This is a genomic window from Pseudomonas juntendi (assembly GCF_009932375.1).
GTDB classification, from domain to species: Bacteria; Pseudomonadota; Gammaproteobacteria; order Pseudomonadales; family Pseudomonadaceae; genus Aquipseudomonas; species Aquipseudomonas juntendi.
In genome coordinates this window covers 1-44,686 of record NZ_BLJG01000028.1, presented here as the reverse complement: position 1 = coordinate 44,686, position 44,686 = coordinate 1, and the positions used below count along the sequence as shown (strand labels likewise).

Here is a 44,686-nt window from a genome sequence, read left to right as displayed (position 1 = left end):
GCGCGATTCACCTGTGGGAACGGTGAATGACCAGGTTTAATCCCCTCTCAAGACACAATGCCGCTCCTACAACGACAAAGCGGCGGCTTGGCATACCCCTGAAGGGGTGGGGTGCCAAGTCGCCGCTTTGCGTTCTGCTTTCGCAGAAAAGGCCAGGCAGGCCGGGTATTCATTCACGCAAGTGGCAGTGTAGCCATACCCGCTCGGCGCGCAAGCGAAAATGTGCAGCGCCTGTGCAATCGCGGGGCTCGATCGCTGGCATGAATGACCGGTGATCACTGTCATCATGGTTTGCTGCGCGCACGGTACAAAATGACCGGAAAGTCGCGTTTTCTTCGTGCTCGTGAGCATTTGACAACGCAGATCTTTTCGGAGAATGTGTGCACACCCAAATCAAACGGGCGTATGAATTGAGCGTTTGTATGTCACCACGCCAAGCCATACTTCCGACTAGCGCGCTGACGGGTGTGCCTGGGCGGGGCAGCTAGGCCTGCTTCCGCTGCAGCGATCGGCGTGTACAGTTCAGCTTCCATATCGTGGAGATCAGTTGATGATTTACGAAGGTATAGCCATCACGGTTAAGGCTCTTGAAAGTGGCATCGTCGAGCTCAAGTTCGACCTCAAGGGTGAGTCCGTCAACAAGTTCAACCGCCTGACCCTGAACGAGCTGCGCGAGGCCGTAGGCGCCATCCAGGCCGACGCCTCGGTCAAGGGCGTCATCGTCAGCAGTGGCAAGGACGTGTTCATCGTCGGCGCCGACATCACCGAGTTCGTCGATAACTTCAAGCTGCCCGAGGCCGAACTGGTCGCCGGCAACCTGGAAGCCAACCGCATCTTCAACGCCTTCGAAGACCTCGAAGTGCCGACCGTCGCGGCCATCAATGGCATCGCCCTGGGTGGCGGCCTGGAAATGTGCCTTGCCGCCGATTACCGTGTCATGTCCAGCAGCGCCAAGATCGGCCTGCCGGAAGTCAAGCTGGGCATCTACCCGGGCTTTGGCGGCACCGTGCGCCTGCCGCGCCTGATCGGTTCGGACAACGCCATCGAGTGGATCGCTGCCGGCAAGGAAAACCGCGCCGAAGACGCCCTCAAAGTCGGCGCCGTCGATGCCGTGGTTGCGCCCGAGCTGCTGCAGGCTGGCGCCATCGACCTGATCAAGCGCGCCATCAGCGGCGAGCTCGACTACAAGGCCAAACGCCAACCCAAGCTGGAAAAACTCAAGCTCAACGCCATCGAACAGATGATGGCGTTCGAAACTGCCAAGGGCTTCGTTGCCGGGCAGGCCGGGCCGAACTACCCGGCCCCGGTCGAAGCCATCAAGAGCATCCAGAAGGCCGCCAACTTCGGCCGCGACAAGGCGCTGGAAGTCGAAGCGGCCGGGTTTGCCAAACTGGCCAAGACCTCGGTTGCCGAGAGCCTGATCGGCCTGTTCCTGAACGACCAGGAGCTCAAGCGCAAGGCCAAGGCGCACGACGAAATCGCCCACGACGTGAAGCAGGCTGCCGTGCTTGGCGCCGGTATCATGGGGGGCGGCATCGCCTACCAGTCCGCGGTCAAGGGCACCCCGATCCTGATGAAGGACATCCGCGAGGAAGCCATCCAGCTGGGCTTGAACGAGGCCTCCAAGCTGCTTGGCAACCGCGTCGAAAAGGGCCGCCTGACCCCGGCCAAGATGGCCGAGGCGCTCAATGCCATTCGCCCGACCCTGTCCTATGGCGACTTTGCCAATGTCGACATCGTGGTCGAGGCCGTGGTCGAGAACCCGAAAGTCAAGCAGGCGGTGCTGGCGGAAGTGGAAGGGCAGGTCAAGGACGATGCGATCCTGGCCTCCAACACTTCGACCATCTCCATCAACCTGCTGGCCAAGGCGCTCAAGCGCCCGGAAAACTTCGTCGGCATGCACTTCTTCAACCCGGTGCACATGATGCCGCTGGTGGAAGTGATCCGTGGCGAGAAGTCCAGTGAAGTGGCTGTGGCCACCACCGTGGCCTATGCCAAGAAAATGGGCAAGAACCCGATCGTGGTCAATGACTGCCCGGGCTTCCTGGTCAACCGCGTGCTGTTCCCGTACTTCGGCGGCTTTGCCAAGCTGGTCAGCGCCGGTGTCGACTTCGTGCGCATCGACAAGGTCATGGAAAAGTTCGGCTGGCCAATGGGTCCGGCCTACCTGATGGACGTGGTAGGCATCGACACCGGCCACCACGGCCGTGACGTGATGGCCGAAGGTTTCCCTGACCGCATGAAGGACGAGCGCCGCTCGGCGGTGGATGCCCTGTACGAGGCCAACCGCCTGGGGCAGAAGAATGGCAAGGGTTTCTACGCCTACGAAACCGACAAGCGTGGCAAGCCGAAGAAAGTGTTCGACGCTACCGTGCTCGACGTGCTCAAGCCGATCGTGTTCGAGCAGCGTGAAGTCACCGATGAAGACATCGTCAACTGGATGATGGTGCCGCTGTGCCTGGAGACCGTGCGCTGCCTGGAAGACGGCATCGTCGAGACCGCTGCCGAAGCTGACATGGGGCTGGTCTATGGCATTGGTTTCCCTCCCTTCCGCGGTGGTGCGCTGCGCTACATCGACTCGATCGGTGTCGCCGAATTCGTTGCCCTGGCCGATCGCTATGCCGACCTGGGGCCGCTGTACCACCCGACCGCCAAGCTGCGCGAAATGGCCAAGAATGGCCAGCGCTTCTTCAACTGAGCGGTCAACGAGCTAGAGCGAGAGATTTGATATGAGCCTGAATCCAAGAGACGTGGTGATTGTCGACTTCGGTCGCACGCCGATGGGCCGCTCCAAGGGTGGCATGCACCGCAATACCCGCGCCGAAGACATGTCGGCGCACCTGATCAGCAAGCTGCTGGAGCGCAACGGCAAGGTCGACCCCAAAGAGGTCGAGGACGTGATCTGGGGCTGCGTCAACCAGACCCTGGAGCAGGGCTGGAACATCGCCCGCATGGCTTCGCTGATGACGCAGATCCCGCACACCTCCGCTGCGCAAACCGTCAGCCGCCTGTGCGGCTCGTCGATGAGCGCGCTGCACACCGCCGCCCAGGCCATCATGACCGGCAACGGCGATGTGTTCGTGATCGGCGGCGTGGAGCACATGGGCCATGTCAGCATGATGCACGGCGTGGACCCTAACCCGCACCTGTCCTTGCATGCCGCCAAGGCTTCCGGGATGATGGGCCTCACTGCAGAAATGCTCGGCAAGATGCATGGCATCACCCGTGAGCAGCAGGACCTGTTTGGCTTGCGTTCGCACCAGTTGGCCCACAAGGCGACGGTCGAAGGCAAGTTCAAGGATGAAATCATCCCGATGCAGGGCTACGACGAGAACGGCTTCCTGAAGGTGTTCGATTACGACGAAACCATTCGCCCGGAAACCACCCTCGAAGGCCTGGCGTCGCTCAAGCCGGCATTCAACCCCAAAGGGGGCACGGTCACGGCCGGTACTTCGTCGCAGATCACCGACGGCGCGTCGTGCATGATCGTCATGTCTGGCCAGCGCGCCATGGACCTGGGTATCCAGCCGTTGGCGGTAATCCGCTCGATGGCGGTGGCAGGTGTAGACCCGGCGATCATGGGCTACGGCCCGGTGCCATCGACCCAGAAAGCCCTCAAGCGTGCCGGGCTGACCATGGCGGACATCGACTTCATCGAGCTCAACGAAGCCTTCGCTGCACAGGCCTTGCCAGTGCTGAAAGATTTGAAAGTGCTCGACAAGATGGATGAGAAGGTTAACCTGCACGGCGGCGCCATCGCTTTGGGCCACCCGTTCGGTTGCTCTGGGGCACGTATTTCCGGCACCCTGCTCAATGTCATGAAGCAAAATGGCGGTACCCTCGGGGTGGCGACCATGTGCGTCGGCCTCGGCCAAGGTATCACCACTGTCTTCGAACGCGTCTGATCGCGCCGCTGGACAGCAACCGGGGCCTTGTGCCCCGGTTTTGTTTTTTCAGGTTTTATTCAGGAGGGTGTGCAACATGCAGATACAGCCAGGCGTCTACCGGCATTACAAAGGGCCTGAGTACCGTGTCTTCAGCGTTGCGCGGCACTCCGAGAGCGAAGAGTGGATGGTTTTCTACCAGTGCCTGTATGGTGACTACAGCTTCTGGGTAAGGCCACTTTCGATGTTCCAGGAGTCCGTCGAGGTTGACGGCGAGCAGGTGCCACGCTTTGCTTTGGTCAAGGCCGAAGAGGGGCTGCCCGGGTTGCTGGGCAAGTCGCACGCATGATCGTTCGAACTTGACCTCACACTTTTGCCACTATATATAGCGGTGCCGCGTGTCGGCACCTGACGCGTTTTTCATCTTCAGATTCAGGAATACTCCGATCCATGGGCAAATCGCTGGTCATTGTGGAATCCCCGGCCAAGGCCAAGACCATCAACAAGTACCTGGGCAACCAGTACGTGGTGAAGTCGAGTATCGGCCATATCCGAGACCTCCCCACCAGCGGTTCGGCCAGCGCAAGCAAAGAGCCGGCCGCCAAGCGTGGTAAGGCTGCGGGTGAGGCCCCGGCGCTTTCACCCAAGGAAAAGGCCCGTCGCCAGTTGGTGTCGCGCATGGGTGTCGACCCCGACCACGGCTGGAAAGCCAAGTACGAGATCCTGCCTGGCAAGGAAAAGGTGATCGAAGAGCTGCGCCGCCTGGCCAAGGATGCCGACACCATCTATCTCGCAACCGACTTGGACCGCGAAGGGGAAGCCATTGCCTGGCACCTGCGCGAGGCCATCGGTGGTGACGACGCCCGCTACAAGCGCGTGGTGTTCAACGAAATTACCAAGAAGGCGATTCAGGAAGCCTTCTCGCAACCGGGCGAGCTGGACATCGACCGGGTCAACGCCCAGCAGGCTCGGCGTTTCCTTGACCGTGTGGTGGGCTACATGGTGTCGCCGCTGTTGTGGGCCAAGATTGCCCGTGGCCTGTCCGCCGGTCGCGTGCAGTCGGTAGCGGTCAAGCTGGTGGTAGAGCGCGAGCGTGAAATTCGCGCGTTCATCCCCGAAGAATACTGGGAAATCCACGCCGACCTCGGCACCGCGAAAAACGCCAAGGTGCGTTTCGAAGTGGCGCGCGAAAATGGCGAGGCGTTCAAGCCGCTGAACGAAGCCCAGGCCATGGCCGCGCTGGAGAAGCTCAAGGCTTCCAGCTACAGCGTGGTCAAGCGCGAAGACCGCCCGACCAGCAGCAAGCCGTCGGCGCCGTTCATTACCTCCACCCTGCAGCAGGCCGCCAGCAACCGCCTGGGCTTCGGTGTGAAGAAGACCATGATGATGGCCCAGCGCTTGTACGAAGCTGGCTACATCACGTACATGCGTACCGACTCGACCAACCTGTCGGCCGATGCCCTGGACATGGCCCGCAGCTACATCGAGCGTGAGTTCGGCAAGCAGTACCTGCCGGATGCACCGCTGGTCTACGGCAGCAAAGAAGGCGCCCAGGAAGCGCACGAAGCGATTCGCCCGTCGGACGTGAATACACACCCGACCAAGCTCAGTGGCATGGAGCGCGACGCCGAGCGCCTGTACGAGCTGATCTGGCGCCAGTTCCTGGCTTGCCAGATGCCGCCGGCGCAGTACCTGTCTACCAGTGTCACCGTGGCTGCCGGCGATTTCGAGCTGCGCGCCAAGGGCCGTATCCTGAAGTTCGACGGTTATACCCGTGTGCTGCCACAGCAGAGCAAACCGGGTGAAGACGACGTACTGCCGGAAATGGTCCAGGGCGAAGCGCTGAAGTTGCTGCAGATCGACCCGAGCCAGCACTTCACCAAGCCGCCGGCACGCTTCACCGAAGCCAGCCTGGTAAAGGAAATGGAAAAGCGTGGCATCGGTCGCCCGTCGACTTACGCGGCGATCATTTCCACCATCCAGGACCGTGGTTATGTGACCCTGCACAACCGCCGCTTCTACTCCGAGAAAATGGGCGACATCGTCACCGAGCGCCTGTCGGAAAGCTTCTCCAACCTGATGGACTACGGCTTTACCGCCGACATGGAAGAGAACCTCGACGACGTGGCCCAGGGCGAGCGTGACTGGAAGAACGTGCTCGACGAGTTCTATTGCGACTTCAGCAAGAAGCTGCAGACGGCCGAGTCGAGCGAAGACGGCATGCGCGCCAACCAGCCGACCATGACCAACATTCCGTGCAAGGAATGTGGCCGGCCAATGATGATTCGTACTGCTTCCACTGGGGTATTCCTTGGCTGCTCTGGCTACAGCCTGCCGCCGAAAGAACGCTGCAAGGCGACCGTCAACCTGGTGCCCGGCGATGAGATCGCTGCGGACGACGAGGGCGAGTCCGAGTCGCGGGTGCTGTTGGGCAAGCACCGTTGCCCGATCTGCGCCACGGCGATGGATGCCTACTTGCTGGATGAGAAGCACAAGCTGCACATCTGCGGTAACAACCCGGACTGCCCTGGCTACGAAATCGAAGAAGGCAACTACCGCATCAAGGGTTACGAAGGGCCAAGCCTGGAATGCGACAAGTGCGGTAGCGAGATGCAACTGAAGACCGGCCGGTTCGGCAAGTTCTTCGGCTGCACCAACCCGGCTTGCAAGAACACCCGCAAACTGCTGAAAAGCGGTGAGGCAGCGCCACCGAAGATGGACAAGGTGGACATGCCTGAGCTCAAGTGCGAGAAGGTGGACGACACCTACGTGCTGCGCGATGGCGCCTCGGGGTTGTTCCTGGCGGCCAGCCAGTTCCCCAAGAACCGCGAAACCCGGGCACCACTGGTCATGGAAATCGTGCCGCACAAGCACGAGATCGACCCGAAGTACCACTTCCTGTGCGATGCGCCGCAGAAGGACCCGGACGGCCGCCCTGCAGTGATCCGCTACAGCCGCAAGACCAAGGAGCAGTACGTGCAGTCCGAGGTCGATGGCAAGCCTACCGGCTGGAAGGCGTTCTACGACGGTGGCGCGTGGAAGGTAGAAGACAAGCGCTGAGCCTTCAGTGCTGTAATTGGGGCCGCTTAGCGGCCCCAATCATTTATGATGCAGAAACTTGCCTTGCAGCCTGAAGGGAGGGCACAGAAATGGCCCAGGAAACCTACACCCGCACCAACCAGAAACTGTTCTTTGCCGGCCTCGCCCTCGAGGCCATGGCCAAGGCCGAGCAAAGCCAGGCCATGAATGCCCAGGGCCTGGTACAGGCCGAGCGCGAGTCGGCGCTGTTTCACCTGTACGGCGCGCTACTGGGCATGTGCCATGAAATTGGTGCTTTCTACCGCCTGCCGGTGGTGGCAACTGTGGAGCAGGCGCTGGCCGACGACAGCCTGAACGGTATTGCCATCCCCGAGGTGGCCGAGCTGCTGGAGCTGGCGCGCCAGCGTGAAACCTGGCTGGCGCAAATGCTCAGTGCTTATGCCGATTTGTTCCGACCACCTGTCGCCAGGAAAGCGCCAAAAACCGATGTTACTCAGCCGCTGATCCAAGCCGTGAACCTTGACGAGCCCGAGCAGCCAGCGTTGTCCCGCGCCGAGCTGGAAAGCTGGCGCAATAACCTCAAAGGCCTGGTCAGGCGTTTTCGCGACGCGTTGAGTGAGTGCTGATCGCGGCAACGGCTGATACAATACTGGCCTTTCGCGGAGAACTGCCATTTATGTCTACGTCTTTTCTGGAAATTGTCGAGTTGCCTGATGGCCGCATCGAACTGCGTCGCGCCGAGGATGAAGGCTCACTGGTAACCTTGGATTTCTCGGAAGACGCCAAGGTATTCCTGCAGGGTCAGCATGTTGAAGTGGCCAAGGCCATGCTCAGCGTGGGTGTGCAGATGGCCGGTCGCCTGATGGAAGGTGAGGCTGAGCGTGATGAAGGGCCGCGGGTGCTGCACTGAACCCTGAGGGTGCAGCAGGTGCCTGGCATTTTGAAGTAACAGGCAAAGCCTGAACATCAGCCGAGGCGGATGTTCAGGCTTTGTGCATTTCCGGTAGTGGCTGCCCGTAGCAGTTGCTGGCGGGCAGTGGCATTCACGCTACCCAGCCAGCTGACCACCGTGTGGCTAAGGCCCAGGCGCAGGGCTTCGCAGGCCAGCTGCAATGGGCTCTGATTGCTACGGGGTTGCAGCAGCAGGATCCGTTCACGGTTGAGGCCTGCGTCGCGCAGCCAGGCCTGGGTCAGGCTCGACGGCGGCGCGATCAGGGTCAGCCAGCGGGTTTCGTCTTCTTCGCTCAGCTCACGCAGTACGGGTGCCAGCAGGTTTTGGCAGTGCCCTTGGGCGCCACGCAGCGACAGTTCGCTGAAAAGCTCGGGGTCGCTGTGCTTGCGTGCCAGTTCGCTGGCCTTTAAGCCAGGAAGTACGGGTTGGGCAAGGAATGCTTCGAACAACGGCAACTGGGCTTGCTCGGGTACGTGAATGAACTGCTGCATGACGCCTCCTGGATCAGCGGCGAATGACGCCGACGCTCAAGCCCTCGATCACCAGTTCCTGTTCTTTCAGGTCGACTTCGATAGGGGCGAATTCGGGGTTTTCGGCCAGCAGCCAGACTTTGCTGCCTTCGCGCTTGAAGCGCTTGACGGTCACTTCGTCGCCGATGCGGGCCACCACGATCTGGCCGTTGCGTGCTTCACGGCAGGTGTGTACTGCCAGCAGGTCGCCGTCCAGAATACCGACGTCCTTCATGCTCATGCCGTGCACGCGCAGTAAATAGTCGGCCTGGGGGTGGAAGAACGCGGGGTTGATGTTGCACGATTGCTCGATGTGCTGCTCGGCAAGGATCGGTGCACCGGCAGCCACACGGCCGATGATGGGCAGGCCGCTTTCTTCGGCCTTGGCTTCAAAGCCCGGGATGCGGATGCCGCGGGATGCACCTGGGGTCATTTCGATGGCACCCTTGCGGGCGAGGGCCTTGAGGTGTTCTTCGGCAGCGTTGGGCGATTTGAAGCCCAGTTCCTGAGCGATCTCGGCACGTGTGGGCGGGAAACCGTTGTCTTCCAGGCAACGCTTGATGAACGCGAGAATTTCGGCTTGGCGTGGCGTCAGTTTCAGCATGTTGGGCGCTCTGGCTTTTTGTACAGTGACTGGGATTATATACAGTACTGGATAAGCTTCAAGCCACACGTTGCAAGAAAAGTCGAACGCCCCCTCCCGGAGGCACGACGCGCGCTGTTTTCCAACGGCGACCGCCCGGTCACCGAGCCTTGACAGATGCAGGGCTGAAACGTATGTTTCAAACAACTGTTTGTCTGGCGGAGTAGTCGGAGTAGTCATGGCCCAATCGGAAACCGTTGAACGCATTCTCGATGCTGCCGAGCAACTGTTCGCGGAAAGGGGGTTCGCTGAAACCTCGCTGCGGCTGATTACCAGCAAGGCCGGGGTCAACCTGGCGGCGGTCAACTATCACTTCGGTTCCAAGAAAGCGCTTATCCAGGCTGTGTTCTCGCGCTTCCTGGGCCCGTTCTGCGCCAGCCTCGAGCGTGAACTGGAACGCCGCCAGGCCAAGCCCGAGCACAAGCCAAGCCTGGAAGAGCTGCTGGAAATGCTGGTGGAGCAGGCATTGGCCGTGCAGCCGCGCAGCAACAACGACCTGTCGATCTTCATGCGGCTGCTGGGCCTTGCCTTCAGCCAGAGCCAAGGGCACTTGCGGCGCTACCTGGAAGACATGTACGGCAAGGTGTTCCGCCGCTACATGCTGTTGGTCAACGAGGCGGCTCCCCGTATTCCGCCGCTGGAGCTGTTCTGGCGCGTGCACTTCATGCTGGGGGCGGCCGCGTTCAGCATGTCCGGCATCAAGGCCCTGCGGGCCATCGCCGAAACCGACTTCGGTATCAATACGTCCATCGAACAGGTCATGCGCCTGATGGTGCCGTTCCTGGCGGCCGGCATGCGGGCGGACAGTGGCGTCACCGACCCGGCCATGGCCACTGCACAACTGCGGCCACGCACCAAGAGCAGCGCCGCCACGGCCAAGGCCTGAAGGCTGGGCGCGGCGGGGCGCTTGGGCTAAGCTAGCGCCGCTTCTGTTCAGTCTTCAATTAAGGAATACCCATGACCGTCAGTCTGCAAGGCTCCCTGATGGTGGACATCGCCGGTAAATGGCTGACCGCCGAAGACCGTCACCTGCTGCGCCAGCCTGAAGTGGCCGGCCTGATCATCTTCGCCCGCAATATCGACAGCCCGCGCCAGGTGCGTGAGCTATGCGCATCCATCCGCGCCATACGCCCCGATCTGATTCTGGCGGTGGACCAGGAGGGCGGCCGTGTGCAGCGCCTGCGCCAGGGCTTTGTGCGCCTGCCCGCCATGCGCGCGCTGGCCGACAACGACAACGCTGAATACCTGGCCGAGCAGTGTGGCTGGCTGATGGCGACCGAAGTGCTGGCAGTGGGCCTGGACCTGAGCTTCGCTCCGGTGCTTGACCTTGATCACCAGCGCAGTGCCGTGGTGGGCAGCCGCGCCTTCGAGGGCGACCCGCTGCGTGCGACACAGTTGGCCGGGGCGTTCATCCGCGGCATGAATGCCGCCGGCATGGCGGCCTGCGGCAAGCACTTCCCGGGGCATGGCTGGGCCGAGGCCGATTCGCACGTGGCCATTCCCACCGATGAGCGCAGCCTTGCGCAACTGCGCCAGGCCGACCTTGTACCGTTCAGCCGCCTGAGCGGGCAATTGGCGGCGGTGATGCCGGCGCATGTCATCTACCCGCAGGTGGACAACCAGCCGGCCGGCTTCTCGCGCCGCTGGCTGCAGGACATTCTGCGTGGCGAGCTGGGCTTTGACGGGGTGATCTTCAGTGATGACCTGTCGATGGCCGGTGCCCATGTGGTGGGCGATGCGGCCAGCCGTATCGAGGCGGCATTGTCTGCCGGCTGCGACATGGGCCTGGTTTGCAATGACCGCGCGGCGGCAGAGCTGGCACTGAGCGCAGCGCAGCGCATGCAGGTCAGGCCCTCGCCGCGTATCGCCCGGATGCGCGGGCAGGGCTTTGCACGTACCGACTATCGCCAGCAGCCACGCTGGCTGGCGGCGTTGGGCGCGTTGAAAGAGGCGCAGCTGGTCGACTGACCTGTCGCCGCTGTAGCGGGTTTCTGGTTGCCAGTGAGATCGCCGCCGGCGCGGCGCTCGGCCTCACTGCCAGCCAACCCTCACGGCCGACCCGAGGGCATCAGCGCCCACGCTTGCCCGGCAACGGTGCAAACAGGGCATCGATCTCTTCATCCCCCAGCCGCCACTGCCCAGCCTGGCCGCCATCGAGCAGGCTCGCCGCCAGCGCGGCCTTCTCCTGCTGCAGTGCCTGTATTTTCTCTTCCACCGTGCCGCGGGTAATCAGCTTGAACACGAACACCGGTTTGTCCTGGCCTATACGGTAGGCGCGGTCGGTGGCCTGGTTTTCGCTGGCCGGGTTCCACCAGGGGTCGAAGTGGATCACCGTGTCTGCCGCCGTCAGGTTCAGGCCCACGCCGCCGGCCTTCAGGCTGATCAGGAACACCTCGCTGTCACCCTGCTGGAACTGCTGCACCGGCGTACGCCGGTCGCGGGTATCGCCGGTGAGCAGGCTGTAGCGGATCTGGCGCTTTTGCAGTTCCTGCTCGATCAGTGCAAGCATCGACGTGAACTGCGAAAACAGCAGTACCCGGCGGCCTTCGCTGAGCAGCTCATCGAGCATTTGCAGCAGTGCCCCCAGCTTGCCCTTGTCGGCCTGGTTACCCTTGCTCTCCACGCCTTTTACCAGGCGCAGGTCGCAGCACACCTGGCGCAGCTTGAGCAGCGCGTCGAGGATCACGATCTGGCTGCGCGCGGCACCGTTGCGGGCAATTTCATCGCGGACTTTCTTGTCCATGGCCACGCGTACCGCTTCGTAGGTGTCGCGCTGGGCGTCGCTGAGCTCGACCCAGTGCACCATCTCGGTTTTGGCCGGCAGCTCGGTGGCCACCTGCTCCTTGGTGCGGCGCAACAGGAAGGGCCGGACGCGGTTGGCCAGGTGGGCCATGCGCTCGCTGTCACCGTGGCGCTCGATCGGCGTGCGGTAGTCCTGGTTGAAGCGCTTCAGTTCACCCAGCCAGCCGGGCATCAGGAAATGGAAGATCGACCACAGTTCGCCCAGGTTGTTTTCCATCGGCGTGCCGGTCAGGCACAGACGCTGGGTGGCCTGCAGTTCGCAGGCGGCCAGGGCCGCCTTGCTGGTACTGCTTTTGATGTTCTGTGCCTCGTCCAGCACCAGCACGTGCCACGCGTGCGCGCGCAGGTGCTGCAGGTCGCGCGGCAGCAGCGCATAGGTGGTGAGGACCAGGTCGTAGTCGCCCAGCTTGGCAAAATGCTTGCTGCGCCCTGGCCCGTGCAGGGGCAGTACACGCAGGTCGGGGGCGAAGCGTGCGGCTTCGTCCAGCCAGTTGGGGATCAGGCTGGTCGGCATCACGACCAGGGCTGGGCTGACGAGGCGCCCGCTTTCCTTTTCCAGCAGCAGGTGAGCCAAGGCCTGCAGGGTCTTGCCCAAGCCCATGTCGTCGCCCAGAATGCCGCCGGTACCCATTTCGCGCAGGGCCTGCAGCCAGTTCAGGCCTTGCTGCTGGTAGGCGCGCAAGCTGGCCCGCAGCGCGACTGGCGGTGCGACCTGCAGGTCACGCGCGTCACGCAGGCGGCGCCCCAGGTCGCGCACATGCTCGCCACCTTCCCAATGCAGCGGCATGCCTTCGATCTGGTTCAGGCGCGCGGCGTCGGCGCGGTCCAGGCGCAGGGCCGGGCCTACGCTGCCTTCGTGCAGGTACAGCTCGCCCAGGGTGCCCATCACCGCCTTGATACGGCCATAGGGCAGGGCGACGCGCAGGGCCGGGGCATCCAGGCGGCCGCGGTTCAGGTCAATCAGCAGGTGCTCGTCGTCACTGCGCCGGGCCAGTTCGCTGGGGCGTAACAGCTCTGGGCTGCTGCGCAGCAATTGCAGCACGATCGGCAACAGGCTGTGGCGCTGGCCATCGACCACGATGCCCAGTTCCAGGTCGAACCATTCATGGCCCGGCGCTTCGTCGATGGTCGCGTACCAGTCTTCCACCTCTTGCAGGTCGAAGGCGAAATCGCGGTGGGTATCGATGGCCCAGCCGGCTTCGCGCAGGCGTGGCAGGCCTTCGCGGGCAAAGTGCAGCCAGGCTTCGTCGTCGGGCAGTTGATACATTTCCCCGGCACTGTCGGGCAATGCCTTGCTCTGCCGGGTTGCAGGCCTGAAGCCGAAGTCCCGCAGCACCTTGCGCAGGGCTTGTTCAGCCTGGGGCTGGCGGCGGATGCGCTGGCTGGTGTTGCCTGCAAGGCGGGTCAGCGGCTTGTCGTCGCTACCGCTGGCTTGCAGGCCGTCATAGTCGAATGCCAATGCGGCGCGATGTTGCATCTGCCGTTGCATGCGCCCGGTTTTCGGCATGTAGGCGGTGTACTCGAGGCTGCCGAGGGCCAGCAGGGCCTGTGGCTGGATGTCCTCGATCACTTGCTCTCGCACGGGGGCTGGGGTCGGCACCTTGTGGCTCAGGGCATTGAGCTTGTGGCTCAGGGGGACGACCAGGTGTTCCGGCACATCGGGGGCGATGGTCAGTTGCACGGCCACATGCGGGTCAAGGGTGTGTTCGACCTTGCCCACCTCTTGCGCCTGCACATCGAAGTAGTACAGCGGCAGCAGCGGGATGACGCAGCGCAGCGGTTCCTCACCGCTGTACCACAGCCCGCGGTAGTTGCCATTGCCCTGGCGTACCCAGCGGAACTCGGCTGGGCGCGTCGGGCCTTCGTGCAGCAGGGGCATGTTGACGTCGAACAGCATGCGCCCGGTTTCCAGTGCGCGCTGGAACAGTTCGCCGCCTTCCTGGCCTTTGAGTTGGTAGCCGCGATCCTGGCCGGCCCCCTGGTTCAATGCCGCAAGCAGGCGCAGGATACGCGTGTCCTGGTCGGTGACGAAGCGCGGCGGCTCGTAGAGAAAATCGTAAAGCGACTGCACCCGGCTGAAGCGGATGCCGTCCTCGCTGCGTGTGCCTTTGCGCACCAGCAGCGAACAGCCGGCAGCATCGGTCAGTTGCAGCTGGTAGCAGACCATGCGCCCGCGTTTGTCATCGGCTGCGCCGGTCTGGGCCGGCGGCTGCTCCAGGCCACTGAGCCAGTGCTGCAGTTCGGCCGACAGCATACCCGGTGGGCTTTGCACAGGCTCGGTGCTGATGTCGGGGCCGCTGAGGGTGAACAGTACCGCAGCGCAATGCTTGCAGTTTTGGCGTACCGGGCAGTCGCACTCACCCTCGACGTGGCAGCGGCCGCCCGCAATGTGCAGTTCGATGGTTTGCTGGTAGACATTGTCGCCGCTGCCTTCGCACCGGGCGGTGATGGTCTGGCGATAGATAGCGTCCAGTTCTACCCGGCCTTCATCGGCATAGCGTTCTGCGCGCTGCAGGGTGGCCTTGCTGAACGACTGGGTCCAGTTCGGGTATTGATTCACCAACTCGACGGCATCTGGCTTCATGCGCTTACTGCTCCATGATCTCCGGGTCCATGGCCGGCATTTTCGGCGTGCCCGGTGGCGTGATCTTCAGCAGCACCGCCAGGTGCCCACCGTCGAGGAAGGTCAGCTGCCCACCTTTGACGTTACTGTTGCTTTGCTTGAACTGCTCGCTTTGCAGCACGCTGCCGTTGCCATCCAGCTGGTTGACCCAGAAGTTGGCCTCCACCGCGATGAAGCGCCCTTGGGCAATGCTCAGGTTGCCTTCGATAGGGAAATGGCCGAATTGCTCGGTGCCTTCGCCCAGGGCGATGCGGCTGGGTTGGTCGCCCACCTGTTGCCGCCAGGCCTTGTGCATCAGCACGGTGTAGTCTGCGGTCGCTTCCAGGCGGGTGGCTTCGTCTTCCAGCGCCGGGCGTTGCTCGGCGTCTTTGTGCAGGCGCGCAGCACCGCCGCTCCAGTCTTCCGGTGCGAACGGGCTGGTAAAGGCGGGCACGCTGTTCTGCCGCACCAGAATCATTTCTACCTGATACAGGCCTTCGGCGAAGGCGGCTGGCGCGAACAGCGCCAGCAGCAGGGTCAGGCAACGGATGGCACGCATGAATCTTCCTTAGGCAGGCTGTGGGGTCAGGCGCTCGAACAGCGCCTCCAAGGTGTTGAAGCGTTCGTCCGGGCGCTCCATTGGCACCAGGAAGCGGAACTGGGTCGCGCCTTCGAACTTGTAGCGTTTGGGCTGGCCCTGAATCAATTTGATCAAGGTCAGCGGGTCTACCGGGGTTTCGGCCTCGAACTCGAGCTTGCCGCCATTGGGGCCGGCATCGACTTTCTTGATGCCGAGCTTTTCCGCCTGCAGCTTGAGCGACGTCAGGCGCATGAGGTTCTTGGTGGGTTCCGGTAGCAGGCCGAAGCGGTCGATCATTTCGACCTGCAGGTCCTTGAGGCCCTCTTCGTCGGCCGCCGAGGCAATGCGCTTGTACAGGATCAGCCTGGCATGCACATCGGGCAGGTAGTCTTCGGGGATCAGCGCCGGCAGGCGCAGGTTGATCTCCGGGCCGCCGCCCAGTGGCTGTTCCAGGTTGGGCTGGGTACCTTTGCGAATGGCCTTGACTGCGCGCTCGAGCATTTCCATGTACAGGGTGAAGCCAACGGCCTGGATCTGCCCGCTCTGGCCTTCGCCCAGCAGCTCGCCGGCCCCGCGGATTTCCAGGTCGTTGGTCGCCAGCACGAAGCCGGCGCCAAGGTCCTGGGTGTTGGCGATCGCTTCCAGGCGCTTTTCGGCGTCGGCGCTGACCTTCTGCCGGGTAGGCGTGAGCAGGTAGGCGTAAGCCTGGTGGTGGCTGCGGCCAACCCGGCCGCGCAGCTGGTGCAACTGGGCCAGGCCGAACTTGTCGGCGCGTTCGATGACGATGGTGTTGGCGCTGGGCACGTCGATACCGGTTTCGATGATGGTCGACGCCACCAGCACGTTGAAGCGCTTGTGGTAGAAATCGCTCATCACCTGTTCCAGTTCACGCTCGCGCATTTGCCCATGGCCGATGCCGATGCGTGCCTCGGGTACCAGTTCGGCGAGGTCGGCTGCGCATTTCTCGATGGTTTTCACATCGTTGTGCAGGTAATACACCTGGCCGCCGCGCAGCAGTTCGCGCAGCAGCGCCTCTTTGACGGTGCTCTTGTTCTGCTCCATCACGAAGGTGCGCACTGACAGGCGGCGCGCCGGCGGCGTGGCGATGATGGACAGGTCGCGCATGCCCGCCACCGCCATGTTGAGCGTGCGCGGGATGGGGGTGGCGGTGAGGGTGAGGATGTCGACTTCGCTGCGCAGGGCCTTGAGCTGCTCCTTCTGGCGTACGCCAAAACGGTGCTCTTCGTCGATGATTGCCAGGCCCAGGTCCTTGAAGCGTACGTCGTCCTGCAGCAGCTTGTGGGTGCCGATCAGGATGTCGATCTTGCCCTCGGCCAGGTCTGCGGCGGCGGCGGCGACTTCCTTGGCGGACTTGAAACGGCTCATCACTTCCACGGTCACCGGCCAGTCGGCGAAGCGGTCGCGGAAGCTGTTGTAGTGCTGTTGGGCGAGCAGGGTGGTCGGCACCAATACCGCCACCTGGCGGCCGCTGTGCACGGCAATGAACGCCGCGCGCATGGCCACTTCGGTCTTGCCGAAGCCCACGTCGCCACAGACCAGGCGGTCCATCGGCTTGGGCGCGAGCATGTCGGCGCGCACGGCTTCGATGGCGGCCTGCTGGTCGGGGGTTTCCTCGAACGGGAAGCCGGCGCTGAACGTGGCGTAGTCGGCGGACGGGTCGGCGAAGGCGTAGCCTTTGCGTGCGGCACGCCGGGCGTAGATGTCGAGCAGTTCGGCGGCCACGTCGCGGACTTGTTCGGCAGCCTTGCGCTTGGCCTTTTGCCAGGCTTCCGAACCCAGCCGGTGCAGCGGTGCCAGGGCGTCGTCGCTGCCGGTGTAGCGGGCGATCAGGTGCAGGTTGGCGACCGGCACATAAAGCTTGGCGTTTTCGGCATATTCCAGGGTCAGGAACTCTGCAGCCTGGCCGTCGATTTCCAGCGTGGCCAGGCCCAGGTAGCGGCCTACGCCGTGGTCAATGTGCACCACCGGTGCGCCTTCGCGCAGTTCGGTAAGGTTCTTGATTACCGCGTCATTGGCGGTTTCGCCACGTTTGTCACGGCGCCGGCGCTGCATGACGCGCTGGCCGAACAGCGGGCTTTCGGCGACCAGGGCAATGGCCGGGTCGTCCAGTAGCAGGCCTTCGTCCAGTGGGGCGATGGTGATGGCCAGGCGCTCGGCACCGGTGATGAAATCGTGCCAGCCATCAACGGTGTGCGGGCGCAGCTTCAGCCGTTCGAGCAGCTCCAGCAATACCTCGCGACGGCCCGCCGACTCAGCGGTGAACAGCACGCGGCCTGGGAACTGGTCGAGGAAGCTGGCCAGCTCGGCCAGTGGCTGGTTGGCCTTGGCCTCGATCGCCAGGTTGGGCAGGGCGCGCGCCGGGAAGCGCTCGCGCCCTGCGCCGGCTTCCAGGTCGTCGCTGCTGACCACCACCCGCGGCCACTGCTTGAGCCGGGCGAAGCAGTCTTCCACCGGCAGGAACAGCTCGGCCGGTGGCAGCAGTGGTCGGCTGAGGTCGCCACGGCGGTCTTCATAGCGCCCGCGCACGTCGTTCCAGAAGTGTTCGGCGGCCTGTTCCACCCCCGGCAGCGAAAACACCTGGGTGTCCGCCGGCAGGTAGTCGAACAGGGTGGAGGTTTCTTCGAAGAACAGGGGCAGGTAGTACTCGATACCGGCGGGGATGATGCCGCTGGCCAGGTCCTGGAAGATCGCGCTGCGGCGGAAGTCGACGTCGAAGCGTTCGCGAAAGCGTGCCTTGAAGCGGGTCACTTCGTCCTTTTGCATGGGGAATTCGCGCGCAGGCAGCAGGCGCACGGAATCCACCTTGTCTATCGAGCGCTGGGTCTCGGGGTCGAAGGTACGCAGGGTCTCGATCTCGTCATCGAACAGGTCGATGCGGTAGGGCAGCTTGCTGCCCATGGGGAACAGGTCGATCAGTGCACCGCGCACGGCGAACTCGCCATGCTCATAGACCGTGTCGACGCAGCGGTAGCCGGTGGCTTCCAGCCGCGTGCGCATCTGCTCCACGTCGAGGGTCTGGCCCACGTCCAGCACCAGGCTGCTGCCCAGCAGAAAGCGCGTGGGTGCCAGGCGGTGCAGGGCAGTGGTCACCGGCACCACGAGGATGCCGTGGCTCAGCTCAGGCAAGCGGTAAAGGCTGGCGATGCGCTGGGAGATGATGTCCTGGTGCGGCGAGAACAGGTCGTAGGGCAGGGTTTCCCAATCGGGAAACGGCAGCACCGGCAGGTCGGGTGCGAAGAAACGCAGCTCCTGTTCCAGGCGGTCGGCGGCCTGGCTGTCGGCCGTCAATAACAGGGTGAAGCGGCCAGCGCTGCTGGCGGCCTCGGCGATGGCAAGGCTGAGGGCGGCACCGGGCAGGTTGCCCCAGGTTTGTTTGCCGGCCGTGGCCGACATTTGCGGTAGGCGCAGAACTGACACGGGAGATTGCACTCCAAGCGTTGCGGCAAAGAGACCGATTGTACCGGTGACGGTGCCGGCTGTCAGGCTCCAAAGGGCATGAATGCTGGCTTGGCTCACTGCGACAGGCGCTCATTGCCGGTTCTGTGTTGGGGCGTCATAATGTAGCCCCTTTTTTCTGTCCCTACATGTGGAAGGTTCCCGTGACTCAGAAGCCCGACCAGTGTCTTGGTGAGTGGATCGATCGTGAAGCCCTGGCTGAAGCGATGATCCCGCTTATCGGTCAGCTCTACCGCAACAACAATGTGGTGAGCTCGATTTATGGCCGCAGCCTGATCAACCGTTCGGTTATCTCGATCCTCAAGGCGCACCGCTTTGCGCGTCATCGCCAAACCGACGAAACCGAACTGTCCGTCCACGAGACATTCCCCCTGCTCAAAGCCATGAGCGAGCTGAAACTGGGCGCCGCTTCGGTCGACCTGGGCAAGCTGGCCAACAAGTTCAAGCAGGAAGGCAATGGCCGCACTGCCGAGCAGTTCGTCCGTGAAGAGCTGGCCGACGTGGTTGGCCAGCAGAACGCTTCGGCGCGCAAAGGCACTGACGTGGTGCTGTACGGCTTCGGCCGCATCGGCCGCCTGCTGGCGCGCATCCTGATCGAGAAGACCGGTGGTGGCGACGGCCTGCGCCTGCGCGCCATCGTTGTGCGCAAGGGCGCCGAAAACGACCTGGTCAAGCGTGCCAGCCTGCTGCGCCGTGACTCGGTGCATGGCCCGTTCGATGGCACCATCACCATCGATGAAGCCAACAACACCATCACTGCCAACGGCAACCTGATCCAGGTTATCTACGCCAAGAACCCAAGCGAAGTCGACTATACCCAGTACGGTATCGAAAACGCGCTGATCGTCGACAACACCGGTGTATGGCGTGATGCCGACGGCCTGGGCCAGCACCTGGCCTGCCCGGGCGCTGCCCGCGTGATCCTCACCGCACCTGGCAAGGGCGCGCTGAAGAACATCGTGCATGGCATCAACCACGGCGATATCACGGCCGATGACAAGATCATCTCGGCAGCTTCCTGCACCACCAACGCCATCGTGCCGGTGCTCAAGGCCATCAACGACCAGTACGGCATCGTCAACGGCCACGTCGAAACCGTTCACTCGTTCACCAACGACCAGAACCTGATCGACAACTTCCACAAGGGCAGCCGCCGTGGCCGCGCCGCGCCGCTGAACATGGTCATCACCGAAACCGGTGCCGCCACCGCTGCTGCCAAGGCACTGCCAGTGCTCAAGGGCAAGCTGACCGGCAACGCCATCCGCGTACCTACGCCGAACGTTTCGATGGCCATCCTCAACCTGAACCTGGAAAAGGCCACTACTCGCGACGAAATCAACGAGTACCTGCGCCAGACCGCAATGCACTCGGAGCTGCACAAGCAGATCGACTACGTTGCCTCGCAGGAAGTGGTTTCGACCGACTTCGTTGGCTCGCGCCACGCCGGTGTGGTGGACGCTGAAGCGACCATCGCCAATGACAACCGTGTTGTTCTGTACGTGTGGTACGACAACGAATTCGGTTACAGCTGCCAGGTGGTTCGCGTGATGGAAGACATGGCCGGTGTGAACCCGCCTGCATTCCCACGCTGATTCGCGGGTAAGGCAATGAAGAAACGGGAACCTTCGGGTTCCCGTTTTTTTTGCCTGCTTTTCATGTTGCTGCGGCCTTTGCAGGTGCGTACGCCCGGTAAATCACTTGGGCTCGGATGACGAGCGGCACTATTTCGAGGACAATGGCCGGCGCTATTGGCACCCCTTATCGATACCCGTCCGGCGCCCGGTGCGCATGCCCGTGCCGCCGTTCGGGTGACTCGGGCCGGGGGTGGCTGCGTCTCCCGAGCTACGCCCGCGTTTGCGCAGGCGGTGAAAGGCGAGTGAAAGCGCAAGCAGGGATGATTGCCGCCAGGGATCGGTAAAGCATATGTAGTGCGGGCGAAATTGGCCTACGACGCGACCAAGGGTTAATGTGCGCGGCGTTCACGCTTGATTAGACTGCACCCGAATTTTCTCATGGCGCCCCGGCGGCATGATCGCGTCCCGCGAGCGACCGTGGCTTGCGGGCCAGTTCTGAAGGAGTACGCATGGCTGTCTACAACTACGACGTAGTGGTGCTGGGTTCCGGCCCGGCCGGTGAAGGCGCGGCAATGAATGCCGCCAAAGCAGGGCGCAAGGTTGCGATGGTCGATGACCGTCGCCAGGTCGGTGGTAACTGCACCCACCTGGGCACCATCCCGTCCAAGGCACTGCGTCACTCGGTGCGGCAGATCATGCAGTTCAACACCAACCCCATGTTCCGTGCCATTGGCGAGCCGCGTTGGTTCTCGTTCCCGGACGTGCTGAAAAGCGCCGAGAAGGTCATCGCCAAGCAGGTGGCTTCGCGCACGGGCTACTACGCCCGCAACCGGGTTGACGTGTTCGTCGGTACCGGCAGTTTTGCCGACGAGCAGACCGTGGAAGTGGTGTGCTCGAACGGCGTGGTGGAAAAGCTCAATGCCAAGCACATCATCATCGCGACCGGTTCACGCCCCTACCGCCCGGCCGACATCGACTTCCACCACCCGCGCGTCTACGACAGCGATACCATCCTCAGCCTCAGCCACACCCCGCGCAAGCTGATCGTTTACGGCGCCGGCGTTATCGGTTGTGAATACGCCTCGATCTTCAGTGGCCTGGGTGTGCTGGTAGAGCTGGTGGACAACCGCGGCCAGTTGCTGAGCTTCCTCGACTCGGAAATTTCCCAGGCGCTGAGCTACCACTTCAGCAACAACAACATCACCGTGCGCCACAACGAAGATTATGAGCGCGTCGAAGGCCTGGACAACGGTGTGATCCTGCACCTGAAGTCGGGCAAGAAGATCAAGGCCGACGCCTTGCTGTGGTGCAACGGCCGTACCGGCAACACCGACAAGCTGGGCCTGGAGAACATTGGCATCAAGGTCAACAGCCGGGGCCAGATCGAGGTCGACGAGGCGTACCGTACCAGCGTGCCGAACATCTACGGCGCCGGTGACGTGATCGGCTGGCCAAGCTTGGCCAGTGCCGCCCATGACCAGGGCCGCTCGGCCGCTGGCAGCATCGTGGACAACGGCAGCTGGCGTTTCGTCAATGACGTGCCGACCGGCATCTACACCATTCCGGAAATCAGCTCGATCGGCAAGAACGAGCAGGAGCTGACCCAGGCCAAGGTGCCGTACGAAGTGGGCAAGGCGTTCTTCAAGAGCATGGCGCGGGCGCAGATTGCCGGCGAGCCGCAAGGCATGCTGAAGATCCTGTTCCACCGCGAAACCCTGGAAATCCTGGGTGTTCACTGCTTCGGCTACCAGGCCTCGGAGATTGTCCACATCGGCCAGGCGATCATGAACCAGCCAGGTGAGCAGAACAACCTGAAGTATTTCGTCAACACCACGTTCAACTACCCGACCATGGCCGAAGCCTACCGGGTAGCTGCCTACGACGGCCTGAACCGGCTTTTTTGAGCGGCTCCGACCGGTGGCCTGAGCCGGTCGGAGAGACCGATTTCAACCCTGCCCGAGGGTGGTCTTGGCCAAACCGGGAAAGTCTGTAATCAGGCTGTCCACGCCAAAGTCAGCCAGCCGGCGCATCAGTGCCGGCTCGTTGACCGTCCACACCGACACGTGCAAACCCTGGGCCTGTGCTTTGAGCAGGCGTTCAGGGGTGCATAGCGTCCAGTTCAGGGCCAGCAAATCGCAGCCGTAGTTCTGGGCGACCTTCAACGGGTCGAGCCACGCGTACTCCGCCACCAGCCCACGTTTCACATCTGGCACCAGCTCCTGGGCTGCACCCAGTACTTCGCGCGAGCTGGAGGTGATGGTGACCTTGTCCAGCAAGTTGTACTGCTGGGCCAGCTCGCGGATGGCCAGGACGGTGGTGGCAGCGCGCGTGCGCGAGGCGCTTTTCACTTCCAGTTGCCAGTGCTCGAACGGGCATTTCTGGAACAGCTCTTCCAGCGTGGGGATCGGGCAGGGCTGCACGTGGCCTGGTCCACCCTTGCGGGCATCGACCTTGACCAGGTCGGCGGCCGGGTGTTCGACCACCTTGCCGCGCCGGCCGGTGGTGCGCTTGAGGGTGGCGTCGTGGATCACCATCAGCTGGTTGTCGGCTGACAGGTGCAGGTCCAGTTCGCAGCGGGTCACGCCGTGTGCCAGGCACTGCTGGAAGCTGGTCAGGGTATTTTCGGGTGCTTCGCCCTTGGCGCCGCGATGGCCGTAGATCAGGGTCACGTTCGTTCCTTCAGATCAGAGAAAACAGGTTCAGGATGCAGGGCTGTTCTGTTCCAGTTGCTGGCGCCGTTGCTGCTGTTGGCGCTGCAGGATGTAACGGGCCAGCAGTTGCCGTTGGGCGTCGGTCATGTCGATGAACTCGGTGCCGACGTCGTAACCGCCCCCGGTGCGCTGGTCGCAGTGGGTGACTTTACCGCGCAGCAGCAGGCCGTGGGCACGAGGCATCAGCACCATTTTCACCTTGACCCGGGTGCCGGGGGCGAGCGGGTTGTGCTGGGTGAATTCGATACCGCCTTCGGAAATGACCACTGGCTGGGGTTGCCCGACTTCGCCGAGCAGGGTCTGGGCGACCACTGCACTGAGCAGGTCGAGGCGTTTGTTCTGCGCGCGCAGGAAGGCGGCCAGGGTGCGGTCCTTGTCGCTCAGCTGGCGCAGCAGGTGCTGCGCCTCGAAGTCTGACAGGTGCAGCTCGCTGAGCAGGTTGAACAGTGGGGAATCATCTTGCAATACATCTGGGTCAAGGGCTTCGGCCGCGCTTAGGGGGCTTATTTGAAGTGCGATCCGATCGTCGATGCGGTAGTATTCGCGGCGATCTTCTTCGTCTAATGTCGTCATGGCGAACCCAAGGTAGCGGCGGTGGTCCGAGTGTAAAGCCGCCGTAGGCGCCTCGCCACAAGGACGTTCCCTTTCATCCGAACAAGCCCCGACATGTTCAGACCTCTTTTCGCATTTATCGGTACGCGTTATACCCGTGCCAAACGTCGCAATCACTTCGTCTCGTTCATTTCCCTGACCTCGATGATCGGCCTCGCCCTGGGCGTGGTGGTGATGATCGTGGTGCTGTCGGTGATGAACGGTTTCGACCACGAGATGCGTACCCGCGTGCTGGGCATGATCCCGCATGCCACGCTGGAGAGCGGCCAACCCATTGCCGATTGGCAGGCCCTTGCCCAACAAGTAAAGCAGAATCCGCAGGTGGTGGCGGTTGCGCCGTTCACCCAGATGCAAGGCCTGCTGACCCACGATGGCAAGGTGCAGAAAGTGCTGCTCAATGGCATCGACCCGGCCCGCGAGCGCGAGGTGTCGATCATCGACAACTTTGTCTTGCAGGGGCGCCTGGACCAGTTGGCGCCGGGCGAGTGGGGGATCATGATCGGTGACAAGGCGGCGGCCAAGCTGGGTGTGGCCATTGGCGACAAGCTCACCTTCGTCGCCCCCGAGGTCAGCGTGACCCCGGCCGGCATGTTCCCGCGCATGAAGCGCTTCACCGTGGTCGGCACCTTCCACGTTGGCGCGGGCGAGATCGACGGCTACCTGGGCTTGACCAACATCAGCGACCTGTCGCGCCTGCACCGCTGGAAGCCCGACCAGGTGCAGGGCCTGCGCCTGAAATTCGACGACCTGTTCCAGGCGCCGCGGGTAGCCTGGAGCATTGCCCAGCAGTTGGGTGACCAGGCGTTCTACAGCCGTGACTGGACCCGTACCCACGGTAACCTGTACCAGGCGATCCGCATGGAAAAAGCCATGATCGGCCTGCTGTTGCTGCTGATCGTGGCGGTGGCCGCGTTCAACATCATTTCCACGCTGGTGATGGTGGTCAACGACAAGCGTGGCGACATCGCCATCTTGCGCACCCTCGGCGCGACGCCCGGGCAAATCATGCTCATCTTCATGGTCCAGGGCACGGTGATCGGGGTGATCGGTACCCTGATCGGCGCCGTGGTCGGCATTCTTGCCGCACTGAATGTCAGTGCCGCCATCGCCGGCATCGAGAAACTGATCGGGCACAAGTTCCTCAATGCCGACGTGTATTTCATCGATTACCTGCCGTCGCAGATCCAGGCCCAGGACGTGTACATGGTCTGTGGCGCGGCGCTGGTCCTGAGTTTCTTCGCCACCTTGTACCCGGCCTGGCGTGCGGCCCGCACCCAGCCTGCCGAGGCGCTACGTTATGAGTGAGTCGCGCATGAGTGATAAAGCCGTTCTGAGTTGCCGCAACCTGGGCAAGTCCTACGACGAGGGCCCGGAGTCGGTACAGGTGCTGTCCGGCCTCAACCTGGAGCTGCACGCCGGTGAGCGCATTGCCATCGTCGGCAGCTCGGGCTCTGGCAAGAGCACCTTGCTGAACCTGTTGGGCGGCCTTGACCGGCCCACCCAGGGCAGCGTCTGGCTGGCGGGCGAAGAGCTGTCGGCGCTGGGTGAGCGTGCCCGCGGCCTGCTGCGCAACCGTGAACTGGGCTTCGTCTACCAGTTTCACCACTTGCTGCCGGAATTCACCGCCATCGAAAACGTGTGCATGCCATTGCTGATCGGCCGCACGCCCATCCCCGAGGCCCGTGAGCGGGCCGAAGCACTGCTCAAGCGCGTAGGCCTGGGCCACCGCCTCAACCACAAGCCGGCCGAGCTGTCGGGTGGCGAGCGCCAGCGTGTGGCCATTGCCCGGGCCCTGGTCAACCGCCCTGGCCTGGTGATGCTCGACGAGCCTACCGGCAACCTCGACCACCATACTGCCCAAGGCATTCAGGAGTTGATGCAGGAGCTGTCCAGTGCTTCGCGCACAGCGTTCCTGGTGGTAACGCACGACCTCAGCCTGGCGCGCCAGATGGACCGTGTATTGAAGCTCGACGACGGCCACCTGGTGGCAATCTGAGCGACTGTACGGGGCAACAGGCGTTGCCCCGTTTTCCTGTTTTCATTGGGTGATTTCGTACATGTTCAGACCCTTGCCCATTTTCATCGGCGCGCGCTACACCCGAGCCAAGCGCCGCAACCACTTCATCTCGTTCATCTCCATGACCTCGATGATCGGCCTGTCGCTGGGCGTGCTGGCGATGATCGTGGTGCTGTCGGTGATGAACGGCTTCCAGCGCGAAATGAGCTCGCGCATCCTGGGCCTGGTGCCGCATGCCGCCATCCTCGGGGTGCAGCCACTGGACGACTGGCACAAGGTTGCCGATGCGGCGCTGCAGAACCCGGCAGTGATGGCCGCCGCGCCCATTACCGAAATGGAAGGCATGCTCTCGTACAAGGGCGCGATGCAGCCGATTCAGGTGAGCGGTATCGACCCGGCCGAGGAGAGCAAGGTCTCCATCGTCGGCCAGCACATCGTCCAGGGCCGCTTGCAGGACCTGCAGCCCGGTGAGTTCGGCGTGGTCATCGGTGAGCTCACGGCCCGCCGTTTCCGCCTGAATACCGGCGACAAGCTGACCTTGATCGTGCCTGAAATCAGCAAGGAGCCGGGCGGTATCACCCCGCGCATGCAGCGCCTGACCGTGGTCGGCATCTTCAAGGTCGGCGCCGAACTGGATGGCTCCCAGGCCTATATCCATATGGCCGATGCTGGCCAGATGCAGCGCTGGGCGCCGGGCCAGGTGCAAGGCGTGCGCCTGAAGCTGCACGACCTGTACGCCGCGCCGCAGGTGTCCAAGGCCATCGCCGCCGGGCTGGGCGATGGCTACCGTGCCGATGACTGGTCGCACACCCAGGGCAGCCTGTTCAGTGCAATGAAGATGGAAAAGACCATGATCGGCCTGTTGCTGATGATGATCATTGCAGTGGCGGCGTTCAACATCATCGCCACCCTGGTGATGGTGGTGAACGACAAAGGCCCGGACATCGCCATTTTGCGCACCCTGGGCGCCACGCCAGCGCAGATCATGGGTACGTTCATGGTCCAGGGCAGCCTGATCGGTATTGTCGGCACGCTGATTGGCGGGGTGCTGGGCGTGATTGCCGCGCTGAACGTCAGCCAGATCGTCGGCTGGCTGGAGCGGGTGAGCGGGCAGCACATCTTCACCTCGGATGTGTACTTCGTCAGCAGTTTGCCGTCGCAGCTGGAGGGGAGCGATGTGCTGATGATCTGCACCGCCGGCCTGGTGATGAGCTTCCTGGCAACCATCTACCCGGCTTACCGGGCTTCGCAGGTGCAGCCGGCCATTGGCCTGGCGGTTTGAGCCACAGCTGAAGGCTTGCGCAGCGGGCTGCAAGGCAGCCTATTTCACCGGCCTTCAGTGAATTCGATCACGAAGCGCGTCCACCCCTGCGCGCACTCCGCGCGAATGCAGCCGCCATGGGCCTGCACGATCGACCGGGTAATCGCCAGCCCCAGGCCGGCATGCTCGCTACTGCCTTCACGGCGTGCCGGGTGTACCCGGTAGAAGCGGTCGAACAGCCGTGGCAGGGCCGCGGGCTCGATGGCCGCGCCGGTATTGGCCACGCTGATGCTGGGCCCCGCTGCCAGGGCCACCCGTATCTGCCCGCCTGCCGGGGTAAAGCGCAGGGCGTTATCCAGCAGGTTGGACAGGGCCCGGCGCAGCATGTGCCGGTCGCCGTGCAGCATGGCCTCACCTTCGCGCAGCATCTGCACGTCGCCGTCTTCGGCCAGCGGTGCGTAGTATTCCAGCAGCGCATCCACTTCCTCATGCAGTGCCAGTGGCGCTTGCCCAGGCACGAGCAGCCCATGGTCGGCCTTGGCGAGGAACAGCATGTCATTGATCATCTGCGCCATCCATTGCAGCTCCTCCAGGTTGCCATGCAGGGCCTCGCGGTATTCTTCCAGGCTGCGCGGGCGGGTGAGGGTGACCTGGGTGTGGGTCAGCAGGTTGGACAGCGGTGTGCGAAGCTCGTGGGCGATGTCGGCGGAGAACGCCGACAGGCGCTGGAACGCATCGTCCAGGCGCTGCAGCATGGCGTTCATGGTGCTGGCCAGCTCGGCCAGTTCTTCGGGCATCTGGGCCACTGGCAGGCGGGTGGTGAGCGAGCGAGCCGACACCCCAGCGGCCACCTGGCCCATTTGCCGCAACGGCCGCAGACCGCTGCGGGCCGCCCAGGCGCCCAGCAGCGCGGTGGCCAGCGCCGACAGGCCGACGGTCAGCCAGATCAGGCGCTGCATGCCTTGCAGGAAATGCTGGTGGTGCGTGATATCAAGGTACAACGCCAGTTGTGGCGATGCGTTGCTGCCCGGCGCCAAGGGCGCGGTCAGGCTGCGGTAGTCCGCCCCTTGGGCATGCTGGGTGCCCAGCCCGGTCGGCAGCACTGCCGGCGGCAGGCCGCTGCGGCTGGCGAACCAGGGCGTGCCGTCGGCGCCGCTGATGCGCAAGGCCAGGTCGGCTTGATGGCTCAGCGCTTCGCGCAGGGTGGGCAGGCGCGCCTTCAGCGCTTCGGCGTTATGGATGCCGGCCAGTTGCGTGCGCAGCAGCGACAGCCGTGAGGCGAGTAGTTGTTGATCCAGTTCGATGAAGTGCTGCTCACTGGCCCGGTTGAACAACAGGCCGGCGCCCAGCGAAACCGCGGCGGTGCAGGCGGCGAACAGCAGCGCCAGGCGGCTACCGAGGGATACCCGGCGCATCACGCTGGCCGCTCTTCGAGTACATAGCCCATGCCGCGCACGGTGTGGATCAGCTTGTTGGGGTGCGGGTCGTCGATTTTCAGGCGCAGGCGGCGGATTGCCACTTCGATCACATTGGTGTCGCTGTCGAAGTTCATGTCCCACACCTGTGAGGCAATCAGCGACTTGGGCAGCACTTCGCCCTGCCGGCGCAGCAACAGTTCCAGCAGGGAAAATTCCTTGGCGGTCAGGTCGATACGGCTGCCTGCGCGTTCGGCGCGGCGGCGGATCAGGTCCAGGCGCAGGTCGGCCAGGCTCAGGGTGGTGTCCTGGCTCGGGCTGGCGCCACGCCGCAGCAGGCTGCGCACCCGCGCCAGCAGTTCGGAAAAGGCGAACGGTTTGACCAGGTAATCGTCTGCGCCCAGCTCCAGGCCATGTACCCGGTCCTCGACGGCATCGCGCGCGGTCAGGAACAGCACAGGCGTATCCCGACCGGCCTGGCGCACGGCCTGGAGGATCTGCCAACCGTCGCGACCGGGCAGCATCACATCCAGGATCAGCAGGTCGTGGTCGCCGCTCAGGGCCAGGAACTGGCCGGTCTCCCCGTCGCTGGCCAGTTCGGTGGCGAAGCCGGCCTCGTTCAGGCCCTGGCGCAAGTACTGGCCGGTACGGGCCTGGTCTTCGACGATCAGCAGTTTCATAGGGGTACCAAGGTTTCAGCTGGCTTGCGGTGGCGCTGGAAACGGGCGCGCCCCGTGCGTAAGCCGCAGGGGTGGCTGAAATGATACGTGACGATGTGTCTGCATGCCCAACCTGACAAAGTTGTAATCTTGCTGTCAGCCAGTTGCCAGTCACCGGTGACTAATGTGGCTGCACCCTGTCGTGTATTCCCGGAGTCATCATGAAACGCCTGTTCCTCGCCGCCACCCTTGCCATGGCCAGCCTGCCGGCCCTAGCCGGCCAGGCCGGCACCTTTGCCTTCGGCGAGCCAGCCCCGGCGGCCAAGGCCACCCGCACTGTAGAGGTGGTACTCAAGGACATCGCCTTCGAGCCCAAGAGCCTGCAGGTAAAAGCTGGCGAAACCGTACGTTTCGTGCTCGTGAATGAAGGCAAGCTGCCACACGAATTCAACCTGGGCGACAAGGCCATGCACGCCGAACACCAGAAAGAAATGCTTGCCATGCAAGGCAAGTTGTTCAATGAGGGCATGAACCACCAGGGCATGGACCATGGCCAGGCGATGGCCCCTGGGCAAATGATGGGCCATGAACAGATGAACGATCACGGCGGTGGGCACGCGCACGGCGGCGGCAACACGGTGCTGGTGATGCCTGGCCAGCGCGCCGAACTGACCTGGACCTTCCGCAAGTCGGCGCCTATCGAGTTCGCCTGTAATGTGCCGGGGCACTACCAGGCCGGTATGGTCGGGGCACTGACCATCGAGTGACGGGGCCTGCAAGGCGGGGTGCAAAACCGGTAGACTAGGGGCAATTCCGAACCTCCAGGTCAGTTTACATGCATCCCGCTGCCGAACACTCCCCGCTGGGCAAAGCCAGCGAATACGTCGCTACCTACTCCCCGGAGCAACTGTTCCCGATCCCGCGTACGGCCAAGTGGGCCGAGCTGGGTGTTACCGCCCAGACCTTGCCTTGGCACGGTGTGGATTACTGGAACTGCTTTGAGCTGAGCTGGCTGCTGCCTTCTGGCAAGCCCGTGGTGGCGATTGGTGAGTTCGCCATTCCGGCCGATTCGCCCAACATCATCGAGTCCAAGTCGTTCAAGCTGTACCTCAACTCGCTGAACCAGACAGTCTTCGCCACCCTCGACGAGCTGCAGGCATGCCTGGCGAAGGACCTGTCGGCAGCAGCGGGCAAGCCGGTTGGGGTGAAGGTGCGCACGTTGGCAGAGGTCGAGGCCCAGGGGGTGGTGGCGTTGCCCGGCCTGTGCATCGATGCGTTGGACGTTGCCATCAGCAACTACGCACAGCCGCAGCCAGAGCTGTTGCGCTGCAGCCCTGAGCGGGTGGTTGAAGAAACCGTACACAGCCACCTGCTCAAGTCCAACTGCCCGGTTACCGGGCAGCCGGATTGGGGTAGCGTGGTCGTCGAGTACAAGGGCAGGGCGCTTGACCACGCCAGCTTGCTGACCTACCTGATCAGCTTCCGCCAGCATGCCGACTTCCACGAGCAGTGTGTGGAGCGCATCTACCTGGACTTGAAGCACTTGCTGCAGCCGGAGCACCTGACCGTGTATGCACGGTATGTGCGCCGCGGGGGGCTGGATATCAACCCGTACCGCAGTACCGATGCTATCAGCCCGGATAACCAGCGGCTGGTTCGCCAGTAAGGGCTGGGAACGCAGGAGGGGTGCAATGCACCCCTTCGTGGTGTCAGATCCCCATGCTGTGCAACGAGTTGGCAATGCTGCGCAGGGTGGCGGTAAGGTCGGGGTGTTCGGCCTCGAAGCGTTCGATCGCCAGGTTCACGCCGTCCACCAGGTTGTTGTCCGGGGTGGCTTCCTCCAGTTTCAGCTGTGCCTCGATCTGGCGCGCTTCTTCGTGCAGTGCGGCCAGCTCTTCTTCCGAGAGCGGTACGTTACGGTCCAGTTGCTCGCGCAAGGTGTTCAGGCGCTCTTGCAATTCGCGGGCAGGCATTGGCTTTTCTCCATCAATGGCTTGGCTAGCCATGGACCTCAGCGAAGCGGCAAAGGTTCTGGCCTGCTTTCAGCGTAATCCACCTGCCGGCGCTTTGCATGATCCGCGTCAACATGGCTGTATCAGGGTTTTTCACCTTTGGCCCGGCGCTGCGCGATGTCGTGCAGGCAGGTATCCAGCGCTTCCAGGTGGTCGATCACCGAATGCACGCCCAGGCTGAACAACGCCAGGGTCGCCTTGCCGCGCGCCAGGTCCTGCTCCGCAGGGGGTAGCGCTTGCCATTGGGCGGAACCGGGTTCGCACAGTGGGCTGCAGGCAGCCAGGCCGATCGTCCACAGCCCGGCGTTGAGCCCCGCCTGCAGCAACCGCGGGTCGCCGCTGACCAGTACACAGCCTGCCAGGCGTTGGCTGCCCAGCTGCATCAGTGCTTGCCAGCAGGCATTGGGTGCTGGCAAGCCCGGGTCGGTCACCGTAAACCCCGGTAGCCAGTCAGGCAGCACCTGGGCCATGCGCTGGCTCGGCGGGTCGGCGATCTCATCCAGCCAGATACAGGGGACGTGGCGCTGATGCAGGTTGGCGAGGATGGCCAGCGCGCCGGGGGCCGGTGCGGGTGCGTCGTTGGCAATCTGTACCAGGCAACCGCGCAGGCCGAACAGCACAGCGGTGAGGGCGGGTGTAGCGTGCATGGCGGCGTCCCCAAATACGCCGCAGGCTATTGGCTGATTGTTACCGCCCTGTGACAGCGGGGGCTGGTGCAACAGTTGTTCACAAAATATTGAGCAAAAATGTGTAAAGCTGTCTAACAGCCCGTAAGCCTCTATACTGCCGCCTTAACGCCACGCGACCCGTGCGCTGGCGGTCGAGAAACCCGATGGAGAGACATCTATGCGTAGGATCGGTGCCAGTGTGATCGATCGAGTCACCCAGGCCTGTGTCTGTGCCGGCATGCTGCTGGCGCCCGTGGCCGCCACCCAGGCGGCCACCGAGGAAGATCCCTGGGAAGCGGTCAACCGCCCGATCTTCCGTTTCAACGATACGGTCGACACCTATGCCCTCAAGCCGTTGGCCAAGGGCTATGAGGCCGTTACCCCGCAGTTTCTCGAAGACGGTATCCACAACATCTTCCGTAACCTGGGCGATGTGACCAACCTGGCCAACAACATCCTCCAGCTCAAGCCCCACGCAGCCGGCGTGGACACTGCGCGGCTGATCGTCAACACCACCTTTGGCCTGGGTGGGTTCTTCGATGTGGGCACCAAGATGGGCCTGCAGCGCAGCGACGAAGACTTCGGCCAAACCCTGGGCTACTGGGGCGTGCCGAGTGGCCCGTACGTGGTCATCCCGCTGCTGGGCCCGAGCACCGTGCGTGATGGCGTGGCCAGGTACCCGGACACCTATACCAAGCCTTACCGATACATAGACCACGTGCCGACCCGCAACTCGATCTTCGCCCTGGACGTGATCGACACCCGCGCCAGCCTGTTGTCGGCCGAGAAGCTGATCCAAGGCGACAAGTACATCTTCATTCGTAATGCCTACTTGCAGAACCGCGAGTTCAAGGTCAAGGATGGCGAAGTCGAAGACGACTTCTGACCGTTCATGCTGTGCAGGGGCGCCCGGGCTACGCCGCCCCTGCCGGCTTCGGGCGCCGCTTCAATGCATTGCCAGTATCCTCAAGCCGAACTTCTGCTGCCCGCCTGGCTGGTCGGCGATCCACACCACCTCGGTGCTGGCGTGCAGCCCCTTCAAGGCCGGGTGGTCGGAGTCGATCCGCACTTCGAGCTGCTGACCTACCTGAAAATGCTCTGGCGCCTGCACCTGCATGCCGCCGCTGGACAGGTCCAGGCAGCGCGCGGCGATGACCTGGCCTTCGTGCAACAGGCTCACTTCGGCGTCGATGCGCATGCGGATGAAATCGCGTTTCTCGCTGTGGCTGGAGGGCGTGTGGGGCATGCTGCATCCTTCCCATCGGGTTGCGCTGGTCGACTTTCTTATAACTCCCGGCGATTTGCCCTGTAAAGAGCGATGAGGTCGACCCACGCATGCTTGAAACCCCTGGCGGATGGGAGTACCGTCTGCGCCTTACAAGGTTGCTCTCACAGTTGCCGACAGTTGCCGGGCAGGTGTTCTTGTCCTACAACTCAAGTAGAGTATGACCACAAAGAATTCCCGTAGCTGGCCGTCTGCCTTGCCGACACCGCTGCACCAACCTAAATCGGCGCCGTTCGCCCACATGCAGAATACCAGTGCAACGCTGCTGATCATCGATGACGACGACGTGGTCCGTGCGAGCCTCGCCGCGTATCTTGAAGACAGTGGTTTCAGCGTGCTCCAGGCCGGTAATGGCCAGCAGGGGCTTCAGGTCTTCGAAGAGCACCAGCCCGACCTCGTGATCTGCGACCTGCGTATGCCGCAGATGGGCGGGCTCGAACTCATCCGCCAGGTCAGCGAGCGTGCGCCGCAGGTGCCGGTGATCGTGGTGTCCGGTGCCGGCGTCATGAGTGATGCGGTGGAAGCACTGCGCCTGGGGGCTGCGGATTACCTGATCAAGCCGCTGGAAGACCTGGCCGTACTGGAGCACTCGGTGCGCCGCGCCCTCGACCGCTCGCGCCTGGTGCTGGAAAACCAGCGCTACCGCGACAAGCTCGAAGCCGCCAACCGCGAACTGGAGGCCAGCCTGCACCTGCTGCAGGAAGACCAGACCGCCGGCCGCCAGGTGCAGATGAACATGCTGCCGGAAAGCCCGTGGGGTGCCGGCGAGTTCGCCTTCGAGCATCAGATCATCCCGTCGCTGTACCTGTCGGGTGATTTCGTCGACTACTTCCGCGTCGATGACCGGCGTATCGCCTTCTACCTTGCCGATGTTTCAGGGCACGGCGCGTCGTCGGCCTTTGTCACCGTGCTGTTGAAATTCATGACCACACGCCTCATGTTCGAACTCAAGCGCAACAAGATGCGTGAGTTCAAGCCATCGGAAGTGCTCAGCCACATCAACCGCGGCCTGATCAACAGCAAGCTGGGCAAGCACGTGACCATGGTAGGTGGCGTGATAGACGAGGATTCGGGCCTGCTGACCTACGCCGTTGGCGGCCACTTGCCGCTGCCGGTGCTGTACACCCCAGGCAACGCCCGCTACCTGGAAGGCCGTGGCCTGCCGGTGGGGCTGTTTGACGAGGCCACTTACCAGGACCTGGTCGTGGAACTGCCGCCACAATTCAGCATCAGCCTCATGTCCGATGGCATTCTGGACCTTTTGCCGGGTGATACGCTCAAAGATAAAGAAGCCGCCTTGCCGGAGATCGTCAAGGCAGCAGGTGGTAGCCTGGATGGGCTGCGTCAACGTTTTGGATTGGCTACGCTTGGGGAGATGCCGGATGATATCGCCCTATTGGTGTTAAGCAGGAACCTTCAATGAGTACCGGTAGAATCCAGTTCGCCGAGCAGAGCGGTACCTTTGTACTGAAATTTGTCGGTGAAGTGCGCCTGACCTTGTGTTCGGCGCTGGATGCAACGATCGAGAAGATTTTCACGGCGCTGAACTTCTCGGCCATTGTCATCGACCTGACCGAAACCGAGAGCATCGACAGCACCACCTTGGGCCTGCTGGCCAAGCTGTCGATCCTGTCGCGCCAGAAGGTAGGCCTGCTGCCGACGGTGGTGACCACCAATCCGGACATCTCCCGGCTGCTGCAATCGATGGGCTTCGATCAGGTGTTCAATATCGTCGATCGGCCAATTCCCTGCCCCGAGTGCCTGACCGACCTGCCGTCGCAGGACCAGAACGAAGACGTGGTGCGTTCCAAGGTGCTGGAGGCGCACAAGATCCTCATGGGCCTGAATGACTCCAACCGCGAAGCGTTCCATGACCTGGTGAATGCGCTGGAGCGCAGCTAGGCACTGTGCCTTGAGGGGCGTGCGCGATTGTAGCGGCGCCACTTCGCAAGAGCTTGGCCCACGCGCTGGCCACGCTGCCTGGCTACGGGTCCCCGATAAACTCGGTTGCCTGCGCGCCACCCGCATCCAGCTGATACACGCGGACCGGCCGCCCCTGCCGATCAAAAAACACCTGCCCCAGCCCCGCGCCGTTCCACAGCCGTTCCCCGGCCTTGCTGTGGCTGGGCGTGCGTGGCACGACCTCCATTTCCCGGCGTTTGGTAAACCAGTTAAGCGGCGAGCGCGGCGAGTACAGCCAGCGGTTGAGGCGGTCCAGCACGTCCAGCAGTCGCCTGGGGAACTCGTTCTTGATGCCGCTGCTGGTCACTTGCCACAAGTGTGGGCTGCGTTGGCGGTGGCGAATCAGCACTTCGTAGACGAACGAATAGTGCACATCGCCCGACAGCACCACGTAGTGCCCGGGTGTGCGCGAGTGGCGGAATATGTTGAGGATGACCTGCGCCGCCCCGCGGTGGGCCATCCAGTTTTCGGCGTCGACCAGCAAGGGGTAGCCCAGCCAGCTGAAGACCTTCTGCACCGTCTCGATCAGTTTCACGCCGAAAATCGGCGCCGGTGAAACGATGACTGCCGATGGGTGATCGAGCAGCGCCTGCTGCAGTTCACTCAACGCTTCCCAGTCCAGCAGGCCGGATGGCCTGGCCAGGTTGCTTTCGCTACGCCAGCGGCGGGTACGGGTGTCCAGCACCAGCAAGGGCGGCTCGGTAGGCAGGCTGAACTGCCAGCCCTGAAAGCGCAGCAGCTCACCGATCACTGCGTCCTGGTTGTCGCCGGTCAGTGCCTGGCACTGGTCGAGCAGCGGCTTGCAGGTGTCCGGGGCATTGCCCCAGGCCTGGCACAACAGGTAGCCGAGCAGGGCATTGCCGATGATCCGTCGTGAAAACGGGTGGCCGTAGGCGGTCTGCTCCCATTGTGCCGACAGGTTCCAGTCGTCGGTGATGTCGTGGTCGTCGAAGATCATCAGGCAGGGCAGGTGGGCCATGGCCCTGGCCACTTGGCCGAGGTTTTCGGCAAACCCGCGGACCAGCGGCAGCTCGTGCTGGTAACGGGCCTGGTGTTGGTCGCTGAGCCCGGCTGGCATGGCCAGGTCGACCAGCTGCCACGGCACGGGGGACCACACCAGCAGGTACATGGCCATGACTTCGGCGAAGGTCACCAGGTGGTTGTCAGCGTTGCTGGAAGAGAAGATCGGTTTGCGCTTGCCACCGAAAAACCGCTCGCGCAGGGTTTCGTTGAGCTTCTGTGCCGGCAGCAGGTCTGCGCGGTGATAGTAACTGGCCGGGTGCTGGTACAGCGCCTGGCTGTCGGTGACCACCGCACCTTCAAGTTGCTCGTCGAACAGGCCCAGGCGCGCGATCAGGCTGTGGATGGCACGCAGCATCGGCCCGGCCACGTCGTCGGCATACACCTGGTCGCCGGTCATCAGCAGCACGGCGGGGCGGTCTTGCGGGGTTGTGCAAGCCTGCAGCAGGCGGTCTGCGCACAGCAGGCCGTCGGCCGCAGGGTGGTGCGGTTTGCGGCAGGAGCCATGCAGCAGGTGGTCGAGGCGCTCGCGCAACACCAGGTTGGGGCGCTGGTTGCCGGGGTAGACCAGGTGAGGTGCCCAATCGGCGATGCCCTTGCCATTGATCAGCAGGTCATAGTCCAGCAACTGGTTGCAGGGCAGCGCATCGTTGAAATGGATGTCCAGCAAGTGAATGAAGGCCTGCTTGCCTACGGCTACCACCTGGCAGTCGACCTGGGCCTCGCTGGCGGTGCAGACGAATTGCGCGTGCAGCGGTTCGGTGGCGACCAGCCAGATAGCCAGGCGCTGGGGTTCCAGGCGCCGCAGGACCGGGCCGGCGAGTACGAGGGGCAACAGTGTAGGGGCGGTCATCAACAGCTCGGGAAGGGTATGGGGCGCAAGGTGCTTGGCACTTTACGCCCGTCTGGCAAGGCCGAAACTACTCAGGCGTTTTCAGCCATCAGTTTTTCCAGCTTTTCCTGGTCCCGGGCAAACTGGCGGATGCCCTCGGCCAGTTTCTCGGTGGCCATGGCATCTTCGTTCATTGCCCAACGGAACTGGCTTTCGTTCAGCACCTGCTTGGCTTCGCCAGCATTGCCTGGCTTGAGCATGCGCGGCAACTCACCCTGGTCGCTGCTCAACTGGTCGAGCAGGTCAGGGCTGATGGTCAGGCGATCGCAGCCCGCCAGTTGTTCGATCTGGCCGATGTTGCGGAAGCTGGCACCCATGACGACGGTGTCGTAGCCATTGGCCTTGTAGTAGTTGTAGATGCGCGTGACCGATTGCACACCCGGGTCTTCGGCGCCCACGTAGTCCTGGCCGGTGCTTTTCTTGTACCAGTCGTAGATCCGGCCCACGAACGGCGAAATCAGGAACACCCCGGCATCCGCACAGGCCTGGGCCTGGGCGAACGAGAACAGCAGGGTAAGGTTGGTCTGGATACCTTCCTTTTCCAGCTTCTCGGCAGCGCGGATGCCTTCCCAGGTCGAGGCCAGTTTGATCAGCACGCGGTCACGGCCGACGCCGGCTTTTTCATACAGGTCGATCAGCGCCCGGGCCTTGGCCAGCAGGGCCGGTTCGTCGAATGACAGGCGGGCATCCACCTCGGTGGAGATACGCCCGGGAATGACCTTGAGGATGCCCGAGCCCACGGCCACGGCAAACTTGTCGCAGGCCAGGTCGACATTGCCCTTGGCATCTGCCTTGACCTGCTTGAGCAGGTCCGCGTAACCGGTGATGGCAGCGGCTTTGAGCAGCAGCGACGGGTTGGTGGTGGCATCGACCGGTTTCAGGCGGGTGATGGCGTCCAGGTCTCCGGTATCGGCGACCACGGTGGTGAACTGCTTGAGTTGTTCCAGCTTGGAGGTCATGGGCGTGCTCTGTCCTGTGCAATGACTCGACATTACCCGAGCCCCGACGGCCGCTCAAGGGCCGGTAGGCGCGGGCCTGCCACGAAGGGTGGTGTGAAGATGATATTCGAGTCCGGCGCCACCCCGAGGTTCCGCACACCACCAAACCACCGCGCGTGCTGGCGTCATCTGCACCCGCTGTCGCTACACAGCGCATCAGCGCCCCTGAAGCAGCTCCACTGCCTGGTCGAACACGGCCAGCGGCTGCGCCGCCTTGTGAATATCCGCCGACAGCAGCTGACGGAAGCGCCGGGCGCCCTTGAACCCCTGGGCCAGCCCCAGAATGTGCCGGGTAACATGGTGCATCGCGCCACCACTTTCCATGTGCGCCACGATGTACGGCCGTAGCTGCGCCAACGCCTCGCTGCGGCTGATCACGGCAGCTTCGCTGCCGAACAGTTGCTGATCCACCTCCGCCAGCAGGTACGGGTTGTGATAGGCCTCACGCCCCAGCATCACCCCGTCGAAGGTTTGCAGGTGCGCCTGGCACTCGCCGAGGGTTTTGATTCCGCCGTTGAGCACAATCTCCAGGTCCGGGAAGTCGGCCTTCAATTGCGCTGCCACGTCGTAGCGCAGCGGAGGGATCTCGCGGTTTTCCTTCGGCGAAAGCCCTTCCAGAATCGCGATGCGCGCATGCACGGTAAAGCTGCGGCAGCCCGCTTCGCGCACTTGGCCAACGAAGTCGCACAGCTCGGCGTAGCTGTCGCGCCCATTGATGCCGATGCGGTGCTTGACCGTCACCGGGGTGGCTACCGCATCGCGCATGGCCTTCACGCAATCGGCCACCAGCGCCGGGTGGGCCATCAGGCAGGCACCGATCATGTTGTTCTGCACCCGGTCGCTCGGGCAGCCGACATTGAGGTTGACCTCGTCGTAGCCGGCTTGCTCGGCAAGGCGGGCACAGGCCGCCAGGTCGGCAGGCACGCTGCCGCCCAGCTGCAGGGCCAGCGGATGCTCGGAAACGTCATGGCGCAGGAAACGGTCGGCGTCGTTGTGCAGCAGGGCGCCGGTGGTGACCATTTCGGTGTAGAGCAAGGTTTGCTTGGACAGCAGGCGCAGGAAGAAGCGGCAATGGCGGTCTGTCCAGTCCATCATCGGTGCAACAGAAAATCCCCTAACTACCGTATTCATTGGGCGCGCTTGATTTTCTGGTGTTTCGGGGTGCATTCGGGCTTCTCTCATTATCTATCGTTTACAACCTTTTTTGCTTATTCTCCTTGGCTCGTTGCTGAATTTCAGCAAGAGCAGCAGAGGATTTAGCAAATGGGCACCATCACCACCCGCAAAAGGAAAGACGGGTCTACCACATACGACGCCCAGATCAGGATCATGCGCAAGGGCGTGAAAGTCTATCAGGAAAGCCAGACCTTCGATCGGAAGACTACCGCCCAGTCGTGGATCAGGAAGCGCGAGGCCGAGCTGCACGAGCCTGGCGCGATCGCCAAGGCCAACCGGGACGGGGTGACGGTCAAGCATATGATCGATCGCTACCTCGACCAGTACGAAAAGCTGCGCCCCCTCGGCAAAACCAAGCGGGCCACTCTCAACGCCATCAAGGAGACATGGCTAGGCGAAGTCACCGACGCCGACCTGACCAGCCAGAAACTGGTCGAGTACGCCATGTGGCGGATGGAGAATGACGGCATCCAGGCGCAGACCGTGGGCAACGACCTGGCTCACCTCGGCGCAGTGCTGTCCGTGGCCAGGCCGGCCTGGGGCTATGAGGTAGATCCCCATGCAATGCCCGACGCCCGAAAGGTGCTGCGCAAGATGGGCGCCGTCAGCAAAAGCCGCGAGCGCAACCGCCGGCCAACTCTGGACGAGCTCGACCGCATCCTCGAGTACTTCGACGAGATGCGCGACCGCCGCAAGCAGGAGATCGACATGCTACGGGTGGTGCTGTTCGCGCTGTTCTCGACCCGGCGCCAAGAGGAGATCACGAGGATTCGCTGGGACGCGATGAATGAAAAGGACCAGTCGGTGCTGATCACCGACATGAAGAACCCCGGGCAGAAGTACAGCAACGACGTGTGGTGCCATGTGCCCGATGAAGCCTGGCGCATCCTGAGGTCGATGCCGCGAGTAGCTGATGAGGTCTTCCCGTACAACTCGAAGTCAATCTCGGCCTCGTTCACGCGCGCCTGCAACTTCCTTGAGGTGGACGATCTGCACTTCCACGACCTGCGCCATGACGGCGTCAGCCGGTTGTTCGAAATGGGGTGGGATATCCCGAAGGTGGCCTCTGTTTCCGGTCACCGGGATTGGAACTCGATGCGGCGCTATACGCACCTGCGGGGGAATGGCGATCCATATAAAGGATGGGAATGGATCGAGAGGGTGATAACGGGCCCCGTGATCGAGGCCCAGAAGAGGATCAGGAGACGCGTCGAAGACCGCGACCCATGAGCTTGTCGTGCTCGGTCTTGGCCTTGGCGTGCTGAGTGTCGAGATAGGAGGCCAGGTCGTTCAAGTGAACGCCACGGGCCGACTTCTGGCTCGACTCCATGCAGACCAGCGGTAGGTTGATTTCGCCCCGGGCGACCTTGGCTTTCATCTTCTCCGGGGTCAGGTGGCTGAAGTAGTCGAGGCACACGCGCTCGAGCGGGATGATTGCCTGGCCGCCGTACTGGGCCATGAGTAGGAAATAGGTGTTCATGTGGGCCTCCTCAGGCTAGAAAGTGGTGCCCGACCCGCGCCGCACGCGCGGCTTCCTCGGTTCGGAACATGAGCTGGGTTTTGCTGGTCCGGCCATAGGCCTTGTATTCGGCGTCGACCCACCAGGCGCCGAACTTTCGGTATGGCTCGCCGAGGATCTTCGTGACGTAGCAGTCGATCAGGTTCATGGATGGTCTCCACGCCGCCGGTGGCGGCAGGTTGGTGGTCAGGCCAGCAGTACTTCCCGCACGACTTCCCAGAGTCGAGCTGCGGGCCACTGGTAGCGGTCGAAGTCGGTGTCAGGCTGGATGCCGTAGCGGCAGGTGGAGTGGGCGCCGGCAGGGTATTCGCCGCGCTTCTGCATGATGGTGGCCACGCGGCCGTCACCGCCCGGCTCAGTGCGGTGATACTCATACGCCTGGGTGTTGTAATCGTTGCCGGCCTCGATTTTGAAGGTGGTTTCGTGCACCAGGTCGGCGCGGCCGTCTGGTGTCCATGGCCGTCCGCCGCCGGCGGTGCGCTTGCCTTCGTGGAGGTACAGCACGAACTCGCCTTCGGGGTTATGCATCAGCCAGTAGCAATGATTGATCTGCGTGCCGACCAGCACCCGGGAGACGAAATTGAAGCGGTGATCGTGGATTGCCGAGTGCTCGAAGCAGGCGCGGCGCGGCAGGTCGGGGTGCCACACATGCAGGCGCTGATCGCCCTGCAGCTGAACCTGGACGAAACCCAGGCCGTGAAGCGTGATTTTGTCGGTCATCACGTCGTCGATGATCATCGCGATAGATCTCCCTGCCCGCGCATGTCGGCGGGCTCGTGTGATTTAATTGGGGTTCAATAGGAGGATCGATATGGCTAAGGAAACTAGAAAGCCGTGGGGCTATGCAGCAGTCACCCTGATACCAACTGGCGTCGGGTTCGCTTTCAGTGGACTGATGACAAGCCAGCCTGCCTTCATCTACAGCGGCCTTGGCATGGCCATACCGGGCGTTTTGCTGGCCGTGACGCACTTCTGGTCGGCACGCCGGCGGGCTTGAGTTGTAGGGGGAGGGGTTAGTAGTCGAAGTCGTATTCGGCGAAGCAGGGCGCGCATAGAGGGCGCTGGCCGCGCTGCGCCCACGCCGAGGCCTTGAGCAGCCAGCGGCTCTTGTCCACGAAGCGGCCGCAATCGCGGCAGTGGGTGTGATGATCGGCGGCCTTGAGCTGCGCGAACTGGGCGATGCGCTGGCGCTCATCCTCGGCTAACAGCTGCCGGAAGTGCTCTTGCTCTTCCTTCTCCGTCATGTGCGGGTAGATCTTGCTCATGCCAGTCATCGCGGCCCCCTGTAGATCAGGTGGGCCATGTAGGCTAGGGCGATCATTCCTGAGCATCCTGTGTCACGCCCAGTTCGCCCATCACCTCAGTGGCAATGGCGAAGCCCGGCGAGCCCAGCGGGCACTCCTGAATGATGCGGTTCATCCCAGCCACAAGGTCGCGGGCCGTGCCGATCATCATGTCTGCGTCGGCGTCCATGTCCAGGCCCAGGGCTTCGCCAATGCTGCCGATCTGCACGGAGGCGTCCAGCAGCATGCGCTTTCTGCGCTCGGACTCATTGCTCAGAGCCTCGTTCTCGGCCTTAAGCTGGTCGTAAGCCTCAGCCATCACGACATCCGGGCCGTGCGGGTTGTAGCTAATGCGGTTGCCATCCTCGGACAGCATTTTGACGACCCTGTAACGATGAACTTCAGTCATGGCCTGGTCTCCTCAGCAAGCCCTGGACGCATTGCAGAACTGTCGCCCACCACTTGGCGGAACCAATTGAGCATGGCGGCGCCAGTGCTAATCGTGTGGTGGCGAGCCTTATCCTGATCACCTGACATGTGCGCAATCATCGCCTTCTGCGCCAAGTACCCAATCAGCCAGAACCAGTCGGCCGGAGCTTTCCCTGCATCTTGATCAGAACCCCAGCGCTTTACCTGGTGCCCGGCCTCCAGCTTCACCCCTTCAAACCAATCAGCCGTATGCGGGGTATCAAGCAACTTTTTTAGCTGTTCGATTTCAGCCTGCAGTTCAGCGACTTGGCCGTGCTCGCATTCGTCGCTTTGGTCGTCGATCAGCTTCAGACCGACGATTTCGTCGTCGCGCCAACCGCCGTAATCGTGGTCGTACCGCTCGCAGAAGAAGCCCTCGTCGCCGTCGCGTGTCGGGATCGTGTAGCTGTCAAAGGGGCCGCCATAGGTCGGCACCATCCCGCCATCTGGATGCTCGATCCACATGAAGAACTTGCGGCCTGTGATCGGGCATTCGTCCGGGCACCACCGTGCCGCCGTTTGTGCGCTGGGCATTCGGATTCCTTGGCCGCCATATCGCGGCAGTGACTAGAGGGGAGAGGGGTTAGGAGCATTGGTGATGGCCAATAGTCTGATTCAGATCACGAAACAGGCAGGTGCGGTTGCGAACCGCTTCGGTTTGGCTATGGTGGGTTGATGCATACAACTGAAGTCGAAGGGGGACGGCATGAGAATTCGCGGTGATGTTTTTTGGTCTTGGGCTGACCCGACGCTTCACCATAGGACTCATGACGAAACACTCGACGATGGAACGTTCATAGATGTCCAAGTGCGACTGTCGCGCACGGGCAACACGCAGATGTTCCTCGGCGTTTATGCGGCGGGTGGAGCTCCCCTCCACGAAGAGGCGTTCGACTCTCGTCCAGGCGAGTCGATGACCAGGGCATTAGCGTGGGGCGTGGGGCGTGCTCGCCGAATCGCCACCGAGGGTCTGGCTGCAACGGACAAGCGCGCGGCCTGCTCGAAATAGAAAGGCGAGGGGTTACAGCTGGGCGGAGTACAAATGTGCTCTTGCGGTCATTCGCCTTGGTTGGCGAGTGCATTCAGGCGCTGGAAGGACGTGCCGGGCATTCCCTGGTACGGCTCATCTGACGCGCCCGCAGCTCCGTCGGGCGATAGGGCGGCACGCAGCTTCTTGATCAACCGCCACTCGGCATCGCTGCGGCCAACCCCGTCGTCAATGAATTCAAGTGCCTCGCGCAGCAGTGCAAGCCGATCGGCCAGCTGGGTGCGCTGATTCGAGATCCGCAGGCTTTGCCGCATGATCTGGTTATCCGAATGCTTGACGACATCGCGCAGCCGCTCAGCCTCATCGGCACCGGTCATCGGCCCCAGGCCAACAATCGGCAGCCCAGTCGCCTCCGCATCCCGCTCTGCCTCTTCTTTGGTCCACCAGATGGCAGTACCAACCATCCAGGCTATGGGTTCGGGGTGGGGCTGCGGGGCTGGAAGTAGGTCGGCCAGGGCGATATCGGGCGCTTTGCACTGGGCGGCATCTATGGCAGCCATCGCCAAGTCGCGGTCGCGCATGCCGTGCACGCCCTTCAGGCGAGTGATGCACGCTGTGGCGGCCTCGACCTGCTGTTCTGTCCAGATGCTGCGCTCTACCAGCATGTAGCCTTCGGGCACGCTGACCATCTCGGTGTTGCTGGATCGGTTTTCTGTGGGCATGGGATACCTCAGTGGGAATGCGCTGATGGCAGGGCACGCTCGGACTCGATGAAGCCAGTGCTTTGGGCCTCCCCATCCGTTGCGGCGATGAATGCAACTTCAACCTTTGCTGAATCCACCAGCACCTTGGCCACATCGGCAATAGCCTTAGCGCGGTCGATGTCCATTGGGTCTTCTTTGTCCTGTAGCGCCTCCAGCGTGGCGAACAGGTGGTTACGCAGATCGGTCATCTTGTTTTTCACTGGCGGCCTCGCTGATCGCTCTCTTGAGCTTGCTGAGTTGGCGGATGGTTGACTTGAGCTCGGGCGGGTAGCGATGGATGGTGTTCCGGCGCATGTTCTCTGCGCGGGTCACCAGCTCAAGGTTGTCGAGCTCGATGTGTTGTGGGTTGCGATCCTTGAACACCACCAGGTGGCCTGGCGGGATCTCGCCGTGGGCCTCCTCCCAAAGCAGCGAGTGCACCGACTTCCACCGGCGATACGAAGGTCCGTCATCGCAAACCTTCCGCTGCCGTATCCCGTCCTCGGTGACCCGCTCTGTGCCCACTGGAAGCCAGGTGTGAGGCCTATTCCCCTTTCGGAACTGAGTAGCCTCGCCACCTATCTGAAGGCCCTTCAACCCCTTGTTCCATGGGTCTTGGCCAGGCTTGAACCGGTACTCGCGCCCGGGGCTGTCCTCCCGCCGCAGGCGGCATGCATGCTCGCTGGCGAGATACTCGGCGCTTCGAGCAAGCCCCAAGGCATGAGCCTTGTTGTATATGGCGTGGTCGGGGCGATTGAATGTGCGGACCAGGTCCGGCATTGGGGTGTCGGGGTACAGCGCCCGGAGCCTGGCCACCTCCGCGTCGGTCCAAAATCTACGCGACGGCTCGGGCAAGGCCTTCACAAGCCGTCGCCTTGCGTCTTGCAAGGCCTGCAGGGCGATTGGGTTCATGGTTGATCCTCGCCGGGGAGGCG

General features: G+C 62.8%; 44 protein-coding genes. 20 read left to right on the top strand and 24 right to left on the bottom strand.

All coding sequences use genetic code 11. The annotated features are described in order from the left end of the window. The first annotated feature begins 550 nt into the window (after positions 1 to 550). The 6 genes from fadB to GYA94_RS03780 all read left to right on the top strand — a co-directional run bounded on the left by fadB (position 551) and on the right by GYA94_RS03780 (position 7,833). Entirely contained in the window at positions 551 to 2,698 is a 2,148-nt protein-coding gene (gene fadB / locus GYA94_RS03805) for a fatty acid oxidation complex subunit alpha FadB (protein WP_161891818.1), read from the top strand. Between the two features lie 31 nt (positions 2,699 to 2,729). Next, positions 2,730 to 3,905 (top strand): acetyl-CoA C-acyltransferase FadA, encoded by a 1,176-nt coding sequence (gene fadA / locus GYA94_RS03800; RefSeq protein WP_161891817.1) that lies wholly within the window; start codon positions 2,730 to 2,732, stop codon positions 3,903 to 3,905. A gap of 76 nt (positions 3,906 to 3,981) precedes the next feature. Continuing rightward, entirely contained in the window at positions 3,982 to 4,233 is a 252-nt protein-coding gene (locus tag GYA94_RS03795; RefSeq protein ID WP_025754461.1) for a DUF1653 domain-containing protein, read from the top strand. A 101-nt stretch (positions 4,234 to 4,334) separates the two neighbouring features. Further along, positions 4,335 to 6,944, top strand: coding sequence for a type I DNA topoisomerase (gene topA, locus GYA94_RS03790; RefSeq protein WP_161891816.1), 2,610 nt, complete (start codon positions 4,335 to 4,337; stop codon positions 6,942 to 6,944). Between the two features lie 89 nt (positions 6,945 to 7,033). Beyond that, positions 7,034 to 7,549 carry a DUF6586 family protein gene (locus tag GYA94_RS03785; protein WP_009686279.1) on the top strand — a complete coding sequence of 172 codons (516 nt, stop codon included), beginning with the start codon at positions 7,034 to 7,036 and terminating at the stop codon, positions 7,547 to 7,549. A 50-nt stretch (positions 7,550 to 7,599) separates the two neighbouring features. Then, on the top strand, positions 7,600 to 7,833 hold the full coding sequence (locus GYA94_RS03780) for a hypothetical protein (RefSeq protein WP_009686280.1): 234 nt from the start codon (positions 7,600 to 7,602) through the stop codon (positions 7,831 to 7,833). Between the two features lie 56 nt (positions 7,834 to 7,889). Here GYA94_RS03780 and sulA read toward each other — a convergent pair whose 3' ends face one another. Together sulA and lexA are read right to left on the bottom strand one after the other, a co-directional pair. Beyond that, positions 7,890 to 8,366: an SOS-induced cell division inhibitor SulA gene (gene sulA, locus GYA94_RS03775; protein ID WP_009686281.1), complete on the bottom strand. Its 477-nt coding sequence runs from the start codon at positions 8,364 to 8,366 to the stop codon at positions 7,890 to 7,892. 13 nt (positions 8,367 to 8,379) lie between these two features. After that, entirely contained in the window at positions 8,380 to 8,988 is a 609-nt protein-coding gene (gene lexA, locus GYA94_RS03770) for a transcriptional repressor LexA (protein ID WP_029887015.1), read from the bottom strand. A gap of 217 nt (positions 8,989 to 9,205) precedes the next feature. On the opposite strand from lexA, the gene GYA94_RS03765 reads away from it, so the two are divergent. Further along, positions 9,206 to 9,913: a TetR/AcrR family transcriptional regulator gene (locus GYA94_RS03765; RefSeq protein ID WP_009686283.1), complete on the top strand. Its 708-nt coding sequence runs from the start codon at positions 9,206 to 9,208 to the stop codon at positions 9,911 to 9,913. Between the two features lie 83 nt (positions 9,914 to 9,996). Next, a complete protein-coding gene (gene nagZ / locus GYA94_RS03760; RefSeq protein ID WP_174824169.1) occupies positions 9,997 to 10,995 on the top strand; it encodes a beta-N-acetylhexosaminidase in 999 nt (332 codons plus the stop codon). 100 nt (positions 10,996 to 11,095) lie between these two features. Here nagZ and GYA94_RS03755 read toward each other — a convergent pair whose 3' ends face one another. From GYA94_RS03755 to mfd, 3 genes are read right to left on the bottom strand one after another with little or no spacing between them, the layout of a single operon-like run. Then, a complete protein-coding gene (locus GYA94_RS03755; protein ID WP_161891815.1) occupies positions 11,096 to 14,413 on the bottom strand; it encodes a DEAD/DEAH box helicase in 3,318 nt (1,105 codons plus the stop codon). Positions 14,414 to 14,417: 4 nt separating this feature from the next. After that, positions 14,418 to 14,990 (bottom strand): CsiV family protein, encoded by a 573-nt coding sequence (locus GYA94_RS03750; RefSeq protein WP_161891814.1) that lies wholly within the window; start codon positions 14,988 to 14,990, stop codon positions 14,418 to 14,420. A gap of 9 nt (positions 14,991 to 14,999) precedes the next feature. Then, positions 15,000 to 18,449 carry a transcription-repair coupling factor gene (gene mfd, locus GYA94_RS03745; RefSeq protein WP_009686288.1) on the bottom strand — a complete coding sequence of 1,150 codons (3,450 nt, stop codon included), beginning with the start codon at positions 18,447 to 18,449 and terminating at the stop codon, positions 15,000 to 15,002. A 167-nt stretch (positions 18,450 to 18,616) separates the two neighbouring features. On the opposite strand from mfd, the gene GYA94_RS03740 reads away from it, so the two are divergent. Next, the gene (locus GYA94_RS03740; RefSeq protein WP_009686289.1) at positions 18,617 to 20,080 is read left to right on the top strand and encodes a glyceraldehyde-3-phosphate dehydrogenase; all 1,464 of its coding nucleotides are present in this window, start codon (positions 18,617 to 18,619) and stop codon (positions 20,078 to 20,080) included. A gap of 491 nt (positions 20,081 to 20,571) precedes the next feature. Further along, entirely contained in the window at positions 20,572 to 21,966 is a 1,395-nt protein-coding gene (sthA, locus tag GYA94_RS03735; protein ID WP_009686290.1) for a Si-specific NAD(P)(+) transhydrogenase, read from the top strand. 42 nt (positions 21,967 to 22,008) lie between these two features. Here sthA and GYA94_RS03730 read toward each other — a convergent pair whose 3' ends face one another. Next, complete coding sequence (locus tag GYA94_RS03730; protein ID WP_009686291.1) at positions 22,009 to 22,731, bottom strand: glycerophosphodiester phosphodiesterase; 723 nt, start codon at positions 22,729 to 22,731, stop codon at positions 22,009 to 22,011. 30 nt (positions 22,732 to 22,761) lie between these two features. Continuing rightward, positions 22,762 to 23,346: a PilZ domain-containing protein gene (locus GYA94_RS03725; protein ID WP_029887019.1), complete on the bottom strand. Its 585-nt coding sequence runs from the start codon at positions 23,344 to 23,346 to the stop codon at positions 22,762 to 22,764. Between the two features lie 93 nt (positions 23,347 to 23,439). Here GYA94_RS03725 and GYA94_RS03720 point away from each other — a divergent pair, with 93 nt between their 5' ends. From GYA94_RS03720 to GYA94_RS03710, 3 genes are all read left to right on the top strand, one after another. After that, positions 23,440 to 24,690 carry a lipoprotein-releasing ABC transporter permease subunit gene (locus GYA94_RS03720; RefSeq protein WP_047149820.1) on the top strand — a complete coding sequence of 417 codons (1,251 nt, stop codon included), beginning with the start codon at positions 23,440 to 23,442 and terminating at the stop codon, positions 24,688 to 24,690. 7 nt (positions 24,691 to 24,697) lie between these two features. Further along, a complete protein-coding gene (lolD, locus tag GYA94_RS03715; RefSeq protein WP_172828393.1) occupies positions 24,698 to 25,381 on the top strand; it encodes a lipoprotein-releasing ABC transporter ATP-binding protein LolD in 684 nt (227 codons plus the stop codon). A gap of 61 nt (positions 25,382 to 25,442) precedes the next feature. Further along, positions 25,443 to 26,684 carry a lipoprotein-releasing ABC transporter permease subunit gene (locus GYA94_RS03710; RefSeq protein ID WP_161891813.1) on the top strand — a complete coding sequence of 414 codons (1,242 nt, stop codon included), beginning with the start codon at positions 25,443 to 25,445 and terminating at the stop codon, positions 26,682 to 26,684. 44 nt (positions 26,685 to 26,728) lie between these two features. Here GYA94_RS03710 and GYA94_RS03705 read toward each other — a convergent pair whose 3' ends face one another. Further along, a complete protein-coding gene (locus GYA94_RS03705) occupies positions 26,729 to 28,081 on the bottom strand; it encodes a heavy metal sensor histidine kinase (RefSeq protein ID WP_161891812.1) in 1,353 nt (450 codons plus the stop codon). Next, positions 28,078 to 28,758, bottom strand: coding sequence for a two-component system response regulator CinR (gene cinR / locus GYA94_RS03700; RefSeq protein WP_009686297.1), 681 nt, complete (start codon positions 28,756 to 28,758; stop codon positions 28,078 to 28,080). Before cinR ends, GYA94_RS03705 begins: the two co-directional genes overlap by 4 nt. 200 nt (positions 28,759 to 28,958) lie before the next feature. On the opposite strand from cinR, the gene GYA94_RS03695 reads away from it, so the two are divergent. Then, complete coding sequence (locus GYA94_RS03695; RefSeq protein ID WP_161891811.1) at positions 28,959 to 29,504, top strand: cupredoxin domain-containing protein; 546 nt, start codon at positions 28,959 to 28,961, stop codon at positions 29,502 to 29,504. Positions 29,505 to 29,572: 68 nt separating this feature from the next. Continuing rightward, entirely contained in the window at positions 29,573 to 30,403 is an 831-nt protein-coding gene (queF, locus tag GYA94_RS03690; protein WP_054911644.1) for an NADPH-dependent 7-cyano-7-deazaguanine reductase QueF, read from the top strand. Between the two features lie 43 nt (positions 30,404 to 30,446). Here queF and GYA94_RS03685 read toward each other — a convergent pair whose 3' ends face one another. Both GYA94_RS03685 and pcrP read right to left on the bottom strand, forming a co-directional pair. Then, a complete protein-coding gene (locus tag GYA94_RS03685; RefSeq protein ID WP_009686300.1) occupies positions 30,447 to 30,710 on the bottom strand; it encodes a DUF4404 family protein in 264 nt (87 codons plus the stop codon). 122 nt (positions 30,711 to 30,832) lie between these two features. Further along, on the bottom strand, positions 30,833 to 31,396 hold the full coding sequence (gene pcrP, locus GYA94_RS03680) for an HAD superfamily inactivated hydrolase PcrP (protein ID WP_161891810.1): 564 nt from the start codon (positions 31,394 to 31,396) through the stop codon (positions 30,833 to 30,835). A gap of 199 nt (positions 31,397 to 31,595) precedes the next feature. Here pcrP and GYA94_RS03675 point away from each other — a divergent pair, with 199 nt between their 5' ends. Continuing rightward, positions 31,596 to 32,303, top strand: coding sequence for an MlaA family lipoprotein (locus GYA94_RS03675; RefSeq protein ID WP_054904171.1), 708 nt, complete (start codon positions 31,596 to 31,598; stop codon positions 32,301 to 32,303). A gap of 60 nt (positions 32,304 to 32,363) precedes the next feature. Here the strand turns inward: GYA94_RS03675 and GYA94_RS03670 are convergent, their stop codons facing one another. Continuing rightward, complete coding sequence (locus GYA94_RS03670; RefSeq protein ID WP_009686303.1) at positions 32,364 to 32,663, bottom strand: PilZ domain-containing protein; 300 nt, start codon at positions 32,661 to 32,663, stop codon at positions 32,364 to 32,366. Between the two features lie 280 nt (positions 32,664 to 32,943). On the opposite strand from GYA94_RS03670, the gene rssB reads away from it, so the two are divergent. Together rssB and rssC are read left to right on the top strand one after the other, a co-directional pair. Continuing rightward, positions 32,944 to 34,125 (top strand): two-component system response regulator RssB, encoded by a 1,182-nt coding sequence (gene rssB / locus GYA94_RS03665; protein WP_054911660.1) that lies wholly within the window; start codon positions 32,944 to 32,946, stop codon positions 34,123 to 34,125. Beyond that, positions 34,122 to 34,604, top strand: a complete 483-nt coding sequence (rssC, locus tag GYA94_RS03660; RefSeq protein ID WP_009686305.1) for an anti-sigma factor antagonist RssC — start codon at positions 34,122 to 34,124, stop codon at positions 34,602 to 34,604. The genes rssB and rssC overlap by 4 nt, the downstream gene beginning before the upstream one ends. Positions 34,605 to 34,686: 82 nt before the next feature. Here the strand turns inward: rssC and GYA94_RS03655 are convergent, their stop codons facing one another. From GYA94_RS03655 to dusA, 3 genes are all read right to left on the bottom strand, one after another. Further along, a complete protein-coding gene (locus GYA94_RS03655) occupies positions 34,687 to 36,537 on the bottom strand; it encodes an alkaline phosphatase D family protein (RefSeq protein ID WP_161891809.1) in 1,851 nt (616 codons plus the stop codon). 71 nt (positions 36,538 to 36,608) lie between these two features. Continuing rightward, positions 36,609 to 37,535: a transaldolase gene (gene tal, locus GYA94_RS03650; RefSeq protein WP_054904173.1), complete on the bottom strand. Its 927-nt coding sequence runs from the start codon at positions 37,533 to 37,535 to the stop codon at positions 36,609 to 36,611. A 195-nt stretch (positions 37,536 to 37,730) separates the two neighbouring features. Beyond that, on the bottom strand, positions 37,731 to 38,741 hold the full coding sequence (gene dusA, locus GYA94_RS03645; RefSeq protein ID WP_438826226.1) for a tRNA dihydrouridine(20/20a) synthase DusA: 1,011 nt from the start codon (positions 38,739 to 38,741) through the stop codon (positions 37,731 to 37,733). A gap of 96 nt (positions 38,742 to 38,837) precedes the next feature. Here dusA and GYA94_RS03640 point away from each other — a divergent pair, with 96 nt between their 5' ends. Beyond that, the gene (locus GYA94_RS03640) at positions 38,838 to 39,980 is read left to right on the top strand and encodes a site-specific integrase (RefSeq protein ID WP_161891807.1); all 1,143 of its coding nucleotides are present in this window, start codon (positions 38,838 to 38,840) and stop codon (positions 39,978 to 39,980) included. On the opposite strand, the gene GYA94_RS03635 is transcribed toward GYA94_RS03640, so the two are convergent. The 6 genes from GYA94_RS03635 to GYA94_RS27880 all read right to left on the bottom strand — a co-directional run bounded on the left by GYA94_RS03635 (position 39,949) and on the right by GYA94_RS27880 (position 42,554). Then, positions 39,949 to 40,230, bottom strand: a complete 282-nt coding sequence (locus GYA94_RS03635) for a pyocin activator PrtN family protein (protein ID WP_161891806.1) — start codon at positions 40,228 to 40,230, stop codon at positions 39,949 to 39,951. The two genes, GYA94_RS03640 and GYA94_RS03635, sit on opposite strands and share 32 nt — an antisense overlap. A gap of 10 nt (positions 40,231 to 40,240) precedes the next feature. Next, entirely contained in the window at positions 40,241 to 40,417 is a 177-nt protein-coding gene (locus GYA94_RS27595; RefSeq protein WP_167524211.1) for a hypothetical protein, read from the bottom strand. Between the two features lie 38 nt (positions 40,418 to 40,455). Then, positions 40,456 to 41,007 carry a hypothetical protein gene (locus GYA94_RS03630; protein ID WP_161891805.1) on the bottom strand — a complete coding sequence of 184 codons (552 nt, stop codon included), beginning with the start codon at positions 41,005 to 41,007 and terminating at the stop codon, positions 40,456 to 40,458. A gap of 275 nt (positions 41,008 to 41,282) precedes the next feature. Next, positions 41,283 to 41,534: a hypothetical protein gene (locus GYA94_RS03625; protein ID WP_161891804.1), complete on the bottom strand. Its 252-nt coding sequence runs from the start codon at positions 41,532 to 41,534 to the stop codon at positions 41,283 to 41,285. A gap of 52 nt (positions 41,535 to 41,586) precedes the next feature. Next, on the bottom strand, positions 41,587 to 41,961 hold the full coding sequence (locus GYA94_RS03620; RefSeq protein WP_161891803.1) for a hypothetical protein: 375 nt from the start codon (positions 41,959 to 41,961) through the stop codon (positions 41,587 to 41,589). Beyond that, a complete protein-coding gene (locus tag GYA94_RS27880) occupies positions 41,958 to 42,554 on the bottom strand; it encodes a hypothetical protein (RefSeq protein ID WP_054882110.1) in 597 nt (198 codons plus the stop codon). Before GYA94_RS27880 ends, GYA94_RS03620 begins: the two co-directional genes overlap by 4 nt. Positions 42,555 to 42,726: 172 nt before the next feature. Between GYA94_RS27880 and GYA94_RS28060 the strand changes: the two genes are divergently transcribed. Further along, entirely contained in the window at positions 42,727 to 43,029 is a 303-nt protein-coding gene (locus GYA94_RS28060) for a hypothetical protein (RefSeq protein WP_167524210.1), read from the top strand. A gap of 47 nt (positions 43,030 to 43,076) precedes the next feature. Here GYA94_RS28060 and GYA94_RS28055 read toward each other — a convergent pair whose 3' ends face one another. Genes GYA94_RS28055 through GYA94_RS03600 form a run of 3 tightly spaced genes read right to left on the bottom strand, consistent with a single transcriptional unit; the run spans position 43,077 to position 44,663 of the window. Continuing rightward, positions 43,077 to 43,730, bottom strand: a complete 654-nt coding sequence (locus tag GYA94_RS28055; RefSeq protein ID WP_237144674.1) for a hypothetical protein — start codon at positions 43,728 to 43,730, stop codon at positions 43,077 to 43,079. 8 nt (positions 43,731 to 43,738) lie between these two features. Next, positions 43,739 to 43,972 carry a hypothetical protein gene (locus GYA94_RS03605; protein ID WP_236232136.1) on the bottom strand — a complete coding sequence of 78 codons (234 nt, stop codon included), beginning with the start codon at positions 43,970 to 43,972 and terminating at the stop codon, positions 43,739 to 43,741. After that, entirely contained in the window at positions 43,944 to 44,663 is a 720-nt protein-coding gene (locus tag GYA94_RS03600) for an HNH endonuclease signature motif containing protein (RefSeq protein ID WP_161891801.1), read from the bottom strand. The genes GYA94_RS03605 and GYA94_RS03600 overlap by 29 nt, the downstream gene beginning before the upstream one ends. Positions 44,664 to 44,686: the final 23 nt, after the last annotated feature.

Excerpts from the sequence above, each read along its gene's own strand:
- fadB (WP_161891818.1), top strand. The coding sequence starts at position 551 with ATGATTTACGAAGGTATAGCCATCACGGTTAAGGCTCTTGAAAGTGGC.
- fadA (WP_161891817.1), top strand. The coding sequence starts at position 2,730 with ATGAGCCTGAATCCAAGAGACGTGGTGATTGTCGACTTCGGTCGCACG.
- GYA94_RS03795 (WP_025754461.1), top strand. The coding sequence starts at position 3,982 with ATGCAGATACAGCCAGGCGTCTACCGGCATTACAAAGGGCCTGAGTAC.
- topA (WP_161891816.1), top strand. The coding sequence starts at position 4,335 with ATGGGCAAATCGCTGGTCATTGTGGAATCCCCGGCCAAGGCCAAGACC.
- GYA94_RS03785 (WP_009686279.1), top strand. The coding sequence starts at position 7,034 with ATGGCCCAGGAAACCTACACCCGCACCAACCAGAAACTGTTCTTTGCC.
- GYA94_RS03780 (WP_009686280.1), top strand. The coding sequence starts at position 7,600 with ATGTCTACGTCTTTTCTGGAAATTGTCGAGTTGCCTGATGGCCGCATC.
- sulA (WP_009686281.1), bottom strand. The coding sequence starts at position 8,366 with ATGCAGCAGTTCATTCACGTACCCGAGCAAGCCCAGTTGCCGTTGTTC.
- lexA (WP_029887015.1), bottom strand. The coding sequence starts at position 8,988 with ATGCTGAAACTGACGCCACGCCAAGCCGAAATTCTCGCGTTCATCAAG.
- GYA94_RS03765 (WP_009686283.1), top strand. The coding sequence starts at position 9,206 with ATGGCCCAATCGGAAACCGTTGAACGCATTCTCGATGCTGCCGAGCAA.
- GYA94_RS03755 (WP_161891815.1), bottom strand. The coding sequence starts at position 14,413 with ATGAAGCCAGATGCCGTCGAGTTGGTGAATCAATACCCGAACTGGACC.
- GYA94_RS03750 (WP_161891814.1), bottom strand. The coding sequence starts at position 14,990 with ATGCGTGCCATCCGTTGCCTGACCCTGCTGCTGGCGCTGTTCGCGCCA.
- GYA94_RS03740 (WP_009686289.1), top strand. The coding sequence starts at position 18,617 with ATGTGGAAGGTTCCCGTGACTCAGAAGCCCGACCAGTGTCTTGGTGAG.
- sthA (WP_009686290.1), top strand. The coding sequence starts at position 20,572 with ATGGCTGTCTACAACTACGACGTAGTGGTGCTGGGTTCCGGCCCGGCC.
- GYA94_RS03725 (WP_029887019.1), bottom strand. The coding sequence starts at position 23,346 with ATGACGACATTAGACGAAGAAGATCGCCGCGAATACTACCGCATCGAC.
- GYA94_RS03720 (WP_047149820.1), top strand. The coding sequence starts at position 23,440 with ATGTTCAGACCTCTTTTCGCATTTATCGGTACGCGTTATACCCGTGCC.
- lolD (WP_172828393.1), top strand. The coding sequence starts at position 24,698 with ATGAGTGATAAAGCCGTTCTGAGTTGCCGCAACCTGGGCAAGTCCTAC.
- GYA94_RS03710 (WP_161891813.1), top strand. The coding sequence starts at position 25,443 with ATGTTCAGACCCTTGCCCATTTTCATCGGCGCGCGCTACACCCGAGCC.
- cinR (WP_009686297.1), bottom strand. The coding sequence starts at position 28,758 with ATGAAACTGCTGATCGTCGAAGACCAGGCCCGTACCGGCCAGTACTTG.
- GYA94_RS03695 (WP_161891811.1), top strand. The coding sequence starts at position 28,959 with ATGAAACGCCTGTTCCTCGCCGCCACCCTTGCCATGGCCAGCCTGCCG.
- queF (WP_054911644.1), top strand. The coding sequence starts at position 29,573 with ATGCATCCCGCTGCCGAACACTCCCCGCTGGGCAAAGCCAGCGAATAC.
- GYA94_RS03685 (WP_009686300.1), bottom strand. The coding sequence starts at position 30,710 with ATGCCTGCCCGCGAATTGCAAGAGCGCCTGAACACCTTGCGCGAGCAA.
- pcrP (WP_161891810.1), bottom strand. The coding sequence starts at position 31,396 with ATGCACGCTACACCCGCCCTCACCGCTGTGCTGTTCGGCCTGCGCGGT.
- GYA94_RS03675 (WP_054904171.1), top strand. The coding sequence starts at position 31,596 with ATGCGTAGGATCGGTGCCAGTGTGATCGATCGAGTCACCCAGGCCTGT.
- GYA94_RS03670 (WP_009686303.1), bottom strand. The coding sequence starts at position 32,663 with ATGCCCCACACGCCCTCCAGCCACAGCGAGAAACGCGATTTCATCCGC.
- rssB (WP_054911660.1), top strand. The coding sequence starts at position 32,944 with ATGCAGAATACCAGTGCAACGCTGCTGATCATCGATGACGACGACGTG.
- rssC (WP_009686305.1), top strand. The coding sequence starts at position 34,122 with ATGAGTACCGGTAGAATCCAGTTCGCCGAGCAGAGCGGTACCTTTGTA.
- GYA94_RS03655 (WP_161891809.1), bottom strand. The coding sequence starts at position 36,537 with ATGACCGCCCCTACACTGTTGCCCCTCGTACTCGCCGGCCCGGTCCTG.
- tal (WP_054904173.1), bottom strand. The coding sequence starts at position 37,535 with ATGACCTCCAAGCTGGAACAACTCAAGCAGTTCACCACCGTGGTCGCC.
- dusA (WP_438826226.1), bottom strand. The coding sequence starts at position 38,741 with ATGCACCCCGAAACACCAGAAAATCAAGCGCGCCCAATGAATACGGTA.
- GYA94_RS03640 (WP_161891807.1), top strand. The coding sequence starts at position 38,838 with ATGGGCACCATCACCACCCGCAAAAGGAAAGACGGGTCTACCACATAC.
- GYA94_RS03635 (WP_161891806.1), bottom strand. The coding sequence starts at position 40,230 with ATGAACACCTATTTCCTACTCATGGCCCAGTACGGCGGCCAGGCAATC.
- GYA94_RS27595 (WP_167524211.1), bottom strand. The coding sequence starts at position 40,417 with ATGAACCTGATCGACTGCTACGTCACGAAGATCCTCGGCGAGCCATAC.
- GYA94_RS03630 (WP_161891805.1), bottom strand. The coding sequence starts at position 41,007 with ATGATCATCGACGACGTGATGACCGACAAAATCACGCTTCACGGCCTG.
- GYA94_RS03625 (WP_161891804.1), bottom strand. The coding sequence starts at position 41,534 with ATGAGCAAGATCTACCCGCACATGACGGAGAAGGAAGAGCAAGAGCAC.
- GYA94_RS03620 (WP_161891803.1), bottom strand. The coding sequence starts at position 41,961 with ATGACTGAAGTTCATCGTTACAGGGTCGTCAAAATGCTGTCCGAGGAT.
- GYA94_RS27880 (WP_054882110.1), bottom strand. The coding sequence starts at position 42,554 with ATGCCCAGCGCACAAACGGCGGCACGGTGGTGCCCGGACGAATGCCCG.
- GYA94_RS28060 (WP_167524210.1), top strand. The coding sequence starts at position 42,727 with ATGAGAATTCGCGGTGATGTTTTTTGGTCTTGGGCTGACCCGACGCTT.
- GYA94_RS28055 (WP_237144674.1), bottom strand. The coding sequence starts at position 43,730 with ATGCCCACAGAAAACCGATCCAGCAACACCGAGATGGTCAGCGTGCCC.
- GYA94_RS03600 (WP_161891801.1), bottom strand. The coding sequence starts at position 44,663 with ATGAACCCAATCGCCCTGCAGGCCTTGCAAGACGCAAGGCGACGGCTT.